The sequence below is a fragment of the Roseibium sp. R5 genome (assembly GCF_055755305.1).
In genome coordinates this window covers 3,587,118-3,644,321 of the sequence record NZ_CM146910.1, presented here as the reverse complement: position 1 = coordinate 3,644,321, position 57,204 = coordinate 3,587,118, and the positions used below count along the sequence as shown (strand labels likewise).

Below are 57,204 nucleotides of genomic sequence, written 5' to 3'. Positions count from 1 at the left end.
CGGGATTTTGGCGGAGTTGATCTGCGGGGGGCGCTCATCCTTTTCAACAAGGATGGTTCCCTTTCGCGTCTGGACCGGGACAGGCGCGATTTCCGATGCAAAGCTTCCATTGGCAACGGCAGATTGAGCCCGTTCCAGCGTTTCCATGGCATAGCTATCCTGGTCAAACCGGCTGAACTGGAACTTCTCCGCAGTTGCCTCGCCAAAGGCTCCCATCGGCCTGCCGGTCTCATAAGCATCTTCAAGACCGTCCCGCATCATGTGATCAATGACTTCCGCGGACCCGGCCTTTCGCCCACCGCGCATCTCAGGAAGCAGAAACGGAGCCCGCGACATTGATTCCATGCCGCCGGCGACAACGACACCGACTGATCCGGCCTTGAGAAGATCATGGCCAAGCATAACCGATTTCATGCCGGACCCGCAGACCTTATTGATGGTTGTGGCGCCGCAAGAATCAGGCAGACCGGCAGCACGCGCCGCCTGACGCGCGGGTGCTTGCCCGAGGCCTGCGGGCAAGACGCATCCCATAAGCGCCTCGTCGACCAGATCACCGGAAACCCCAGCATCCTTGAGAGCCGCCGATATCGCGGTTGCCCCAAGTTGCGGGGAAGGCACAGACGCCAATGCCCCCATGAAGCCCCCCAAGGGTGTTCTCCGTGCTGCGCTGATGACGATTGGGCTGTCTTGAGTAAGCGGCATGATCTGAACCTCTATCTGAATTTCACGCATAGATTATGATCGTATTCTTTATTGTCAACAAAAAGATTATGACTATAATCAAAGTCAGTTGATGGAGATTTTCTGATGAGAGTGAGCCGCGAAGATGCGCGCGAAAACAGGGCACGGGTTGTCGAAACAGCCAGCCAAATGTTCCGCCAACACGGGTTCGACGGTATTGGTATTGCCGGCTTGATGAAGGCATCAGGCCTTACAAATGGCGCGTTTTACAAACAGTTCGCCAGCAAGGACGCCTTGATGGCCGAAGCCACCGCGCATGCCTTGGCTGAAAATCTGGACCACTGGCGCCGAAGCATTGCCGAGGATACGTCAGGCTCTTCGAAAGATGCTGTAACGCGCTGGTATTTGTCCGACACCCACGAAAACGCTCGCGGGACCGGTTGCGCCTATGCAGCTCTTGCCGGAGATGCGCCGAGGCAGTCCAAGGACGTCCGGGAGGCTTTTGACCAAGCCTTACGCGAAACGGCCGCACTCGTTTCGGGGAAAGACGAAACCACTCCCCTCTCCGAGCAAGAAGATGCCTTGAGGTTCATCTCCCAAATGGTTGGCGCCCTCGTATTGGCACGGGCAACCGGAGATCCGGATCTCAAGGCAACTCTTCTGAAGGCCGCCGGAAAAACAGAATAGTTACTTAAGCTTAGTCCTCGAAACCGGAAGACCGGCCCCGCAGTTTCTTGACCTGACCGCGCTGTTTCTTGGCATCGAGCCGTCTGCGCTTGGACCCAAGAGTTGGTTTGGTCGCTTTTCGGGGCTTGGGCTTTTCGGTCGCCCGTCTCAACAGATCAATCAACCGGGCCAGCGCATCTTCTCGGTTGCGCTCCCGGGTCCTGTGCCGGTCCGCCTGGAGAATGATTTCGCCATATTGCGTCAATCGGCTTCCGGCAATCTTCGCGGCCCGGGTTTTGACGTCATGCGGCAGCGTCTGGTTGGCCCACAAATTGAACCTCAATTGAACGGCCGTCGACACCTTGTTGACATTCTGACCGCCCGGACCGGAGGCTCGAATGAAATCCTCATTCAAGTCGTCTCGTGTGATATAGAGACGCCCGGTTACCGGAATTCGGGACGACGGCGCCGGCTGGTCTTCATCCCCGCTCATGCGGTCTCGGGAGTTTCTTCAGGCAAACGCAGACCGATGCTTGCCAGGATCTGTTGTGTCACGGCCCGCTCGGTTTCCAGCTTGAAATCCTCATCGCTCAAATCGTGACCGGTCAGAGCCCGGATCTGCACGGCAAAATCCGCGTAATGCTGCGTGGTCGCCCAGATGGAAAAGATCAGATGCAACGGCTCGGTCTTGCTGATCTTGCCGTCCGCAATCCAGCTTTCGATCACCGCCACCTTTTCGGCAACCAGACGCCGGAGATCTGTTTCCAGGATCGGCAGGATTTGCGGCGCCCCTTGCATCACCTCATTGGCAAACAGGCGCGAGGCTTCAGGGAAGTTGGCGGATATCTCGATCTTCTGGCGGATGTAGGCAGCAAGTTCGGTAGCAGGGTCGCCCTCCCGATCGAGGGTTTTAAGAGGCGCCAGCCAGACATCAAGAATATGTGCAAGCGCTGCCGTGTAGATCGCTTCTTTCGACGAGAAATAATACAGGAGATTTGATTTCGACATACCGGCTTCGGCGGCGATCCGCTCCACCGTTGCGCCTGAAAACCCGTACCGGGAAAATTCCTTCAAGGCGGCGTCCAGAATCAGTGTTCTGTTTTTCTCCTGGATCCGGCTCATACCACCGACCCTTGAACTCGCAGGCACTTGCCCACCGACATCAGCCATTTAGCTACCCCGCACTTGCCCCTTAGAGCGTATTCCCCACAGACAACCGAATTCCTTCAAAATCCGAAATCTGCGCCGTCCACGGCCATGAAAATGCACCAAAGACGGACATGATCACAAATTAGTCACACCGGCTGATTTTGCATCTTGACCATTTGGTCAAAAGCGCCATAGGCTAAATTGACCAGATGGTCAGAAGGCTAGACGATCCGGATCGGCGCCGCAATGGGGCAGACGGAACCGGACCAGCCTCGAACATCAGGCAAGAATGGCCGGAAAACGGTCTGGCCCAATTGGCCGACAGAGGATTTCGCACCCGGCAAAAGAGGCCAAAGCCCGCGCCAGGTGCACAAGGAACAGCCAGGGGGAGAGGACCCGGCATGTCAGTGAAATTCCTGCTTTGCGCGGGCAGCTGACCTATGTCTTACTCTCCTCCATAGAAAACAACCAACAGGCGGTTCGCGATACGCGTTAAGGACCGCAAGGAGGACGCATGTCGTCATCGGCATCAGCAGCATCGAGCCAGGCTGCAACCAACAATCTTGAAGCGTTCTGGATGCCTTACACGGCGAACCGCCAGTTCAAGCAGAACCCGCGGATGTTCGTCGGCGCAAAGGACATGCACTACACCACCTCCGATGGCCGGCAGGTTTTGGATGGGACAGCGGGTCTTTGGTGCTGCAACGCCGGTCACGGCCGCCCGAAGATCGTGGAAGCAGTCCAAAACCAAGTCGCAGAAATGGACTATGCCCCGGCCTTTCAGATGGGTCATCCGAAGGCATTTGAGCTGGCGGCACGCCTCACCGCCATGATGCCCTCCCCGTTGGATCATGTGTTTTTCACGAACTCCGGGTCTGAAAGCGTCGACACAGCCCTGAAAATCGCACTTGGGTATCAGCGCTCGATCGGTCAGGGCACACGGACGCGGTTTATCGGCCGCGAGCGCGGCTATCACGGCACCGGTTTCGGCGGAATTTCGGTTGGTGGCATCGTCGCGAACCGCAAGCAATTCGGCAACATGCTCAACGGTGTCGACCATCTGCCGCACACCCACGACCTCAGCCGGAATGCCTTTTCCCGCGGGGAGCCGAAAAACGGTGCAGAATATGCCGAAGAGCTGATCCGTCTTGTCCAGTTGCATGATGCCTCCACAATCGCTGCCGTGATCGTGGAGCCCGTTGCCGGCTCGACGGGCGTTCTGATCCCGCCGGTTGGATATCTGAAGCGTCTGCGTGAAATTTGCGACCAGAACGGCATCCTCCTGATCTTTGACGAAGTGATCACCGGCTTCGGCCGCCTCGGAACGCCGTTTGCGGTCGACTACTTCGACGTCATTCCGGACATGGTGACGACGGCCAAGGGTATCACCAGCGGCGTGATCCCGATGGGTGCAGTGTTCTGCGCCAAGAAGATCTATGATGCGTTCATGGATGGGCCCGATCATCTGATCGAACTCTTCCACGGCTACACCTATTCCGGTCACCCGATTGCCTGTGCAGCCGCTCTGGCGACCTTGGATACCTATGAAGAAGAAGGCCTTCTGACCCGAGCGGCAAGCTTGGCCCAATACTGGGAAGACGGCCTGCACTCCCTCAAGGATTGTCCGCACGTCATCGACATCCGCAATCTCGGCCTGATTGGGGCGATTGAGCTGACACCGATCGACGGCGCGCCGACCAAGAGAGCGTTCTCCGCGTTCTTGAAAGCCTATGACGACGGCATTTTGATCCGCACGACCGGGGACATCATCGCGTTGTCGCCGCCGCTGATCATTTCCGAATCTCAAATCGACGAGTTGTTCGGCAAATTGCGGACTGTCTTGAACGCGATCGACTAACGGAAAGCCAGTCATGACGAGACCAGCTGCCACCAGCGAAACCCTGATCGATGATGATCGTGTCCGCGTGACACGATTTGACTTCGAACCTGGCGCGGAGACCGGCTGGCATCGTCATGGCTTCGACTACGTCATTACGGCAGTCACTAACTGCCAGATGGTGCTGGAGGAGCCGGGTGGCACGCGCAGAACCGTAACGGTTGCAGCTGGCACGGCTTACCGGCGCTCTGAAGGCGTGGAACACAATGTAATCAACGGCGGAGACAATCCGATGTCCTTCGTCGAAGTGGAATTGAAATAGGAGACAGGGCACCATGGCAGCTCCGGGCGAAAACCTCAGGATCAACGCAGACCGGCTGTGGGACAGCCTGATGGAAATGGCCAAGATCGGTCCGGGCGTTGCTGGCGGCAACAACCGTCAAACCCTCACGGATGCAGACGCGGAAGGCCGGAAACTGTTCCAGAAATGGTGTGAAGATGCTGGCATGACCATGGGGGTCGACACCATGGGCAACATGTTCATGACCCGGCCGGGCACAGACCCGGACGCCCTACCCGTCTATGTAGGGTCTCACCTCGACACCCAGCCGACCGGCGGCAAGTATGACGGCGTTCTGGGTGTGCTTGGCGGCCTGGAAGTCGTGCGCACGATGAACGATCTCGGCATCAAGACCAAACACCCGATCGTTGTGACCAACTGGACCAACGAGGAAGGCACGCGTTTCGCGCCGGCCATGCTGGCATCCGGCGTGTTTGCCGGGATCCACACCCTTGATGAAGCCTATGCCAAGGAAGATCATGAGGGTCTGAAATTTGGCGATGAGCTGAAGCGTATTGGCTGGGTGGGCGATGAAGAAGTTGGCGCCCGCAAGGACAAGATGCACGCCATGTTCGAGCTGCACATCGAACAAGGCCCGATCCTGGAAGCGGAAGGAAAGGACATCGGTGTTGTCACACACGGCCAGGGCCTCTCCTGGACACAGGTGACCATCACCGGCAAAGACAGCCATACCGGATCCACGCCTATGCCGATGCGCAAGAACGCCGGACTTGGTATGGCCCGGATCCTGGATCTGGTCGACGAGATTGCCTGGTCCCACAAGCCGCACGCCGTTGGCGCCGCCGGTCATATCGACGTCTATCCGAATTCCCGAAACGTGATTCCGGGCAAGGTGGTTTTCACCATCGACTTCCGTTCGCCGGACATCAACGTCATTGCGGCGATGGAAGAGGACATGAAGAAAGGCGCTAAGAAGATTTGCGACATGATGGGCCTAGACGTCGAATTTGAAAAAGTCGGCGGCTTTGATCCGGTGACGTTTGACGAAAACTGCGTCACCGCTGTCCGCAATGCGGCTGAGCGCCTCGGTTACACCCATCAAAACATCATCTCCGGCGCGGGTCACGATGCTTGCTGGATCAACAAGGTAGCGCCGACGGCGATGATCATGTGTCCCTGCGTGGACGGATTGTCCCACAACGAAGCCGAAGAAATCTCCAAGGATTGGGCGAAAGCTGGCACGGATGTTCTCTTCCATGCGGTCGTCGAAACAGCGGAGATCGTGGAGTAGGTTCCGAACCAACAGAGACACCAATGAAACACGCAGTCCCAAAAATCATGCACATCGGAAAGGCGCTGAGAGCAGCGGCTATCACGATGGTGTGTGGTTTTGGGATCTGCGGGGGGTATGTGGCACCAGCATTTGCGACGGCGAAGTTCCATGTTGGAGACCGGTGGGATTGGCAGCTCAAAGGACCTGCCGATCTCGATCGGGATGTCGAAATGCTGACGCTTGATCCGCGGCTCGTTACGACGGACCAACTTCAAGATCTCCGCGCACAAGGGGTCGATACGGTCTGCCATGTCAACGCCGGAACAATTGCAGAGACAGACCCTGGGTTTTCTGACCTTGCGCCCGCTGTTATAGGCAGCCCGCACAAGACAAGGCCGAACGAACGTTATCTGGATATACGCCGCCTTCAAATGGTTGTGCCGGTGATCACACAGCAGATCGTTGCCTGCAAAAACCAGGGGTTCACCGCCATAGAACCGGATGGTCTCGACGCCTATGCACAAGACAGCAGCTTTCCACTAACCGCCGCGGATACGGTCCACTATGCCACAACGCTGGCCCATGTGGCGCATGGTTTGGGGCTCAGGATCGCGCAAAAGAACGTCCCGGAGCTCACCGAAGCCTTGCTGCCGCATTTTGATTTCGCGATCACCGAAAGCTGCTTTGAAACCGGCACATGCGAACAAATCGCAGCTTATCCAGAGGCAAACAAACCGGCCTTCAATGCCGAATACACGGATACCGACATTGATTTTGCCAAAGCCTGCGCAGAAGGCGCGCGGCTGAACATCAACATGATCCGCAAGGACCGGCCGTTGACCGCACCGGTGATCTTCTGCCAGGCAGAGTTTTGATCAAACAGACGAGACAGGCGGTCGGGACGTAAACTCGAGATCGCCGAGACAAGAAGGGGAACGACAATGGCAAGCAAAGTGATCAAGGGGGGCACCGTCGTCACCGCTGACCTTTCCTACGAAGCGGACGTGAAAATCGAAGGTGGCAAAATCGTCGAAATCGGTCCAAATCTGTCCGGTGATGAAACAGTGGATGCAACTGGCTGTTATGTGATGCCGGGCGGTATCGATCCGCACACGCACCTCGAAATGCCCTTCATGGGCACGTTCTCCTCCGACAACTTTGATTCCGGTACCCGTGCGGCGCTTTCAGGCGGCACAACTATGGTGGTGGACTTTGCCCTTCCCTCGCCCGGTCAAGGTCTCCTGGAAGCCATCCAGATGTGGGACAACAAGTCGACGATGGCCCACTGCGACTACTCCTTCCACATGGCCATCACCTGGTGGGGCGAGCAGGTCTTTAACGAGATGGAGACTGTTGTCCGCGAAAAAGGCATCAACACCTTCAAGCACTTCATGGCCTACAAAGGCGCCTTGATGGTGAACGATGACGAAATGTTCGCGTCTTTCCAGCGCTGCGCGGAACTTGGCGCCCTGCCGCTGGTCCACGCCGAAAACGGCGACGTTGTCGCAACGCTGCAGCAAAAACTGCTTTCAGAAGGCAACAACGGTCCGGAAGCGCACGCCTATTCCCGCCCACCGGAAGTCGAGGGCGAGGCCACAAACCGTGCCATCATGATCGCGGATATGGCCGGTGTCCCGGTCTACATCGTGCATACGTCCTCCGAGCAGGCCCATGAAGCGATCCGCCGCGCCCGCCAAAACGGCATTCGGGCCTATGGCGAACCGCTCATCCAGCACCTGACGCTTGATGACAGCGAATACAAGCACCCCGACTGGGACCACGCCGCCCGCCGGGTGATGTCGCCGCCGTTCCGCGACAAAAAGCACCAGGACAGCTTGTGGGCGGGTCTGGCCTCCGGGTCCCTTCAGGTCGTTGCGACCGATCACTGTGCCTTTACGACCGATCAGAAACGCACCGGTATCGGCGATTTCACTCAGATCCCGAACGGCACCGGCGGCCTCGAAGACCGCATGCCGATGCTCTGGACCTACGGTGTCGGCACGGGCCGCTTGACACCAAACGAGTTCGTCGCCGTGACTTCAACCAATATTGCAAAGATCCTGAACATCTATCCGAAAAAAGGAGCGATTTTGGTTGGCGCGGATGCAGATATTGTGGTCTGGGACCCGGAGAAGGAAAAGACGATCTCCGCCTCCAGCCAGCAATCTGCCATCGACTACAACGTCTTTGAAGGCAAGCATGTGAAAGGCCTGCCACGCTATACGTTGACCCGCGGGCGCGTTGCGGTCGAAGACGGGACGGTCAACCCGCAACAGGGCCATGGTGAATTCGTCAAGCGCGAGCCGTTCCAGGCCGTCAACAAGGCGCTGTCCACCTGGAAGGAACTGACCGCACCACGCAAGGTCGAACGCACCGGCATTCCGGCCAGCGGCGTCTGATTTGAAACAAGCTCAGACCGCGATCCATATTTCGCGGCCTGAGCTCTTGCCGGGCATTGCCCCGCGACCGTCGCCTGTAGGAAAAAGAAGACAATGCTGACTGCCGCTGAAATTGAAGATGGACTGGAAGACGCCATGAGCTCACAGGCGAACCGGGTGATCGATATCGACAATCTGTCGCTCACCTTTGAAACCAACGATGGCCCGGTCCATGCGCTGTCCGACATTGATCTGAAAATCGAGGAGGGTGACTTCGTCTCCTTCATCGGTCCATCCGGCTGCGGCAAGACCACCCTGCTGCGCGTGATTGCCGATCTGGAGCGGCCAACGGCTGGATCAATCACCGTGAACGGCGTTTCGCCGGAAGAGGCACGGCTCAATCGCGCCTATGGATATGTCTTTCAGGCGGCGGCCCTTTATCCCTGGCGAACAATTGCCAAAAACGTTGCGCTGCCCCTGGAGATCATGGGCCTTTCACGCGAAGAACAGCAGCAGCGTATCCAGAAAAACATGGAACTGGTGAACCTCGCCGGATTTGAAAAGAAATACCCGTGGCAACTTTCCGGGGGAATGCAGCAACGGGCGTCCATTGCCCGTGCCTTGGCGGTAGAACCCGATCTCCTGCTGATGGATGAACCCTTCGGCGCGCTCGATGAAATTGTGCGCGATCACCTCAACGAGCAGCTGCTGCAACTTTGGGCGAAAACCAACAAGACCGTCGTTTTTGTCACCCACTCCATTCCGGAAGCCGTGTTCCTTTCAACCAAGATCGTCGTCCTGTGCCCCCGCCCCGGCCGGATCTATGACGTGATCGAAAGCGACTTGCCGCGCGACCGTAATCTGGACATTCGCGAGACGCCTGAGTTTTTGAAGATCGCCCACCGTGTCCGCGAAGGCCTGAAGGCCGGTCACTCCTATGAAGACTGAGGGAGCAGCTTATGTCTGACACAGCCCTCACCGCCCCGCGCAGCACAAATCCGTTTGCTGGTCTGATGTCCGGCACTCTCGGACCGGTCCTGGTGGTCGTTCTCGCGATCTTTGCAATCTGGTACATCGCAGCTGTTGCCTTGAACACGCCGTTTCAGCAGGACATGTATGAGCGGGCCAATCAGACCGACGTGCCAATGAGCCGGTTGGTCACAGATACGTTGGCCCAGGAGCGCCCCGTTCTGCCGGCACCGCATCAGGTCATCGCTGAGATCTGGAACACAACGGTCGAAAAGAAGATCACGTCAAAGCGGTCCCTCATCTACCATTCCGGCATTACGTTGTCGTCGACCCTTCTCGGATTTCTGATCGGGACATTGCTCGGCATCCTGCTTGCTGTCGGGATCGTGCACAGCCGCGTTCTCGACAAGTCTCTGATGCCTTGGGTGATTTCCTCGCAAACCATTCCGATCCTTGCCATCGCGCCGATGATCATTGTGGTTTTGAATGCCGTCGGCATCTCCGGATTGCTGCCGAAGGCGATGATTTCGACCTATCTGTCCTTCTTTCCGGTGACCGTCGGCATGGTGAAAGGCCTGCGCTCTCCGGAAGTCATTCATATGGATCTGATGCACACCTATTCTGCAACGCGTCTTCAAGCGTTTTGGAAACTGCGCTTGCCTTACGCGGTTCCCTACCTCTTCACATCCATGAAGATCGGCATGGCGGCGTCTCTGGTGGGCGCGATCGTTGGGGAGTTGCCAACCGGAGCCGTTGCCGGACTTGGTGCACGCCTTCTCGCGGGTTCATACTACGGTCAAACCATTCAGATCTGGTCCGCGCTTTTGATGGCTGCTTTCCTGGCCGGAAGCTTAGTGGCCCTGATCGGCGCCCTTGAAAAACTCACATTGAAGCGCATGGGAATGGCGAGATGAGTGCACAAATTGTCTCAAAACGCCGGTTCGACATGCCGGCCTTGCTCGCCTGGTTTGTCGTTGCCATGGTTGTTGTCGGGCTGTTCAGCACCGCCTTCAAACCGGATATCGGCATTCTGGAGGCACCGCAGCTTGCCTTGTGCCTCGTGCTTCTGGCGATCCTTGGCGTTCGTTATGAGCTTGGCTTTATGCGCAACTGGATTGGCGACTTGGCCCTGGGCATTGTCGCGGCCCTTGCAGCTTTGCTTTTGATCAGCGCGGCGGGCCGCCACGAAGGGGACGCTGCTCTCGGGTTCTGGGCGTTGACGGCTGCAACCTGGGCGGCCTTTTGGTTGTTCGTGGAACGTTTGGCGATCTGGAAAAGCCGGTCGGTGCTCACCACCCGAATTGTGAACCTGGCCATTCCGGCGATCTTTGGCATCACGCTCTTGATCCTATGGGAGCTGATCGTCACCGGCGCAGGTGTTCCCAAGGTCTTGCTGCCAGCGCCGTCCGAGATCTGGCTGCGGATGACGACGTCTGTCCCCACCCTTTGGGCCGACTTCCAGCAGACCTTCCTAAAAGCCGTTCTCGTCGGCTACGCGCTTGGATGCGGAGCAGGTTTCCTGATCGCGATCCTGGTCGACCGGGTACCCTTCCTGCGCCGCGGACTTTTGCCAATCGGCAATCTGGTCTCCGCGCTGCCGATCATCGGTGTCGCGCCGATTATGGTCATGTGGTTCGGCTTCGACTGGCCGTCCAAGGCGGCCGTCGTGATCATCATGACGTTCTTCCCGATGCTGGTGAATACGGTCTCTGGTCTCGCCGCATCCGACTCCATGCAACGGGATCTGATGCGGACCTATGCCTCCAACTATTGGCAGACTTTGTTCAAGCTGCGTTTGCCCATGGCCATGCCGTTCATTTTCAATGCGCTCAAGATCAACTCCACGCTCGCCCTGATCGGCGCCATCGTGGCGGAGTTCTTCGGAACCCCGATTGTTGGCATGGGCTTCCGGATTTCCACGGAAGTCGGGCGTATGAACGTTGATATGGTCTGGGCGGAAATTGCTGTCGCAGCGTTGGCCGGCTCTTTGTTTTATGGCCTGGTTGCGCTTCTGGAGCGCGCTGTGACCTTCTGGCATCCCTCAATCCGCGGGTAACGCGTTCTGAGGGTGATCTCAGGACTGGTCTGCTCGGAAACGCGCACTATGGTTTGGAGGACTTCAACTTGAAGCCCTTCATCCGCCCCGCATTTCCAAGAGCCGTTCGCCAATGCCAGAAGGCCATACGATCCATCGTGCCGCCCGTGACCACCGGAAAATCCTCAAAAATCGCTATTTAGCCATTTCTTCGCCGCAAGGGCGGTTCGAAGACGGAGCCGCCTGGCTCAACGGACGCCTTTGCGAAGATGTCGAGGCCTACGGCAAACATCTGATCTACCGTTTTGAAGGAGAAACCTTTCTCCACGTCCATCTCGGACTGTTCGGTCGTATCCGAAAAAGGAAACTGCCTGAACCCGAACCGCGGGGCGCAGTACGTATTCGGATGATTGGCGACACACATCTCATCGATATCAACGGACCAACGGCGTGTGAGATCCTCGATCCGGATGATCTGACCAAGCTGACATCGCGGATTGGCCCCGACATCCTTCGCGCAGATGCAGATCCTGAGCGGGTCTACACCCGGATCTCAAAGAGCCGGTCCCCCATCGGCAAGCTCCTGATGAACCAATCCGTTCTGGCCGGTATCGGCAACATCTACCGCAGTGAAATTTTGTGGCGCCAAGGTATTCATCCTGACCGGCCTGGAAAAGACCTCTCAAAAGATGACTTTGAGCGCCTATGGGCCGATGCCGTGCATTTGCTCGAGATCGGCGTCAAACGCAACGCGATCATAACTGTCGATGAGGCTGCCCCCGGTCGGGGCCGGTATCGCGAGCGGGTCAATATCTTCGGGAAACGAAGTTGCCCCACCTGTGCGGGTGATATCACGCAGGTCGAAATCGACACACGCAAGGCTTACTTCTGCGCAACTTGTCAGGCGGATTGAAACTGACCTTGGAACCTGCCAAGAGTGGCATCTACGTGCGCAACAATTATCTGCCAAGGCCTCCAATGAAACCCAGCCGAGACATCGCCCGCCTTATCGAAATCATGGCTGCCCTGCGCACGCCCGGGACCGGGTGCCCCTGGGATCTGGAACAGAACTTCGCGACGATTGCGCCCTACACTCTGGAAGAAGCGTATGAGGTCGCCGACGCGATCGCGAAAGACGACATGCTGGAGCTGCGCGAAGAGCTGGGCGATCTCCTCTTGCAGGTGGTCTACCACGCGCGGATGGCAGAGGAAGAGGATCAGTTTTCGTTTCCCGATGTGGTGGAGGGCATCACCAAAAAGATGATCCGCCGGCATCCGCATGTCTTTGGCGACGAAACCGGTGAAAAACCCGAACTCGTCAAGGGAATCTGGGAACGCATCAAATCGGAAGAACGGGCCGAAAAGCGTGCTGAACGGGAAGCTCTGGGGCTTGCCGAGCCGAATAAGGGATTTCTCGACGACGTGCCAACGGCCTTCCCTGCCCTTCAAGAAGCGGACAAACTCCAGCGCCGGGCATCCAAGGTCGGTTTCGACTGGAACGATGCCCGGCTGGTTCTGGACAAGATCCGGGAAGAGACCCATGAGCTGGACGAGGAACTCGCCAAACCTGACCCTGACAAGGACCGGATCACAGACGAGTTGGGGGACACGCTCTTTGCCCTGGCAAACCTCGCCCGGCACCTCGATATCGACCCGGAAGAAGCCCTGCGCCGGACCAACCGGAAATTCCGCCGAAGGTTTGCAGCAATCGAGGGCGTTGCAGAGGCAAATGGAACCACACTGGAAGCGATGAGCCTCGAAGAAATGGAAACGGCGTGGCAAGCTGCAAAGAAACAGGACCCAGCTGCAACCTGATCCTGTTTTGAGACTCGCAAAAACTAACCATACGTGTTTTGCCAAGGTTTACTTGAGGTCAGAATCTCTCACACTTCTGCAAAACACGCTCGGAAGCACCAGACACTCATGGCACTCCTCAAAGCTTTTGCGCTGTTTGCAATGGCGACCCTCACAGCTGCGTTTTCAGCGCATGCTGAGACGTGGCGCATTTCAGCATTGGATTGGCCGCCCTATTCAAGCCCGCAGGAAAAGGGTGGTGGCAGCGCTGTTGCCGTTCTCCGCGCGTCTTTGGCCGAGATCGGTGTGACCCTCGAAATCGATTACATGTCGTTCCCCCGTGCCAAGGCGCTTGCAAAAAGCGGCCAGTACATAGGCTATTTTCCGGCCTGGCCAGAAGAAATCATCGAAGGTTTCAAAGGCTCCCGGCCCATCATGATGTCTCAGGTTGGAGTTGTTCATCGTCAGGACAGCAGTGTGTCTTGGCGCAACACGCACGATCTCTTTGAAAACTACCCTACCCGGTTGGGTATGTCCGGAGCTTTGTCTACCCGATTGAAATTCAAGAAGAGGTCGAACACCACGCCACCACGGCGACGGGCGTGGACACTGAACAAGATCTTGTTCGTATGCTTGCAGCCGGCCGGATAGAGGTCGCCGTGACCGATCCATCAGTCATGCTCCGCATCAGCGAAAAAAGGGGTATTACCGGGCTGGTTGCCAACAAATATATATTGTTTCGCAAACCGTTGGTGCTGGCCTTTTCCGGTGAGAGGGATAACGTCTCGCGAAGAGTGCGCCTCAATACTGTATTGCCGCAATTCAGCCGGAACCAGCTTACCTGTTGCGCCTATCATCCCCCGGCCAAATAGAACTAGACATTGAGTGTATGCCCAAATGAATTGGCGCTAGTCCTTCACGAACCAGCGCCAATTCCTAACCTTTGATCATCAACTTGCCACGGGCGACGGTATCGCGCCTGGTTCAGGCGCCAGTTGAGGTCTCCGCTGTGGCCAGGCCGGTTGCAATCCGGCTGGTGCCCCGATGGTTTTCGGACCGATCGGATGAGCGTCCTCTGAGGGGGGGCGCTGCTGGATGGTGCGTTTGGGTCCGAGGCCGAAGACCTGCCGCCATGTCCGTATGGGATTGCGGAAATCAAAGACCTCCGTGTGGATCGGCAGTTGACCTCCGGCTGCGCGATAGGACCGGCATGCGATTGTCAGAAGTGGATCCGGACCGCACGCAAAGAGCTCGGATGACTGCCAACCAGGCGGCAAATGGGCATCGAAGGTCTCCATGTTGAACCGGGCACCTTCCGCATCGCCGAGAAAATGCACCACCAGTTGAGGCAACCGTTTGGCCATTGCCGCCAGATAATTGAGATCGACCGCATGGTTCATGGACCTGTAAATATAAAACAAGTCAATCCGCGGCCCGTGGTCAGGTGACATTGCGCCAAGCGCTGCCAGAAACGGGGTAATCCCTGCTCCGCCCGCAACCCAAATCTGCCTGTAGATCCGTTTCGGATCGGTTTGTGGGGCAAAGTCACCCGCAATCCTGTTCAACAGCACTTCGTCGCCAACCTTGAGCTGCGTTTGCAGCTTCTTTGTATAATCTCCACGGTCGAAGATAACGAAACGCATGCCGTTTTGACTTGGCGCCGATGCAATCGTGAACGGGTGCGGTTCCCGAAGGCCTCGTTTGGCGCAGGAGAGGCTCGCATGCTGGCCCGGACACCATTCGACCGGCCCCCTGCCATCTCTTGGCTCAAGGCGGATATCGATGCTGTCATGGTTGTGCTTCAACTCGCTTACCTGCATTCGGCGGGGCCGGTGCAAATGGTGCGCGATGACACGCGCCATCGCAGCAATGCCAACCACAGACAAGACTGCCAGTACCCACCAATGCACACAGAAATATTCGACAGGGATGGCCGATAGGAAGACGTGAGCGACCGTGACGAGATAAATCGGGCCCATTGCATAATGGGTCCAGCGCCAGACATGATAGGGAATCGCCGGGATGAGCCCGTACAACACTAGGATCATGAGATAAATCCCCGAAAACGTCCCGGCGCGGGTACCAAACTCTTCCCAGCCGGGCACGATGCTTTCTCCGCGCGGTTCAGCCAGAATCCAATGGGCAAGGGTCATGATCCATGCCCAATGGGCAAAGATCCTGTGCACTTGGTAAGATCGCCCGGGACCACCCAGAAGTCCGTCAACGATCCTTATCCGAGCGGCCAGCACCATACACACTGTCATGGCCACAAATGCACCAACTCCAAAGGTAGCTGGTATTAGGTTTTCAGCTGGAACACCGCTGAGAAGTGCGCTGTAAACGACAGCAATAAAAAGAAGAAATCCGACATGCGGATAGATAAGTCGCATCAGTTGCTCCCACCATGAATAGCATTGTTATGCTTGTCTAAGCTTCAGGTGGTTTCCCCGAATTCCCGTGCCGCATGTCTGAGTGCGTTGAACCGCTTTCATATATGCCCCCAACTCGAAAAAACAGAGTGCCGACGATCCGTTTTGGACCAGTTTTATTGTTCTAAGACTGATAGTTAGCGAAATGGCCGGAATTTCGGCGGCACTGAGACCGGAAACAGGAAATACGGCGGCAGGAACGCAATCACCGGCCATCAAACCAGGACGTGTACCGTCCCGGTCAATTGAAAAATGAACCCGTCAATTCGAAAGGTTGGCGCTGTTCCGGTATCAGAAGCCCGAAGGGCGTGTATCGGTCCGTTATTCAGATGGATCAAACGCAAACTTGCCGAAGAGATCCCGGAACGGTCCACGTTGCTTGTCCGAGACCCGGACTTCCACGGTCACGTATTCCTCGCCGTCGGAACGCTCGAGGACCTCAGCCATCTGGTAAAGCTTTGCAATCAATGCGCCTTCTGCCACTGGTATACGGACCGACAGGATATCGTCATGCCGCGCCATGAAACTGTCAACGCGGGCACTCAGATTATCAATGCCCTCACCGGTCACAGCAGACAGGGCGACGGGACCCTCACCTTGTTCTTCTAAAAGGAGTTTCACCCGGTAGTCCTTGTCGAGGAGATCGATCTTGTTCCAGACTTCAATAATCGGTGCGCCAGTCAGCGCATCGACCCCAAGTTCTTCCAAGGTCTTTTGGACGTCTTCGGCTTGCGCGTCCGTGTCAGGGTGCGAAATATCACGCACATGGAGGATCAAATCCGCTTCCAGCACCTCTTCGAGGGTCGCGCGGAAAGCGGCCACCAAATGCGTTGGCAGATCCGAAATAAACCCAACCGTATCTGACAGGATAATCTCGCGTCCGTGCGGCAACGTGATTTTGCGCAGCGTTGGGTCCAGCGTTGCAAAGAGAAGATCCTTGGCAAACACCTCGGACTCAGTCAGACGATTGAACAGCGTCGACTTTCCGGCGTTCGTGTAACCCACCAGGGCGACAACCGGTTGCGGGATCTTCTTCCGTTTCTTTCGGTGCAGTTCCCGGGTTCGGCGCACGCTTTCAAGCTGCTTCTGCAGCGCAATGATCCGTTCTTGGATCTGACGGCGGTCGGCCTCGATTTGGGTTTCCCCTGGGCCGCCCATGAACCCGGCGCCGCCCCTTTGCCGTTCAAGGTGCGTCCAGGACCGGACCAACCGGCTTTTCTGCCAGGTCAGATGCGCTAGATCGACTTGAAGCTTGCCTTCTTTGGTCCGTGCGCGGTCACCGAAGATCTCCAGAATCAAACCCGTCCTGTCGATCACCTTGGTCTTCAGGCGGCGTTCCAAGTTTCTCTGCTGAACCGGAGACAACGGGTGGTCAATAACGACCAGATCCAGATCCTCACTGGCAACAATGCCGGCAAGTTCCGCAACCTTACCTTCGCCGAACAGCGTCGCAGGCTTGGGATTGTTTATCCGCACCACGCCAGAATGGACGATATCCAGGTTGATGGCCGCGCTGAGGCCAATCGCTTCGTCAAGCCGGGCTTCCGGGCTCCGGTTGGATCTGAGGTCTGCCTGGGAGTTTTCAGAACGCAGCTGGATGACCGGTTCTAGGATCATCGCACGAAAGCGCTGGGGCAGACGATCTACCCCAGTGTCTTTTTGTCTAAGAGATTTCTGACCCGGTTCTTCTGAACCATTGGATTTCGAAAAGTCGTCTTCGCGAGACTTCGGTTTCAATCAGCTTGCCTTTTCCGCGTTTTCCTCAGCCTGGTCGAACAATTGAACAGGTCCGTTTGGCATAATTGTGGAAATGGCATGTTTGTAAACCAGCTGCGAATGACCGTCGCGGCGCAGCAGAACGCAGAAATTGTCGAACCACGTCACAACTCCCTGCAGCTTGACCCCGTTTATCAAGAAAATTGTGAGCGGTGTTTTTTGTTTGCGAACGTGATTGAGGAATGTGTCTTGTAGGTTTTGTGCGCGCTCAGCCATGTGTTCTTTTATCCTATTTGGTCCGGATGCGGCCAGGCACCCGGTTTTCTCCTGGCTGACTGTTCCAAGCACAAATCCTCTCAGATTATGGTGTACCCAGCCTGCCCGCTTTTTTATTGCCCATCTATCAGTGGGTCATCTGCCCTGACCCTCAAGTATCCCCAGCCCAGCATAAAGCGGGCTACGATTCACACCACCTTCAAATCAGTAGCAGTATGGAACAGTTCGCGCAATCGGGTTGCAACCGATCCGGGATGCCCATTCCCGATTACCTTGTCATCAATTCGTACAACAGGCATTGCGATATTTGTCGCAGCGGTAACAAAAGCTTCCTTGGCATCATAGGCCTCTTCGAGGCTGAAAGGCCGCTCTTCGAAAGACAACCCTTCGCGCTCAACGAGGTCCAAAATCGCTGTGCGGGTGATCCCACGCAAGATACCGCTCTCTGCCGGCCGCGTGATCAACTTGCCATCCTTTGTGACAATCCAGGCATTGGTTGAGCCGCCTTCGGTCACATTGCCGTCCGCGTCCACATACCAGGCCTCTTTGCCACCCTTTTCCTTCGCATTCTGCTTTGCGAGAACATTCGGCAGCAGGGCAACGGTTTTGATATCCACCCGCGGCCAACGGTTTTCAGGGTAACTGAATACCGCAATCCCGGCCTCGGCTTGCGCGTTTACCGCAGCCGGGTTGGAAGAGCGTGCCGTCACAACGATTGAAGGCGCGACATTTGCCGGCGGGAAGAAATGGTCACGTTTTGAAACGCCGCGTGTCACCTGGATGTACACAAGCCCGTTGCGCACCTTGTTCCGGCGCACCACCTGGCGCAGTACAAATTCGACTGCCGGCCGGCTCATAGGCCATTCAATGGACAATTCGCTCAAGGACCGGCCGAGACGGTCCAGATGGCGCGGCATGTCAACGATCTGGTTGTTCCAAACCTCGCAAACCTCATAGACGCCATCTGCAAACTGGTAACCGCGATCCTCAATATGGACTGCAGCTTCCGAATGCTGGACATATTGACCATTCACATAGGCAATACGGCTCATGAATTCTCCTGATCCCGGCAGGTTCTTTTTGAACCAATTGGTATTGCTACTGTTTTGACCGTTTGGTCAGACAAATGCAAGATCAGAAAAACGTCATACTGACTTAAAAGAAATCAAGACTGACGCGGAACATCTGCTCGACCTGCCGGACCCTGCTGGCAACTGCAAAGATTACGATCCTGTCTTTCGCCTGGATCTGCAGATCTCCATTCGGTGTCAGAACCTCGCCATCCCGGAACACCGCTCCGATCCGAATGCCGGACGGCAAGTCGATCATGCGCAACGGCCGCCCGACCAGTGGCGAGGTGTCGAGCGCTTCTGCCTCAACAATTTCGGCAGCGCCATTTTGCAATGTGTGGACACCCCGGATCCGGCCGCGGCGCACATGTTGGAGGATTTTGGAAATCGTTACGGCACGTGGATTGATGAAGGCATCAATGCCAAGCGCGTTGGTGAATGCGGGATAACTCGGGTTGTTCAAGAGCGACAAGGACCGCTTACAGCCAAGTTTTTTAGCCATAACGGACGACAGAATATTGACCTCATCTTCATTCGTGAGAGCAACCATCGTGTCCGCATCACCGGCATCGGCTTCGTTCAAAATTGTCAGATCCAACGCGCTGCCATGCAAAATGACTGATCGCTTGAGATCGTCTGCAACTGAAATGGCACGTTCACGGGATGCTTCGATCAGCTTGATCTTTGTACCGGCCTGACGTTGTTCCAAGGCCTTCGCAACATAAAGGCCGATATTGCCACCGCCTGCGATCACAACCTTGCCGGCTTCCGGCTCTTCATGCCCGAAAATGCTAAGTGTGCGGCGTACCTGATCCCGTTTCGCGACAACATAAGCAAGATCGCCTGTGTAGATGGAATCGCTGCTTTTCGGCACGAACAGTTTGTTATTCCGGTACAGCCCAACAACAACAGCCCCGAGATCCGGGAACAGTTCTGTCAGCTGATGAAGCGGCGTATCGACGACCGGGCAGTCGTCTTCACACATGATCCCGACCACAACGACATTGTCGTCGGCAAAACGGACGGTTTCTACAGCCCCTGGAAGAGCCAAACGCCGAAGCACCATTTCACCGACTTCGATTTCAGGTGAAATGATCACGTCAATCGGCATGTTCTCGCGGGAAAACAGGTTCCGCCAACGGCCCTGAAGATAGGATTGTGCGCGGATACGCGCGACTTTCGTCGGCACATTGAAGAGGGAGTGGGCCACCTGACACGCGACCATGTTCACCTCGTCATACAAGGTGACGGCAACGATCATATCGGCTTCCTCCGCTCCGGCCTGGGCCAGAACATCCGGATGGGCGCCGTGTCCGACAAAACCGCGAACATCCAGCTGATCGCCAATCGCATCGATCAGTTTGGGCGAGGAATCAATGACAGAAACATCGTTCTGTTCCGCAGCCAGCCGTTCGGCGATCCCGTAGCCGACCTGTCCGGCGCCGCAAATCACGATTTTCATGGAAACCCCTTCCCGGCTCTTCCTATTTGGCTCTCACAGGCACGCTGGCGCGTCAGGTCATTCCCAAGGTCTTCAGCTTGCGGTGCAGCGCTGACCGTTCCATACCGACAAATTCCGCTGTGCGCGAGATGTTGCCGTCAAATCTCTTGATTTGCGCCTGAAGATACTCCCGTTCAAAAATTTCCCGCGCCTCGCGCAGGGGAACTGACATCAAGTGTTCCCCAGTACCGGAAGACGGCAGGCTCGGAAGGGTTTCGCCTATTTCAGCGGGCAGAAGGTCCGCGGTAATGGTGCTGTCCGGTTCACCCCGGCTCAGGATCAAAAGACGTTCGACATTGTTCCGCAGCTGGCGGACGTTTCCGGGCCAATCGTGTGTTTGAAGGACTGCCATGGCATCGTCGCCAATTGGGCGCAGCGGAATACCAGATGCGGCCGAAATTTGCTCCATGAAATGGCGGACAAGCACCGGAATGTCTTCCCGGCGCTCGGCAAGCCCCGGCACGCGGAGAGGTACCACGCTCAGGCGGTGATAGAGATCTTGCCGAAACAGGCCCGTAGCAATGTGTTCTTCCAGATTCTTTGAGGTCGATGACAGGATCCGGATATCGACCTGGACCTTACCGGTCCCGCCAACACGAGAAAAACTCTGCTCCACCAATACCCTAAGGATCTTGCCCTGTGTTTCCGCCGGCATGTCGGCAACTTCGTCGAGATACAGCGTACCGCCGTGTGCCTCTTCCAAAGCACCAATTTTACGCAGGTTCCCGCTCTCATCCTCGATCCCGAAAAGCTCCTCTTCCATTCGGGACGGTGTGATGGTGGCCGCGTTCAAGACAACAAACGGACTTTTCGCACGAGGTGAAAGATCATGGATCATCCGCGCTGCACGTTCCTTGCCGGCCCCCGATGGACCGGAAATCAGAATACGGCTGTTCGTTCCTGCAATTTTTTCAATGGTTTGACGGAGGCCGTTGGCAGCTGAAGAATCGCCAACAATGTCGCTGGTCTCTCCGCTCCGCTGGCGCAAGTCGCGCACTTCGCGGCGAAGACTGGACGCTTCCAAGGCCCTTTCGACAATATGGACCAGCCGGTCGGCCTTGAAGGGTTTTTCAATGTAATCATAGGCGCCACGTTTAATTGCGGAAACGGCCGTTTCGATGTTTCCGTGGCCGGAAATGATCACAACGGGCATATCCGGATCGGTTTCCTTGAACTGATCCAAAAGCGCCAAGCCGTCCAACCGGCTTCCCATAAGCCAGATATCAAGAATGACAAGCGACGGTTTGCGCTCTTTCACGGCGGCAATCGCGCTGTCTGAGTCATGCGCCGTGCGGGTGCCGTATCCGTCATCGTCCAGAATGCCGGCAATCATCTCACGGATATCGGTTTCGTCGTCTACAACCAGAATGTCATGCGCCATGGGCAGTCACTGCTTCTTCTTCGGTTTGGTCTGTTTCAAGGGCTTCAGACGGCTTCATGGAGAGCGTCAACCGGACAAGCGTTCCGGTGTCGCCTGGATTGGCCTTCGGCGCATCCAGCAATTCAATGCCCCCTCCATGGTCTTCAAGAATCTTGCGCACGATGGCAAGTCCCAGTCCTGTCCCCTTCTCACGTGTCGTCATGTACGGCTCCAAAAGCCGCGATCGATTTTCTTCCGGCAGGCCGATGCCGTTGTCGACCACATCAACAATTACCCGCTGCGGATCGTCTTCTGGATCACATTTGACGTGAACGGAGACCGATCCCTTGGGCAAATCGTCACCCGTCCGGGCCGCAACGGCTTCTGTGGCGTTCTTGATAACATTTGTGAAGGCCTGTCCGACCAGCCGCTCGTCATACGTCGCCAAAACAGAGCTCTCAGGCAAGTCGGCGGTTACGGATATGTCCGGGTTTGCCACGGACTGCATGAAGGCAGCATTTCGAACAGATTCCCGCAAATCGCTCGTGGTTTTTTTCGGTTTGCGCATACGCGCAAAGGAGGAGAATTCATCGACCATCTGCCCGATGTCGCCGACCTGGCGCACGATTGTATCGATGCACTGGTCAAAGACTTCGCGGTCCTCTTCGATCCGTTTGCCATAACGCCGCCGGATCCGCTCGGCAGACAACTGGATCGGTGTCAAAGGGTTCTTGATCTCGTGCGCAATCCGGCGGGCAACATCCGCCCAGGCCGAGTTGCGTTGCGCGGACACAAGGTCGGTAATGTCGTCCAGCGTCACAACGAACCCGTGTTCCCGGCGGGTTGATTGCTCGCTCGTCGTGCGCACATTGATTGTCCGCAGCCGTCCCCCGCGCGTGATTTCAATCTGGGTTTCCGGCATCTTGTCGCCTTGCAAGGCCAGAACATCTGAAAGGTAGTCCGTCAACTCCGGCAAGACGTCCGGCAGCGGCTTGTTCAGGATACGAATTTCCTCAACCTGCAGGAGCTCTTCGGCGGACCGGTTGACCAGGATGATCGATCCCTCGTCGTCCACCCCGATAACGCCGGTCGAAACCCCGGACAGAACAGCTTCGTTGAAGCGCCGTCTCCGATCTATCTGCTCATTGGCCGCAAGAAGCGCATCCCGTTGACCAACCAACTGACCGGTCATTTTGTTGAAACTTTGCCCAAGATTGGCAAGGTCGCCGCCGGCTTTTTCCGTCGGCACGGTGACGGACAGGTTCCCGCTCGCCACTTCATCTGCTGCGGAGATGAGGCTTCGGATCGGTGAGACCAGCTGATTTGCGAACCCGAAGCCGATCCATATCGCGGAAAGCAGCAGAACCAGAGCAACACCAAGATAGACCAGCGCAAAGGCGACCTGTACGCCGAACCGGCTGTTTTCCATTTGCTGGTATTGAAGTGCGCCGCTTTCGGCAAGGCCCATGTACTCCACGACACGCGGATCAAGACGGCGTACCGCATAAAGAACAAAGCCATCGTAGGCGGATAGGTTCATCACGCCGCCGACAAGGTTCGAAATCCCCGGCGCGATTAGAATTGGGTCACCGGATTGTGCCTTGAAGATGCTATCTGCCGGCGGCAGTGGGATATCGGCGTTGGGATCCAGAACAACCCTGGTCACCACGTCGCCTTCGCGGTTGATGATGTAGGCCGCCAGAATGCCGCGCAAGGAGACCTGTGTGCGGAAAAACTGATCAAACCGGGTAGGCTCGAAGTCGTAGACCGGCTTTGCCCGGTCCAGATCGGTCCGCATTGCAATGAGATCGCCCCGCAGAACCCTTGCGTGCTCCTGCAAATAAGCCTGTGCCACCGTCAAGGCGTTGTCGATGATGGTGCGTGTTCGGTCCTCAAACCAACGGTCGAGCCCGCGATCAAGCGTGACAGCCGCTAGAATGGCCATCAGAATCGCTGGAACGGCTGCAACGACACTGAACAAAGCCACCACCCGCACGTGAAGACGGGCGGCCGCCCGACCACGGCGGCGGGCCTGCAGCAGTTTGATGATTTCATAGCCGATGAGCGCCAACAGGATTACGGCCCAAAGGCCGTTGATCGCCATGGCCGTGACGATGACGTCGCGTGTCGGGTCGAGAGACGTCAGACCCATCAGGATGAAAAATGTGACCCCGATGGAAATGAGGGCCAGAATCATGACGGCAAGACCGGCGCGCCGCCAGAACTTACTGGCGCTGCCGGATTGCGCTACGGGATGTTGCGCGGATTCCAGTATCATTCGGCCCCTGGTATTTGCCTGCAAAAATTCTGCGCAGAATAACATGATCTGCGAATGCGGCAGACTTACCACACAATGTTGCGAAATTGCGACAAGGCAAAATCGTCCACTGACAAATTCAAGTGAAAAGTGGCGCTGAATTTTATTCCAGCGTCACCGTGTGGAGCGCATAACCTGTATATCCAAATCCCGGATTTTCTTGCGCAACGTGTTGCGGTTCACGCCCAAAAGCTCTGCCGCCTTGATCTGGTTTCCTCGCGTTGCCGCAAGCGCCGCGCTGATCAGAGGGTACTCCACCTCCCGTAAAATGCGATGGTAGAGACCAGGGGGTGGCAGTGCATCGCCGAACGTTTCGAAATATCCGGACAAGTACTTTTCAACCGAACCGCCAAGATCAACGGTTTCGGACGTCTCATCTTCGAGCGGATTCGTGGACGGTTGGCTCAGCTCATGATCAAGCATTGCCTCGCCGATAACATCCTGCGGATAGAGCGCCGCTAACCTGCGAACGAGGTTTTCCAGTTCCCGCACGTTGCCCGGCCAACGGTACCGGCGCATGAGGTTCATCGCGCTCTGATCGACCTGCTTGGCCGGAAGCCCCTCTTTTTCCGCTATGGAAAAGAAGTGCCGCACAAGGTCGGGAATGTCCTCAACCCGTTCGCGCAGCGGTGGGAGCCGGATCGGTACAACGTTCAGCCGGAAATACAGATCTTCGCGGAATAGTCCCTGATTGATGAGATGCCGTAAATCCTTGTTGGTGGCCGCAACGATACGGACATCGGTTTTGATCGGCGTCCGACCACCGACAGTGGTGTATTCGCCTTGCTGCAGAACACGGAGTAGCCGGGTCTGCGCCTCCATGGGCATATCACCGATCTCATCCAGAAAAAGCGTTCCGCCATCAGCCTGCTCGAACCGGCCGGAGCTTCTGTTTTGTGCGCCCGTGAATGCGCCTTTCTCATGCCCGAACAACTCGGCCTCGATCAGATCCCGCGGGATGGCCGCCATGTTGATCGCGACAAAGGGGCCGTTGCGCCGCTTGCCATAGTCATGCAGCGCGCGCGCCACCAACTCCTTGCCCGTTCCAGATTCGCCATTGATCATGACTGTCAAATCAGTCTGCATCAGACGAGCCAGAACGCGGTAAATCTCCTGCATTGCCGGCGATCGGCCGACAAGCGGCATTCCCTCGCCGCTTTCCTCTATATCGGCCACAGGACGTTTCTTTGGCTCTTCCAGCGCACGCTGGACGATCCCGGTCAGCTCTTTCAGGTCAAACGGTTTGGGCAGATACTCATAGGCGCCCTTTTCCGATGCCTTGATTGCGGTCATGAACGTGTTTTGCGCACTCATAACCAAAACGGGCAGTTCCGGGCGCATCTTCTTAATGCGCGGCAAGACATCAAAGATGTTCTCATCCGGCATCACCACATCGGTGATCACCAGATCTCCGTCGCCGGCTGAAACCCAGCGCCAGAGGGTGGACGCATTCGACGTCAAACGCACCGTATATCCAGCCCGCGACAGGGCCTGGTTAAGCACGGTGCGGATGGCGGCATCATCATCGGCAACCAAAATCGTGCCAGTCGGCATGGTCAGTCAGCCCTTATACTGCTCCGGCCCCAGGCCCGGAATCGGTGGTTGAATACGCTGGCATCAAAATCCGGAAGACGGTTTTTCCGCGCTGGCTGTCACACTCGATGACACCGCCATGATCGCCGATGATCTTGGCTACGAGCGCGAGACCCAGTCCAGAACCATTTGTTTTTGTTGTGATAAATGGCTCAAACAGATGCGGCAGCAAATCTTCAGGAACGCCCGGACCGTTGTCCTGGACGCAAAACTCGAGCGGCAGGCTGACCTTGTCTTCCGTGCCAGGTACGGACAGGCGGACACCGGGCCGGAATGCAGTCGAAATCCGGATTTCGCCATCCGGATCGTCACCAATCGCCTCACTGGCATTCTTGATCAAGTTCAGGAACACTTGGATCAACTGATCCTTGTTGGCATAGACCGGCGGCAACGACGGGTCATAATTCTCAATGATCCTGTTGTCCCGGGCAAAGCCGCTGTCGGACAATCGCTTCACATGATCCAGGACGACGTGGATGTTGACGGGGTCGCGTTCGATCGGCCGTTCATCGGAAAACACTTCCATCCGGTCGACCAGTTTCACGATCCGGTCGGTTTCATCCGTGATCAACCGGGTCAAAGCCCGGTCTTCATCGGGAGCTGATTGTTCGAGCAACTGGGCAGCGCCACGAATCCCGGACAACGGGTTCTTGATCTCATGCGCAAGCATGGCGGCCAAGCCTGTGACCGTGCGCGCTGCGCCACGCGACGTCAGTTGACGGTCGATTTTTTCCGCCATGGTGCGCTCTTGAAACATCAGCACCACGGCACCGGGCCGGTTCGCGACCGGCGCTGCATTGATGTCGACAATCTTCGGCGCGCCGATGCGCGGTGACCCGATATCGACCTTGTACTCGTTGACAGCGGCACCGCGTTCACGAACCTGGTCAATCAGTGTCAGAAGCGGACTTCCGAACGGGATGAACTCATTGATTGGATGCCGGCGCAGCACGGAGATGCTGGACCGCATGAAAAACTCCGCCGCCATATTGGCCGATTCAATCACCCCATCCGGGGCAACAAGCAGGACCGGGTGTGGGAGTGCATCGAGGATGGTTGGACCATCGCTGGCCAGGGCTTCGGTGCGTCCCTTTGGAGTATCTCGATCCGTCACGCTGCCGTCCGTGTATTGCAGGAAGAAAACCAATCGGAAGCAATCCGGACGATCTCATCCGGCTGGTTCGATGTCATCATAGTTTTTTTGAGGCCAGCCGGCATATCCAGTCCGCCCTGTTCAATGGACGTATCGAGGTACCAGCCGAGGTGTTTTCGTGCGATCCGCACGCCTGGCAAGACGCCGTAAAGGCCCAGGATTGCCTCGTAATGCTCGATCACCAGATCGCCAAGCGCATTGCCTTGGGGTGCTGACAGGATTTCGCCCGTTTCCAGGTAGTGTCCAACGAGGCCCGGCAACCACGGCCGGCCATATGCCCCGCGCCCGATCATGACCGCATCGGCACCAGATGCCGCCAACATCGCGTCAGCGCTTTCAATACCCGTGCAATCGCCATTGGCGATAAGCGGTACCGATATTTCAGATTTGACGGCCGAAATCGCGTCCCAATCTGCCGTGCCTTTATAAAACTGACAGCGTGTCCGGCCATGCACCGTGATCAGTTGCACACCAGCAGCTTCCGCCCGGCGCGCAAGCTCAGGTGCATTGATCGTGGTGTCGTCCCAACCAAGACGCATCTTGAGCGTCACCGGGACATCAACGGCTTCAACTGTTGCTTCAATCAAGGTCAAGGCGTGATCGAGATCACGCATCAAGGCCGAACCGGAGTATCCGGAGGTCACCTTTTTCGCGGGACATCCCATGTTGATATCGATGATATCGGCGCCCAGACTTGCTATGACTTTGGCCGCCTCGCCCATCCAGCGCGCTTCCCGGCCGGCCAGTTGAACGACATGCAGCCCCCCATCCTGCGCTTCGGCACGCATCTGGGTTTCCGCATCACCTTTGACGAAGGATTCACTGGCGACCATTTCACTGACCACCATGCCAGCGCCGAACCGCGCCGCAAGACGGCGGAACGGCAGATCGCTCACGCCAGACATCGGCGCCAGGACTGCGCGATTTTTCAGGGAGTGGGGGCCGATCTTGATAGACTTCATGCCAGGTCGCGACGCGCTTTCACAAATGCTCATTGTCTGTGCATTTCTCATTCTGCCTATATACTAGACATTTCACAGATGGCAACAAGGGATAAATTGCGGTCAGGCCATTGATTTGGTTAAAGACGATCTCGTGACGAGGCAATTGCCCTTTGGAGATCTAACACCATGCCGAAAACCGCCGCTCTTGTTGTCGCCGCCGGACGCGGCAGCCGAATGGCGCAAGACGGCAGCACCACTCCGAAGCAGTACCGGCAAATCGCCGACGCTCCGATCCTCTCCCATACATTGAAAGCACTCGGGAATCATCCCGCAATCTCAACTATTCTTACGGTGATCCACGCAGACGACGGCGACGCGTATGCCAACGCTGTGGAGTCTCTGCCGCAAGAAGTATCCTCAAAGCTCTTGTCGGCGGTGGTTGGCGGAAAAACACGGCAGAAGTCGGTCTTGAACGGTTTAAAGGCTTTGGAAAAAGCCGACCCGGATTTTGTCCTTATACATGATGCAGCTCGCCCCTTCCTGAGCGCCGACGTATTGGACGGCGTCATCGAAGCATTAGAAGAAGGCCAAGACGGCGTTCTTCCCGCTGTTCCCGTCGTTGACACCTTAAAACGCCAGCCACAAGGCGCTGACAAGTTGGAAACCGTCGACCGCAGCAATCTTCATGCGGCACAAACGCCGCAGGGTTTCCCCTTCGCCAAGATCCTATCTGCTCATCGGGCCGCGGCATCTACTGGTCTCGATGACTTTACCGATGACACCAGTCTTGCAGAATGGGCTGGCCTTGTGATTGCACTGAGCAATGGCGATCCGGCGAACTTCAAGATAACAACGCCGGCCGACCTCAGCCGGGCACAAACTCTAGCAAAGACGTGGACCATGACTGCCTCAACCCATCAAAAACCGTCTCTGGCAAGCCTTCAAGATGTCCGGAACGGCATCGGATATGATGTTCATGCATTTGAGGCAGGATCAGAGGTCGTTCTTGGCGGCGTGGCTATACCTCATACCCAATCCTTGAAAGGCCACTCGGATGCAGACGTAGTTCTGCATGCAATTACAGATGCGACACTTGGGGCGATTGGCGACGGTGATATCGGTCAGCATTTTCCGCCCAGTGACCCAAAGTGGAAAGGCGCTGCGTCGGACCAGTTTCAGATCGACGCGGTCCGACGTGTCAAAGACCTTGGCGGCCGGATCGCCCATATCGACGTCACCATCGTCTGCGAGGCTCCGAAGATCGGACCGCATCGCGAAACAATCCGGGCATCCATCGCAACTATCTGCGATATTCCGAGCTCTCGGGTATCCGTAAAGGCGACAACATCGGAAAAACTCGGGTTTACTGGCCGGAAAGAAGGCATCGCAGCGCTTGCCAGCGTAACGGTCCGCTTGCCACTGAACGAAGATGAGTGAGATCCAGATGTCAGGCAAACACCCTGCAAACCTCGCTGACCTTGGCACCCTCGCAGCTTCCGTACTGGACGCCATGAAGGTCCGGAACATGATGGTGGCAACAGCAGAGTCGTGCACCGGCGGGCTTATTGCCGGGAGCTTGACCGATATTGCGGGCTCATCAGCCGTGGTGGATCGCGGGTTTGTGACCTATTCCAACGAAGCCAAAACGGACATGCTTGGTGTACCGGCACAACTTATTGCGAAGGTCGGCGCTGTTAGCAAAGACGTCGCCATAGCCATGGCCGAAGGTGCGCTCGCTAAGTCCAAAGCCGACATCGCAGTGTCCGTCACAGGAATTGCCGGACCGGGTGGAGGCAGCGACGAAAAGCCAGTCGGCACCGTTCATATTGCTGTTGCAGTGAAGAATAAACCGACGCGGCATTTGCATTGCTGGTTTGCGGACAATGGCAGGACCTCGATCCGGCTAGAAACGGTCCAGACCGCCCTCACCGCTCTGCTAGACGCTCTGGACTAGCTGCTCAGCCGAATTTTTTTGAGCTCGCAAAGAGCAGCTGCTCAATCGCTGTCGAAAGCACATGACCCAGCGTCCTGCTGGCGTGATTAGGGCAAATTGTGCAATGCAAATAAAACACCTATAAAACCGTCCGCCGCATGGTAACCGGTGGTTTACACTGGCCAAGAAAGGCGTTTTACGACCAGGCCCGGCAAATGTAGGTTGCAATCGTTGCAAACAGAACATCCGTGCTATGACGATCAGAAACGCCTTTCTCGCGGCGATCACATTGTTGGTTCCAGTCAGTGCTCAGGCAGGTGGAATTCCCCAGCCTGGCGACTTCTATTTTATATCCCGGGATCAACAAGGCACGTTTGTTGGAAGCCACAAACTCTACCTCGAGTATTCCAGCGGTTTGAAACAAGTCAGCTACTGCAATCGCGACTACTATGTGCGCAGCCACTCCGTTGCGTGGACTCAGTTTGAGACCGAACTCGGCCGGACAGTTCAGATCGAGTACAATTTCGGCCGTGGATGGCGCCCGATCTGTCAGCGCCCGCAGGATCAGGTTGCCCTTGCTGATCTTGGCATCGAGATGCAGCCGAGAGAATTCCTGCAGCAATCACAAAGTGACGACAAACCTGTCAGCCGCTTGAGTGCGATCAGCGGCATCTTTAACAAGAGCAAGGCTGACAGCCGATATAAAAGCTACCATACGCGCTGATTTACATTCTGACCGCAGCACATGCCGCAGAGTTTATTTCATTAAAACTTTAGACAATTTCGAACCCCTTCAGAAATTTGTTCTTGAAGGATTTCGGTTATTCAAGACATTGAGCAGCTTTGCTTTCGCGAAATGAGTTCGCGAATAAGGACCGGATATGATGATCCAGAAGACAGTAATTGCCGCCGCGCTGGCACTCGCGTGCACCGCACCGACCCAGACCTACGCTGACCAACTTGAACCGGGTGATACCTACATCATCTCCCGGGACGGTCATCGCATCTTCCGCGGGTCCCATCAAATCTACAACCGCATGGCCGAAGGTCTGGTTGAGGTGACCTATTGCCAAAGATCCTATTGGGTGAGGTACGCAACTGTTGCCTGGACCCAGCTTGAAGTTGACCGCGGGTATGAACTGCGCGTCGAGTACAATCGCGGCAAAGGCTGGCGGCCGATTTGTGCCAATCCCGAGGAACAAGTCACCCTTGCTGATCTTGGAATCAATGAAGATCCACGGCTGATCATTCAGGAAGACGGTCCGCTGGTGAACCCGATCAGCCGCTTCGCTGCAATTAGCAAATCATTCGGCTCTGGCGACAAGGCAAAAGGCTCTTACCACGCCACTGAATAGGCTCGAAATCCACTGGTAAGGCTCGCGCAAGACAATTGCAGTAAAAAAGGATTGTGACTTAAAGACGAGAATCGAAAGCTGTACAGGACATTTGCCGATGACACGCGCTCAATGCATAGCAATCCTGACGTTTTTGCCAGCAATCACTCTGGCCGGTTCCAGTTTTGCGCAAAGCGACTACTATATTCGGTCCCAATATCCGGATGGCACATTCACCGGTTCTCACGAAATTCTGACACGGCCGAAAGAAGGCTACTACCAGGCGCAGTATTGTGATCGCATGTTCTGGGTCAGCACGACCACTGTCGTTTGGACCGAGGAAGAAGTTGCCGCCGGTCGAACACTGATCCTGGAAGAAAATTTCGGTGAAGAACGCAACGTGTTATGCAGCGACAACACGGCCTTCGCCAGCCTTTACGACCTTGGCCTGGAGAAGCGGGAAATCGAAGCCCTTCGGGAGCCGGAAGGATCCTTCCAGACGCGGGCAAGCCGCATTCATACGATCCGCGACGCATTCAAGCAGTTCAAATAAATCAGCAATAGCAACCGGACTGACGACTAGCCGCCGTAGACCTGATCTGCGCGGGTCTCGAAGGCGTTTGAAAACTTCCGGAACGCCTTATCGAACATGGCCCCCATCAACGATCCGAGCGCTCGGCTGCGGAACTCGTAATTGATATAAAACCCGACCGTGCTCCGGCCATCGTCCACATCCTTGAACGTCCACTTGTTCTCTAGATGCTTGAACGGGCCGTCCAGATACTCGACCAATATGGTCTTGCTATCGGGCTGAAGTTCCACCCGGCTGGTGAAGGTTTCCTTGAACATCTTATAGGCAACGGTCATGTCGGCGACCAGCACGGTGCGCCCGTCCGGCAGCTCCTTCCGGCCTCGCACTTGAAGGGCCTGGCAAAGTGGAACGAACTTCGGATATTGCTCAACATCCGCCACGAGGCGGAACATGTCGTCCGCCTTGTGATTGACCTTATGCGAAGATGAAAAACTGGGCATGGGTTAGTGTGGTCCTATCGCCTTGCCAAATCCTTTAAGCGGGCCGTTAGTGGCCGAGTTTTGCCTTGCGGGCCGCGCGCAGATCCGCGAAATCTTCGCCCGCGTGGTGTGATGAACGTGTCAGTGGGCTTGCGGAGACCTTCAGGAACCCCTTGGCATAAGCGATCCGCTCATAGCCCTTGAATTCTTCCGGCGTCACGAAGGACATCACCGGATGGTGCTTCTTCGATGGCTGCAGGTACTGACCGATCGTCAGGAAATCAACATCCGCTGCGCGCAAGTCGTCCATCAACTGAAGCACTTCGTTCCGCTCTTCGCCAAGGCCGACCATAATGCCGGATTTGGTGAACATCTCCGGATCCAGTTCCTTCACCTTCTGAAGAAGGCGGATGGAATGGAAATACCGTGCCCCTGGGCGGACTTTTAAGTACTTGGACGGAACTGTCTCAAGATTGTGGTTGAAGACATCCGGGCGCGCTTCAACAACGATTTCCATCGCGCCATCCTTGCGCAGGAAATCTGGAGTAAGAACCTCGACGGTTGTCGATGGAGATGTCTTGCGGATGGCCTGAATGACATCTGCGAAATGCCGTGCGCCGCCATCGTCCAAATCATCCCGGTCGACGGATGTGACCACGACATGTTCCAGGCCCATCGTCGCCACGGCGTCCGCAACACCCTGGGGCTCTTTTGGGTCGACCGGTCCCGGCATGCCTGTGCGGACATTACAGAACGCGCAAGCGCGGGTGCAGGTGTCACCCAAAATCATGAAAGACGCGTGCTTTTTCGACCAGCACTCGCCAATATTGGGGCAGCCGGCCTCTTCACACACAGTTACGAGGTTGTTCTGCCGGACTGTGTTGTGCGTCTCTTTGTAGACGGGCGATGTCGGCGCTTTGACGCGAATCCATTTCGGCTTCCGCTGGACAGGATTGTCAGGTCGGTGAGCCTTTTCCGGGTGGCGCGGGCGCGCTTCGGATGGATCTTGGGGGCGATTGAGCGTGTCGACGATCGTAACCATGGGCCTTAAGTGTCGTTCTTTCCGTTAAAGATCAAGCCACAAAACTGTCATGCCTGCTAGCAAGTTGACGCAGGGCTGGTCAACGTATTGAGACGGTCCTTCGCGCGGTCTGTCAGCGGATGGGACCGGCGGCTTTCATTGTTCATCTGGACGATGACGGTGACAGCCTGTGCAACAGCCTTACTGTCCTGAAAGATTTTCTGATGCAGTTTGAAGGAAGATCTTCCGACATCCTGCACCACAGTTCCAATCTGCACTTCGCCAGGCCAGTTGACTTCAGCCAGGAAATCCAACTCCAACCTCGCGATGACAAAGGATGCTCCAGTGTCTGCTAAAGCTTCACCGTAGATGACTTCGGTCCGCCCAGTTTCCAGAAAGGTCGCAAAGACCGCATTGTTTACATGCCCTTGCCGGTCAGTGTCTGCGTAGCGCAGCTTGTCTGAAGCGGTCATCGGAAAATCAGATATGCGGGCAAACGCTTCGGTCTTCATTCTTCTGTCTCAGTTGCAATCACGTAGATCGATGCCGGAACTTGTCCTTCAGGCGTCTCGACATCGATTAGAACGCGTTGATACCCGGGTCCCTCAAAAGCGTCCAGCCGGTCCCAATGGTTGATAAGGTCAATTGAGACCAAAACATGGACCTCGATGGTGTCGCCGTTCGGGTCGACAACAAGTCCTGGATACCCAAGGTCAGCACCCCACCCGGCCTCGATCAAACGTCCCCGGATCGCCCCTGTGGTCCAGGTTCCCTCATTTTTTTCAACATGATGGTGGTTCACCCGCCCTGGCGCGAGCGTTCCATATGTGGCGAGGCGATGGTCTGCCGCGAGCCGCACCATGTTCTATTTGAACACCTTCTTCCAGACGAACAGAAAAAGGATCGCGCCGATCACGGCGATGATCAACCGATCGAGCACGCCACCGGTGACATTCAGATTGAGGATGGAGGCTAGCTCACCGCCGATCAACGCGCCGACCAGGCCAACAACAAGACTGCCCAGAAAACCGCCCCGACTGTTCAGCACCCTATGGGCGACAGCTCCCGCAATCAGGCCAATAATGATTGTGATAATCAGCCCCATTGCGGGCACTCCTATAAGAAAAGTTAGGCGATCACGCGCGCCAGCAGCACAATTACAACAGCGCCGATGGCTGCGACAACGATCTCGTTCACATACGCATTGCCAAGATCAATGTTGATGCCAACAAGCTTGAACAAAAAGCCACCAACAAACGCGCCAATCAAACCGGTGATCAAATACCGGATCAATCCGCCGCCGCCAACGACGACACTGGCCAGCCAACCGGCGATAATCCCGATCGCAACCCAAATCAAAATTGCTTTTACATCCATAACAAACGGCTCCTTATGTGCCTGAACCCAGACAGCGCCACGTTAAACATTTCGCTGCCTGGGTCCAGATATGAATGCGCGGTGTCGATCAAGCGTTCAGGACGCGACCATAGGCATCGAGCACACTTTCCTTCATCATCTCCGACAAGGTCGGATGCGGGAAGATGGTGTGCATCAGGTCTTCTTCGGTCGTTTCCAGGTTCATCGCAACAACGAAACCCTGGATGAGTTCGGTCACTTCCGCGCCAACCATATGCGCGCCAAGCAGCTCGCCAGACTTCTTGTCAAAGATCACCTTGATCATGCCGGTGTCTTCACCAAGAGCGATGGCCTTGCCGTTAGCATTGAACTGGTACCGGCCAACCCGGATGTCGCGGCCCTGCTCCTTGGCTTTGGCTTCGGTCAAGCCGACGGAGGCAACCTGCGGATTGCAGTAAGTGCAGCCCGGGATCTTGCCCTTGTCCATCGGATGGACATTTGGCAGGCCCGCGATCTTTTCGATGCAAACGACGCCCTCATGTTCTGCCTTGTGCGCCAGCATCGGCGGACCGGCGACATCGCCAATAGCGTAAAGACCGGGAACATTGGTCTTGCCGTAGCCGTCGATAACGATACATCCGCGATCGGTTTTGACACCAAGCGTTTCAAGTCCGAGGTTCTCAATGTTGCCCTGAACACCGACTGCGGAAATCAGGCGGTCTGCCGTGATTTGCTGAACCTTGCCATCCTTCGTTTCCACATGCGCCGTGATGCTGTCGGCCGCTTTGTCGACCTTGGACACCTTCGCTTCGGTGATGATCTTCATGCCGCGCTTTTCAAACATCTTGCGGGCAAACTTGGAGATCTCATCGTCCTCAACCGGCATGACATTCGGCATCAGTTCAACAACGGTCACATCCACACCCATGGAAAGGTAGAAGGACGCGAATTCGATTCCGATGGCGCCAGATCCCATAACGACCATGGACTTCGGCATCTTTTCAGGCTTCATCGCCTCGAAGTACGTCCAGATCAGCTTTCCATCCGGCTCAATACCCGGCAAAGCGCGCGGACGGGCACCGGTCGCAACGATGATGTTCTTGGCGGTGTAGGTCCCCTCACCCTTCGTGCCTTTCGGCGCCGGATGCTGCGGCTCGACCGCCGGCTTGGACGGCTTGCCGACAACGATCTCACCCGGCTTGGTGAGTTTCGCCTCCCCCCAGATGACATCGATCTTGTTCTTCTTCATCAAGAAACCGACGCCGCCATTCAGCCGCGCAGACACGCCGCGGGAACGCGCGACCACGTCCTTGACGTCCGCCGTCATCTTGCCTTCCAGCTTCAGGCCGAAGCTCTTGGCATGGTTGGCATGGTCCATCATTTCCGCAGAGCGCAGGAGCGCCTTGGTCGGAATACAGCCCCAGTTGAGGCAGATGCCGCCGAGGTGTTCACGCTCGACGATGGCAGTTTTCAGCCCGAGCTGAGCGGCCCGGATCGCAGTCACATAACCACCTGGCCCGGAGCCGATGATGATCACGTCATAATTGGTATCAGCCATGGTGTTTTCCCCGGCGAAAAGTAGAAACCTTGAAAAAAGCGCGGCAGAGACGCCGCGCTTTTGAGAGCCTGTCTTAGACGAGCATGCTCATCGGGTTTTCAATGTAGCCCTTGAAGGCTGCCAGCAACTCGGCACCGAGCGCCCCGTCCACACAGCGGTGGTCGGTGGAGAGCGTCACGGTCATCACGGTTGCGATGGCCAATGCGCCGTCCTTGACGATCGGGCGCTGTTCGCCCGCACCGACAGCCAGGATGGTGGCATGCGGCGGATTGACAACAGCCGAGAAGTTCTTGACACCCATCATGCCCATATTGGACACGGCCGTCGTGCCGCCCTGGTACTCCTGAGGCTGCAGTTTCTTGGACTTCGCCCGGGCGCCCATATCCTTCATCTCGTTGGAGATGACCGACAGCGGCTTTTCTTCTGCCCGGCGAACGATCGGCGTAATCAAACCACCCGGGATCGATACGGCAACCCCTACGTCAGCGTGCTTGTGCTTGACCATGTTGTCATCGGTCCAAGACACGTTTGCGTCCGGAACGTCCCGCAGCGCCAGAGCCAGAGCCTTGATGGTCATGTCGTTGACCGACAGCTTGTAGGCAGGCTTGCCGTCCTTGTCGGTTGCAGCTGCCCCATTCAGCTGAGACCGCAGCGCCAGTAGCGCATCCAACTGACAGTCCACCGACACATAGAAATGCGGAATGGTCTGCTTGGATTCGGTCAGGCGCTTGGCAATGGTCTTGCGCATGCCGTCGTGCGGAACGAGTTCGTAGGAGCCTTCTTCGAACAGCTTCAGAACCTGATCCGAGGACGGACTTGCCGCTGGCGCAGCGGCCGCCTTCGGAGCTTCCGCAGCGGCTGGTGCAGCTGCTGCCTTGCCGGTTCCAGCTGCAACAGCTGCTTCAATGTCCTTCTTGACGATCCGGCCATGCGGGCCGGAACCCGACAGAGCCTTTAAATCAAGTCCATTGATCTGCGCTAAACGGCGCGCCAATGGCGAGGCGAAAATGCGTCCGCCGTCAGCGGCGTTTGGAGCCGGGATCGGATCCGTTGCCGCCTCAGCGCCAACCGGGATGACTTCCTTCGCCCCGGCATCTGCGGCAGGTGCCGGAGATGGCGCTGGCGCTGCAGGGGCTGCGCCACCCGAAGTGTCGATCGCGCTTGCATCTTCGCCATCTTCCAGAAGAACGGCGATCAAGTCATTGACCTTTACGCCTTCCGTTCCGGCTTCAACGACGATCTTGCCGACCGTTCCTTCGTCCACGGCTTCCACTTCCATGGTTGCCTTGTCGGTTTCGATTTCAGCGATGACGTCGCCGGCTGAAACCGTGTCGCCTTCCTTGACCAGCCACTTGGCCAGGTTGCCCTCTTCCATCGTGGGAGAGAGAGCCGGCATGGTGATGTTAATTGGCATGTCCGATTCCCCCGCCTTAGGCCGTGTAGGTTACGGCTTTGACCGCGTCGATGACTTCGGCAACGCTCGGAAGCGCCAGCTTTTCCAGATTTGCGGCATACGGCATCGGAACATCCTTACCGGTGACCCGCAGGATCGGCGCATCGAGATAATCGAACGCTTTTTCCTGAACCTGGAACGCAATCTCGGAAGACACAGAGCACATCGGGAAGGCCTCCTCGACAGTGACTACCCGTCCGGTCTTGCGAACCGAAGCAAGAACTGTGTCGATATCAAGCGGGCGGATCGTGCGGAGGTTGACCACCTCGGCCGAGATACCCATGCCCGCCAATTCTTCAGCGGCCTTCATGGTGTAGGTCATGCCAATGCCCCAGGACACCAGTGTTACGTCCGTGCCACCGCGCTCAATCTTCGCCTTGCCGATCGGCAAGACAAAATCATCCATATCCGGGATATCGAACGAGTGACCGTAAAGGATCTCGTTTTCCAGGAAGATGACCGGGTTCGGATCACGGATCGCCGCTTTAAGCAGGCCCTTGGCGTCCGCTGCCGAATACGGCTGGATCACCTTCAAGCCCGGCACATGCGCATACCACGAAGCGTAGTCTTGAGAGTGCTGCGCACCGACGCGGGCGGCAGCCCCGTTCGGCCCACGGAACACCATCGGCGCCCCCATCTGTCCACCGGACATGTAGAGCGTCTTGGCGGCAGAGTTGATGATCTGGTCAATCGCCTGCATGGCGAAGTTGAAGGTCATGAACTCTACAATCGGCTTGAGGCCCGCCATCGCCGCGCCGACACCCAAACCAGCAAAGCCGTGTTCGGTGATCGGGGTATCGATGACGCGTTTTGCGCCGAACTCGTCGAGGAGGCCTTGGGTGATCTTGTAGGCGCCCTGGTACTCGGCAACTTCCTCACCCATGACGAAAACATCGCTGTCGCGGCGCATTTCTTCGGCCATCGCATCGCGCAACGCTTCGCGGACGGTCGACGACTTCATGGACGTGCCGGCCGGGATCTCCGGATCTTCGGCAGTCTCTGGCGCCGGCGCCTGTGGGGTTGGAGCGGATGCAACGGCCGGTGACGGCGCAGCAGGTGCAGCGGCGGCCGCAGCCGGTGCAGACGCGGCAGAATCGGCGGCGCTGGCATCTTCACCCTCGCCCAGCAGGATCGCGATCTTTTCGTTCACCTTGACGTTGTCGGTGCCTTCGGCAACCAGGATCTTGCCAAGTGTGCCTTCATCCACGGCTTCCACTTCCATGGTTGCCTTGTCCGTCTCGATTTCGGCGATCACATCGCCTGCGGAAACCGTATCGCCCTCGGCCTTCAGCCACTTGGCGAGTTTTCCCTCTTCCATTGTCGGCGAAAGCGCCGGCATCAAAATGTCAATCGGCATAATGTCCCCCGGCCTTAAAGCAAAATGTCGGTGTAGAGTTCAGACGCGTCCGGCTCCGGATCGGTCTGTGCAAATTCGGCAGCTTCCGCGACGCGGGCACGGATGTCCTTGTCGATTGCTTTGAGATCGTCCTCAGTTGCCCACTTGTTGTCGAGCAAACGCTTGCGAACCTGTTCGATCGGATCGTGCTCGGTCCGCATTTTCTGAACTTCGTCCTTGGACCGGTATTTCGCCGGATCAGACATGGAGTGTCCGCGGTAGCGGTATGTCACCATTTCAAGAATGTACGGGCCTTTTCCGTCACGGCACCATTCCAGCGCCTTTTTGGAGGCTGCCATCACGGCGCGCACATCCATGCCGTCGACTTTCTCGCCCGGAATGTTGAAGGATGCGCCGCGCTGCGACAGGTCTGTCATGGAGGATGAGCGTTCAACGCTGGTGCCCATGCCGTATTTATTGTTCTCAATCACGTAAATGACCGGCAGCTTCCAGAGCTCGGCCATGTTGAAGCTCTCGTAGACCTGCCCCTGGTTGGAGGCGCCATCGCCGAAAAAGGTCATGCAGACATTACCGTTTTCACGATATTTGTTGGCAAAGCCGAGACCGGTTCCGAGCGACACCTGCGCACCGACGATCCCGTGGCCACCATAGAAGTGCTTTTCCTTGGAGAACATGTGCATGGAGCCGCCCTTGCCTTTTGACAAGCCGCCGCGGCGTCCTGTGAGCTCGGCCATAACGCCTTTCGGGTCGAGATCCATCGCCAGCATGTGACCATGATCCCGGTAGGCCGTGATCATTTGATCGCCATCGATCTTGGCCATCTGCATGCCAACGACAACCGCTTCTTGGCCGATGTAAAGGTGACAGAAACCACCGATGAGGCCCATGCCGTACAGCTGTCCGGCCTTTTCTTCAAAGCGGCGGATCAAAAGCATTTCGCGGTAGGCGTGAAGTTCCTCTTCCTTGGTGAACTCGGCGATCGCAGGTTCGGCCTTTTTGGCGGAACTGCGGGTCCGGCTGGTGCCGGCGCTGGTCTTCTTCGCTGCTGCCATTTCCCTCAACTCGGTGTGACGTTTCCCCTAAGACAGGTTACAGAAACGTATCCCGGATGAAAGGGCAATCCAACATGGCAATCTCGCAGTGCGATGAGGTGCTATATCTATGATTTATTAAAACTATTTTTTACGTAACCAAATATTGGTTAAGTCGCAGAATTCAACTGAATTTTGGTTTATTGAGCGACAGCTTGCGGTTTCAGCACGACCAGCTCATCTGGATGCACCAGATTAAGGTAGAGCCGGGCTCGCTCATCCAGCATGTCCGGGTCGAGGCTTTCCGGCCGCAGCAAACTGACGCGGGCTGCAAGTTCCTGGCGCTCGGCGACAAGAATCTGCAATTCGCCCTCAAGTTCGGCAACCTGGCGCTCGATCATGGCACGTCCGACCACACCCAATTCACCATTCATGGCATGAAAGCCGAAATAGCCAAGCGCCGCAATAGCAAGCGCAGGGGTGATCAGACGGCGCAGGAAGGATTCTTTTCGCTGACGTGTGGCTGCTCGGGGCACTCTTTGGACCTTGAACGCTAAAACTGTTGGCCTCTTCGTTCGGCTACTATGGCGATTCAGACTTAATAGAGTCTTGATGCAGTTCTTAAACTTGCAACCATCCCCGGTTCCTGAAGAATAGAACTATGAGAGACGATCACGAAGAACGCGCGACTATGGTGGATCGGCAAATTCGTTCGCGCGGCATATCTGATGCAGCGGTCCTAGCGGCTATGTCAAAAGTCCCGCGCCACCTGTTCGTGCCGTTTGAAAGCCGTAACCGCGCCTATGAGGATCGCCCGCTTCCAATCGGATTTGGGCAGACGATTTCTCAACCCTATATCGTCGCCCTAATGTGTGAGGCCTTGAGAATCGAACCGGGATCCCGCGTTCTCGATATCGGGACAGGCTCGGGATACGCAGCCGCCGTCATGGCCGAGATGGGCGCGACGGTCAAAGGTATCGAACGCAAGTCTGAGCTTGACGAGTTCGCAAAGACCAATCTGATCCGCGCAGGTTATCCGACAGTCGAAATCCATTGCGGCGACGGCACCCTTGGATATCCGCAAGAAGCGCCTTACGACGCCATCATGGTCGCAGCCGGCAGCCCGGCCTTGCCCGGCACACTCAAGAACCAGCTTACGATCGGGGGTCGGCTGGTGATCCCAATCGGTCCGTCCCGCCACCATCAACACCTGTTGCGGATCACGCGGCAGTCCGAGACGGAGTTCTCATCCGAAACTCTGGGCGATGTCACTTTCGTGCCGCTGATCGGCGAAGAAGGTTGGGAGGAAACCTCGTAGAGCATCAGCGATAAATCGCCTGCAGTCAGTGAGCCAGTGGCCGATCCAACGCGTTGTCAATGCTCTGTTTCACGAGCATCTTGTGCGCCGGCAGGATTGCCGCGAGATAGGCATAGCCGAAGAGATTGTGCCGCTTGCAGCACGTTGAAATGAAAACCTTTGGGTCTGGTTTCACCTGCCTGAAGACTGAAAGTCGGAAATCCTGATGCCAGTCGTCCTCGCCAAGAAGAATTTCGTTCTCCCGCACCTCATAGACCTTGAAGAACGCGATCCGGTCTCCCGGCCCAACTTCATTAAGCGGTTTCGGCGGTGCTTCGTTTGCCAAATCGTCTGTAGTCTTGAGGTTCACAGTTCTTGCAAGGCGGTCGCGAAGTTTCAACAAACTCTGCGCCCAAGGCATGTCGATCATGGTCATGTGCCTGGCAAAAACGCGGATATCGCACTCGATGAGATCCGGCCGTCCGGTCAAATCTCCGCTGTAGACATCCATGAAGTCTTTTGAGGCGTGATAGGCGTTAAGGTGACTGTCCAAGGGAAGGCTGGCGGCGGCACTCATCTGACGCACTCCGCTAAATGTTGTCGAGGCCGCGACCTTATCAGCTCTTCAGAAAAACACTGCGGACATAGTGCCGCAATGTCCGCGCCCGTCAAGCCGCTGCCAGGCGCGCCAGTTTGGTCAGGATCGTGGCTGTGCCCTTCAAACGCTTGTCGGTGTTTTCCCAGTCGCGGGTCAGAACCACTTTCTGGTCCGGCCTGATCTTGGCAAGCACACCCTGCTCAGCGATGTAGGACACAAGGCCTGCCGGGTTCGCAAATTCGCTGTTGCGGAAGGACACAACGACGCCTTTCGGACCAGCATCCACCTTCTCGACATTCGCCTTGCGGCACAGTCCCTTGATGTAGACGATCTTGAGGAGGTGCTGGACCTCTTCCGGCATCGGGCCAAAGCGGTCGATCAGTTCGGCGCCGAAGGCGTCGATCTCTTGCGCTTCGGTCACATCACCGAGACGCCGGTAGAGTTGTAGCCGCAGTTGCAAATCGCCAACATAATCTTCCGGGATCAGGACGGGCGTGCCGATGTTGATCTGCGGCGACCATTGCTCCTCGCCGAAATCCGCGCCGCCGTCCTTCAGCTTGGCAACTGCCTCTTCCAGCATCTGCTGATAGAGCTCGAACCCGACCTCCTTGATGTGCCCGGATTGTTCATCGCCCAAAAGATTGCCCGCTCCACGAATGTCCAGATCGTGGCTGGCCAGCTGGAACCCGGCGCCAAGCGTTTCAAGGGATTGCAACACTTTCAGGCGCCGTTCGGCGGTGGGCGTCAGCGTCTTGTTCGCCGGAACGGTAAAGAGTGCATAGGCGCGCGTTTTCGACCGGCCAACCCGACCGCGGAGCTGATAAAGCTGAGCCAACCCGAACATGTCGGCGCGGTGCACGATCAGCGTGTTTGCGGTTGGGATATCAAGACCGGATTCCACAATCGTCGTCGACAGCAAAACGTTATATTTGCCCTCATAAAAGGCGTTCATGACGTCTTCCAGCTCGCCCGGCGGCATCTGCCCGTGCGCAACGGCGACTTTCAGCTCAGGGACGGCCTCTTCCAGGAAGTCCTTGCGTTCGGCAATATCCGACAGGCGCGGACAGACATAAAAGCTCTGGCCGCCCCGGTAATGTTCCCGCAGCAAGGCTTCGCGCACCACCAGCGGATCGAACGGAGAGACGAAAGTCCGCACCGCCAGACGATCCACCGGCGGTGTTGCGATCAGCGAAAGTTCCCGCACACCGGTCAGCGCCAGCTGCAGGGTTCGCGGGATCGGTGTCGCGGACAGCGTCAGAACGTGGATGTCCGACTTCAGCTCCTTCAGCCGCTCCTTATGCTTCACCCCGAAATGCTGCTCTTCATCGATGATCAGCAGTCCAAGATCGCGGAACTGAATGGATTTTCCCAAAAGCGCATGGGTGCCAACGACGATGTCGACGGATCCGTCGGCAATGCCCTTCTTGGTCTGGGTCAACTGGCGCGTCGGTACGAGCCGGGAGGCATGGGCGACATTGATCGGCAGTCCATGAAAGCGCTCCGAAAACGTCTTGAAATGCTGCCGGGCCAGCAGCGTGGTTGGCACCACGACGGCAACCTGACGGCCGGACATGGCGGCAAGGAACGCGGCGCGCAGCGCCACTTCCGTCTTGCCGAACCCGACATCACCGCACACCAGCCGGTCCATGGGTCGTCCGGAGGCCAGATCCTCAAAGACGGAATCAATGGCGTTCAGCTGATCGTCCGTTTCCTCGTAAGGGAACTTGGTGGCAAACTCGTCGTAGACCCCTTCCGGCGTTTCCACCACCGGTGCCGTCTTGAGCGCCCGCTCCGCCGCAGTCTTGATCAACCCGTCGGCAATCTCGAGGATGCGTTTCTTGAGCTTGGCCTTGCGCGCCTGCCAAGCCCCACCACCGAGCTTGTCGAGCTGCGCTTCCTGATCCTCAGAGCCGTAGCGGGACAAGAGCTCAATGTTTTCAACCGGCAGATAGAGCTTGTCGCCGCCTGCATATTGCAGTTCAAGGCAATCATGCGGTGCGCCAATGGCCTCAACGGTCTTCAGACCGATGAAGCGTCCGATGCCGTGCTCCACATGAACTACAAGATCGCCTTCCGACAATCCGGTCGCCTCGGTGATGACATTGGCGCCCTTGGACTTGCGGCGGGACTTGCGCACAAGCCGGTCACCCAGAATGTCCTGCTCGCCGATAAACGCGATATCAGAGAGTTCGAACCCGTGCTCAATGCCCAGGACACACAGTGCAGAAGTCTTGGCAGGAAGCTTTTCCGTTTCGTCCAGCGTCTCGACATTTTGTACCGCGCCGAGACCATGATCACCGAGGATCTGACCGAGACGGTCCCGAGACCCGTCCGACCAGCAGGCGATGACAGTGCGCTTGCCACTTTTTTGAAGCTCTCGGACATGGGTCGTCAGAGCGTCAAAAATATTGACGTCACCGTCCGTCCGTTCTGCCGCAAAACTGCGTCCCTGGCGGCCGCCCAGTTCGATGACGGTCTTGCCGCTGCCCGGCGGCGGCGTGAAAGGATCAAGCGTTGCCGTCGCCCGGTCCGCAAGCGCTACCATCCATTCGTCCTGGGTGAAATACAGCTTTTCTGGTGGCACAGGCATGTAAGGCACTGTGCCGGCTCCCGAACCCATCTCGCGGGCTTCCTCGCGGGCCTTGTAGTGTTCAGCAACCTGGTCAAGCCGCTCACGCACGGCATCCGCGCTGCTGGCATCCAGCACGACCGGAGTGTCACCGATGAAATCAAACAGGGTTTCCAGCTTGTCATGAAACAACGGCAACCAGTGTTCCATGCCCGCATAACGGCGCCCGTCGCTGATGGACTGGTAGAGCACATCGTCGCGGCTCGCCGCGCCAAAACTTGCCAGATAAGAGCGGCGGAACCGGGAGATGCTTTCCTCAGACAGAACCACCTCGCTCATCGGGACGAGATCGAGGCGTTTCAGTTGTTTGGAGGTCCGCTGGGTTTCTGGATTGAAAGAGCGAATTGATTCCAGCGTATCACCGAAAAAATCAAGCCGGACAGGTTCTTCTTCACCGGGCGCAAAAAGATCGACAATACCGCCGCGCACCGCGTATTCACCGGTTTCGCGCACGGTTGGCGTGCGGGAGAATCCGTTCATCTCCAGCCATTTGGAGATCGCGGCCATATCGACTTGATTGCCTGGCGCCATGGACAAAGTCTGTTCGGCCATGAATGCCCGTTCCGGGATCCGCTGAACGGCAGCATTCAGAGTTGTAACCAGGAGAACCTTGCGCCCCTCCTCGATGCCACGCGCAAGCTGGCCAAGCGCCAGAAGACGGCGGGCACTGATCGCCGGATTGGGCGAGACACGGTCATAGGGCAGACAGTCCCAGGCCGGCAGCTGTATGATCTCGGCTGCTGGATCAAAGTACCCGAGAGCCTCGCTGATCATCGCCATGCGTGTCGCGTCGCGGGCAACAAAAACCAGCGCCAGCCCTTGGGCGGGTGTTTCTGCCAGCAAGCGCGCAAGCGCATAGCTTTCCGCACCATCGGGCACGCCAGCCAATGTCACATTGGCCTGGTCCTTCAACAGGCTGTCGAACACGAAAACCGTCCTTTTATTCTTATTTTACAAAGCCGGCCGGTCCAGCGGCTTCATGATAGGCAATGATCCGGCGGTAGAGCGGGCCGTCCCATTCTGCAGGTAATGGCTTGCGGCCCGTCATCCAGGCATAAAGATCCTGATCGTGCGCGGTCAGAAGATGCTCCAGCTCACGTAGTTCGTCTTCATTGAGTTCATCAATTTTGGCGTTCGCAAACCCGCCGAGCAGCAGATCCATTTCCTTCATGCCCCGGTGCCAGCAACGAAACAGGATCTTCTTGCGCCGCGCATCCCGGCTGCCGGTTTCATTGTCATTGGTCGCACTCGGATGATCGGACATGGAGAACCTTCGGATCTGGAACCAGAAGAAAAGACAGACGCATGGCCTATCACCTTACCGGATCGAATGAAAACTGGCGACTATATAGCGCCCAACTTGCGGGATGTCAGCGGCCAAGTTCACAGAATGTTCCAATTGTTGCACTAAAGCCAATCTTCATGGCAGAACAGGTTCCGCCCGCTTCGCCGCTGTCTGACAAAGGTATACCACCTTCCATGCGTCCCCCGGTCCTCGATCCGCTGTTTGCTCCCGTCTCCACGCTGCCCGGGATCGGTCCGAAGATCGCCAAATTGGTCGCAGGACTGGTCGGTGGTCAGCCGGACCGGGAGGCGACGGTTGCCGATCTGTTGTTTCACATTCCGCACAGCCTGATCGACCGGCGTCATAAACCGGGAATTGCCTATTCGGAAAACGGCGACATTGTCACGCTGGATGTCACCATCGGGCGGCATTCTGCTCCGCCGCGGCACTCCAAGGCGCCCTACCGCATATCCGCCTATGACGAGACAGGCCAGATCACCTTCGTCTTCTTCCATTCCCGTCAGGACTGGCTTCTAAAAACCTTTCCGGAAGGCGAACGGCGGATCGTGTCAGGCAAGGTAGAATGGTTCAATGACCGGCCTCAGATGGTGCATCCGGACTATTCAGTGTCTCCGGAAGAAGCCGATCAGATGCCACCGATCGAGCCGATCTATCCGCTAACCGCTGGCCTTGCCTCCAAGACGCTGCAAAAGGCCATGAAGGCAGCCGTTGAAAAGATCCCTCATTTGCCGGAGTGGCTGAATGAACCGTACCTGCACCAGACAGGCTGGCCGGACTTTGCCGAAGCGCTGAAAACCCTTCATGCCCCGAAAGAACGGCAGGATGTCGAGCCTCAATCCCCATACATGCAGCGGGTTGCCTATGACGAACTGCTCGCAAGTCAGCTTGCACTTGCGCTGGTGCGGGCCAACATGCGCACGCTCGGGGGGATTGAACGCAAACCGGACGGCAGATTGCAGGCGGCCGTCATCAACGCCCTGCCCTTTGAGCTGACCGACAGCCAGAAAGACGCGATCAAGGACATCAACGCGGACCTTGCCAAGCCCACCCGCATGCTCCGGCTTTTGCAGGGTGATGTTGGTGCCGGTAAAACCGTAGTTGCGCTGGCAACGCTCGCGCAAGTCATACAGACCGGCGCCCAGGGCGGCCTGATGGCCCCGACCGAAATCCTGGCTCGTCAGCATTTTGCGTCTATGGCCCCGATCTGCGAGAAGGCCGGGATCCGACTGGCGCTCATGACCGGCAAGGACACGCAAAAGGAACGCCGCCTGCTTCAGGAAAAGCTGGATGCGGGCGAGATCGACCTGGTTGTCGGCACACACGCCTTGTTCCAAGGCTCGGTGACGTTCAAGGACCTCGGCATGGTGGTCGTGGACGAACAGCACCGGTTCGGCGTGCACCAGCGTCTGGCGCTGTCCGCTAAGGGGCGCGGCGTCGATGTGCTGGTTATGACAGCCACCCCAATCCCGCGCACACTCGTTCTGACGTGCTTCGGCGACATGGATGTCTCCAAACTCCTCGGCAAGCCGGCCGGGCGAAAGCCCATCAAGACCGTGTCAGTCTCGCTGGACCGGCTCGATGAGATCATCGGACGCGTGGGCGCTGCGACCCGGGAGGGCCAAAAGGTCTATTGGGTGTGTCCACTCGTTGAAGAGTCTGAAAAAATCGATCTGGCGGCCGTGGAAGACCGGCACCGGGTCTTGGAACATGCGCTTGGCCAACGGGTCTCGCTGGTGCATGGGCGGATGAGCGCGGACGAAAAAGACGCGGCGATGGACGATTTCAAATCCGGCCGCACCCGGGTTCTGGTCGCAACCACCGTGATCGAGGTCGGCGTCGATGTTCCTGATGCCACGATCATTGTCATCGAACATGCCGAGCGTTTTGGTCTCGCCCAGCTTCACCAGCTGCGCGGCCGGGTCGGTCGCGGCGACAAGCCGTCCTCTTGCGTGCTGCTTTACAAAGGCCCGCTTGGGGAAACTGCCGGTGCGCGTCTCAACATCATGCGCGAGACCAACGATGGCTTCCTGATCGCGGAAGAAGACCTGCGTCTGCGCGGCGGCGGGGAAATCCTCGGCACACGTCAGTCCGGGACACCGGGTTTCCGGATTGCCCGGGCGGATGAACATGCCGATTTGATGGAAGTCGCCCGCGACGATGCGCGGCTCATTCTTGAAACGGATCCGGACCTGAAATCAAAACGCGGCGAGGCGCTGCGCTGCCTGCTCTATCTCTTCGGCCGCGATGCCGCGATCCAATTGCTGCGGGCTGGTTAGCCGGAGACAAGTCTTCCTATCTCACGCGCATTCATCTGGTCCAACTGGTCCAGGATTGACCAGATGTCAGCGCCTTCTTGACCGAGGCAAGCTTGCGCCTTGGACCGTAGTTTGCCTTCCAGGGTTTCCATTGGCAGCGGCGCTGCAAGATCGAAGGACACTTGGCGAGTCTCCCCGTTTTTAAACGTCAGAATGCCCTCGGCTTGCAAGTCAGTCAGGGTATCGTCGCCAATCACCGTCACTTTCTTAGCAAATGCTGCCAGGGCCGGATCCAGCGCCAATGCATCTGTGTACGTGCCTGGTGCGCCCGTGACGTCGCCCCTCAGGGTCATGCCGGCGAGCCAAGCATAGCTGAACTTGACCTCAAGCCCCGTGCGCGGCTGTTTGATGTCACAAACCTTCAGCCATCGCGGATTGGTTCTCAATACAAATTCAGCAATATCGTCAAAGGTCACGCCAGCGTCCTTTGCCAACAAAAGCGCTTCGATCATCGCATGCAAGCCATGACAGCAGGCGTGCAGTTTGTATTTGTTGTCTTCAAGCAGAAGCCGGTTTCCAGATCCCTGATCCCAAACCGCCTCGCTTGGCAGGTTTTCGGGATTATGCGTTTCCACAAATCCTTGCGGTCCCATCAATCCGTCGTCGCAAGATGTCATATCAAGGCGCGCAAGCTGGGCGCATTCAACACCGTTGGAGGCAGCGATCCCGGCATTGTAGGGCTTACCCATCGTGCCGAATTGCGACTTCAGCCCGGATGCCCGTGTTGCACAAAGCCCAATCGCCGCCCGCATCTGCTCTGACGACAGACCATAGAGCCGGCCAGCTGCGACCGTAGCTCCAAATGCGCCAGCAGTCGCTGTTTGATGAAAACCGAGATTGTAGTGCGCAGTTCCAAGAACCGTGCCAATGCGGATCGCGGCCTCCGCACCAATAACAAACGCTGCCAGCAAATCCGACAAGGTGGCACCAACGTCCTCGGCGCCAGCAAGTGCCGCAGGATAGATGCCGACCGACAGGTGGCCAACATGGGAAAAATGGGTGTCGTCATAATCCAGCGCGTGGCTGACAGCACCATTGATAAGCGCGGCCATTCTTGGCGGCATCTTGGAACCGCCAAATGTTGAGGCAGTTTGAACGCCCCCTTCGTTTGCACCAAACCCGCGTAGTGTTTTCGCCACCGGTTCTTCCACCCCGGACCTGCCGCAAACCAACCAATCCTGCAGGGAGAACTTCGCCAACTGGACTGCCGATGTCGGCAAATCGGCAGCAGGCTGCGCTGAGAAGGCAATCAGGTCATCGATAAAGGGCATTCGAAACTGTCCGGGAGGAACATAAAGCAGGCCCTCACCCTAGCCGAATGGCATACCTCTTGGAAAGCTTTCGGAGTATTGGCCGGTGTCTGTTCCAAACCCACCGTAGAAGCTGGCTTCCTAGACTTTCTCGACTTTTTTCAGGCGCTCTGCCTGTTTCGGATCGACCACCAGATCTTCCACATATTCGGGATAATCCGGGCTCACAAGCCCGGCCGAAATGACCAGCTTGGCCGCATCTTCAACGCTCATGTTCAATTCAATGACGTCTTCTTTGGGAACAAACAGCAAGAAACCGGATGTGGGGTTCGGCGTTGTAGGCAGGAAAACAGACACGGTATCTGCCATGTTCTTCAGCTGCGAGGAAACTTCGCCCTTGGTGTCTGTGGAGATGAACACAATCGCCCACAGACCCTTCCGTGGATATTCAATCAAGGCAGCCTTGTTGAAACTCGTCCCACGCTGATCAAGTACTGTCTGAAAGATTTGTTTTAAGCCACTGTAAATATTACGAACAAGTGGCATCCGATCGACGAGTCGCTCGCCGAAAGAGATCAAACTGCGGCCCAGGAAGTTGGCCGCCAAGAACCCCACGATCGTCAGGACAACCACTGCAACGATCAGACCGAAACCAGGTATCGAGAACGGCAGATAGGTCTCCGGATTGTAGACCCGCGGGACAAAGGGTTTGACCCAGCTGTCGACCCACTTGATGAACGTCCAGGTCAACCACAACGTGATGCCGATCGGACCGGTGATCACGAGACCTGTCAGAAAATAGTTCCGGACACGCGTTGCGGCATTGGGGCGGTGGGCTACCAAATGCTCATCATCTGCATTATGTTTGTGCTTGCTCATGAGCGGAACCTGAACATCGTTTGTGAGTTTCCATTTTGCATCCAGCCACCAGCTAGATAAGTATCTTTATCGCAGCGCGGTATCCTGCGCTTGAATTAATTTTCGGCTTTGACCGCAGTTTCTGCCGGAATCGGAGGCACGATTGCACCGCACCACGTTCATCATACTCGGACTGGCTTGCGTCGCGGTGGGCATCGTTGGGGCGTTCTTGCCGATTCTGCCCAGCACGATTTTCTTCATTCTTGCAGCCGCTTGTTTTGCAAGATCTTCCCCGAGGCTGGAAAAAAAGATCCTCGATCACCCCGTGTTTGGACCGCCGGTCATTTCCTGGCGCGAACACGGCGCCATCCCTTTGAATGCCAAGCTCTATGCCATAGCTGGAATGTGCTTCGGGTATGCTCTGTTTTATTGGGGCACTGCACCGCAACTCTGGCTCGCAGCTATAGTCGCGGTGGGTATGATCGGATGCGCGATCTATGTTGTGTCCCGTCCGTCTGGCCCAGCTCCCAAGGACCAGGGCGCGGACTCGATGTAACGCTCATCGCGAGCCATCGGCGTGCATCAGTCGTCCGGGATCAGACGTTTTCCGAAGGCTGCCGACGTTTCAAGCGCATAATCCATGTCCCCATAGAACCTGTGCACGGCGTCATTGTCTTTACGTACGAACAAATTGATCTTAGGGCAGCCAAGGCCGGTCAGATAGTCTTCGCACTGCTGCATGAGTTTGCGTCCATATCCGCCGCCTTGGTGCGCTGGATCGACACTCAAATAATAGACCGCGCCACGATGGCCATCGTAACCGGTCATCACCGAGCCAATGACTGTCTGGTCCTTGATCAACACAAACAAACGGCAGGCGTCCACACTGAGACACCGGTCAATGTCCTTGTCCGGATCATTCCAGGCGCGCACCAGACCGCATTTTTTCCAAAGCGCGATGACATCCTGGCGGTGCTGTTCTTTAAACAGGACGATGTCGGATTTATTCGCATCCGGCATGGTCATTCGACCGTGACCGACTTGGCAAGATTGCGCGGCTGATCGACATCAGTGCCCATGAAAACGGCCGTATGATACGCAATCATCTGAACCGGCAGGGCGTAGATGATCGGCGCAACGATATCCGACATTTCCGGTAGAATTACTGTGTCCTGCGCAGCGTTTCCACTTTCTGCGGCGCCCTTTTCATCGGTAATGAGAATAATGCGGCCACCACGGGCGGCCACTTCCTGCATATTCGAGACGGTCTTCTCAAAAATCCGATCATAGGGCGCGATAACGAAAACGGGAATGTTCTCGTCGATCAACGCGATGGGACCGTGCTTCAGTTCACCAGCCGCATAACCCTCCGCGTGGATGTAGGAGAGTTCCTTCAGCTTCAGCGCGCCCTCGAGCGCAAGCGGGAAGCTGGTCGACCGGCCGAGATACAGCGCGTTCGTCGCCTGGGACAGCGGCTGCGACAGTTTTTCAATCGCCTGTTCGCTGGCAAGCGCCTTCAGCGCAAGGCTTGGAACTTCGGTGAGTTCCGCCACAAGCTTCTTCTCGTCTTCTACAGTCAACACACCGCGTTCCCGACCGGCCTGCAGGGCAAGTGCGGCCAAGACAGCCAGCTGGCAAGTGAACGCCTTAGTTGAGGCAACGCCGATTTCTGGACCCGCGATCGTCTGGAACACCACATCTGATTCGCGGGCGATCGTGCTTTCCGGCACATTGACGACAGCACCGATGGCAGCCCCCTGCTCCTTGCAATACCGGAGCGAGGCCAGCGTATCGGCTGTTTCTCCGGATTGGGAAATGAACAGCGCACTGTCCTTGTCGCTCATCGGCGTTTCGCGGTAGCGGAACTCGCTCGCAATATCGATGTCGACCGGCAGCCTTGCGTATTTTTCAAACCAGTATTTGGAAACAAGACCGGCAAGATACGCCGTGCCGCAGGCGGAAATAACCAGACGGGACAGGTCCTTGAACTTCATCTTGTCAGCGCCCGCCACCTTGGCAGACTGCGCGCCATAATCCAGATAACGGGACAAGGTATGACCGAGCACTTCCGGCTGCTCATGGATTTCCTTGGCCATGAAGTGCTTGTAATTACCCTTGTCCATCAGAGCAGCGGTGACAGATGAGCGCGCCTCCGGCCGTGACACGGGTTGATTGGCGGCATCAAAAATCTCGCAGGACGTCCGGGTCAGGACAGCCCAGTCGCCCTCATCCAGATATGTGATCCGGTCGGTAAACGGCGACAGGGCAATTGCGTCAGAGCCGAGGAACATTTCACCGTCACCATGACCAACAGCGAGCGGTGATCCCTTGCGGGCCCCAATCAGAAGATCGTCTTCACCAGCGAACAGAATGGCGAGTGCGAACGCTCCATTGAGACGGGGAAGGACTGCGGCAACCGCGTCCTTCGGCGAAAACCCCTTTGCGATCTCAAAATTCAAAAGATGCGCAACGACTTCCGTGTCGGTCTCCGTGTCAAGGACCGCACCGGCCGCGGTGATCTCATCGCGCAAGTCGAGATAATTTTCGATGATGCCGTTATGGACAACCGCAACGCTGCCTGCCTGATGCGGATGGGCGTTGCTGACGGTTGGTGCGCCATGCGTTGCCCAACGCGTATGACCAATGCCACTGGAGCCTTCCAGCGGTGTCTTTTCAAGCGCGGCTTCAAGGTTCCGCAGCTTTCCTTCCGCACGGCGGCGCTGAAGTTCACCGCCAACGAGCGTTGCAACGCCGGCAGAATCATAACCGCGGTATTCCAGCCTCTTGAGCGAATCCACAAGCCTCGGCGCCGCTGCAACCCCGCCCAAAATGCCAACAATCCCGCACATGCAGTTATGTTCCTCACATTACCCAAACCAAATCGTCCGCCCCGGTTTAGACGAGGCGGCGTGGCAAATTGAAATCAAAGCTTATTTCAGAAAGTGACAAGCCAGGTCCGCCGGGCACCCTGTCAGGATTTCTTATCTTTCGCCTTTTTCAGCTTTTCCCTGAGAACCTTGGCCATCCCGTCCTTGGATTGCTGGCGGGTCCGTCCGAAGGCCATTGCGTCAGCGCCAACGTCCTTTGTAATGACGCTCCCCGCGGCAACAAATGCACCATCGCCCAGCGTGACTGGCGCAACAAGGGTAGAGTTCGAACCAACAAACGAGCCGCCCCCAATCTCGGTCCGATGCTTCAAAAAGCCATCGTAATTGCAGGTGATTGTCCCTGCCCCGATGTTGGTTGCCGCGCCTATGCTTGCATCACCAACATAGCTGAGATGATTGGCTTTGGCCCCGTCTCCAAATTTTGCGTTCTTGGCTTCAACGAAATTGCCCACCCGCACATCTTTTCCAAGCACCGTGCCGGGGCGCAAACGCGCGTAAGGTCCAACAACTGCGCTGTTCCCGACCTCGGCACCTTCCAAATGACTGAACGCCCGGATCTGTGCACCGGATCGGACTGTCACACCGGGTCCGAAAACAACGTTTTGCTCAACGATGACGTCCGGTTCAATGACCGTGTCGTGGGAAAAGAAGACTGTTTCGGGCGCAAGAAGCGTAATACCGCTTTCCAGAACTTCGGCGCGTTTACGTGATTGAAAATCAGCCTCACAAGCCGCCAGCTGAGACCGTGTGTTGATGCCTTGGGTTTCCGCTTCCGTCCCCGCAACAGCGACGACCTTCAAACCTTTGGCATTGGCGACTTCAACCGCATCGGTCAGGTAGAATTCACCCTTCGCGTTGTCATTGCCAATCGCGCGCATTAATTCGAGTGCATGACGGCCAGAAAAGCCCATGATACCGGAGTTACAGAAGGTAATCTTCCGCTCTTCTTCGCTGGCTTCCTTTTCTTCCCGGATAGCCAAAAGCCGCCCGTCTTTCATGAGCATCCGGCCGTACCCAAACGGATTCTCAGCCTCAAATCCGACCACAACCAAGTCTGCACCGTCAGACAGCGATTGGCGGACGTTGCTAATTGTTTCCGACGTGACGAGCGGAGCATCTCCAAGAAGCACCAAAACATCGTCGGCGGCATCCTCCAAAGCGGCAGAAGCCGCAAGTGCCGCATGGGCAGTCCCAAGGCGATCCGTCTGCACAAAACACCGCGCTTCGGGTGCCAGTTTGCCAACGAGTTTTTCAAGCTCCGGCATGTCGGGACCTGTCACAACAGACAGTCGGCTCGAGCCGGTTTGGCTGAGGACCTTCAGAACATGGCCGACAATCGGCAAGCCGCCCACCGGATGCATGACCTTTGGCAAGTCCGATTTCATGCGGGTCCCAAGCCCGGCAGCCAGCACCACGGAATGGCAGCTTCGCAATGTCATAAACGCCTCAATTCACTTAACTTGGGCGGCGCGCCCAGTCACTTTGGCCCCTATATGCCCCGATCCACAGAACATTGAAAGATCTGAACGGCCTACAGTGCATATTACCGTTTCATTAACCATATTCAGCGCCAAATGAACTACCTTTCGAAGGATTCGAAGCGAGAATCGGGGAACAGGACAGTTGCAGGCGGCCAGGGCCAAAAAACCGGTGCGGGAAAACATCCGCGACACCTTCACGCCATCGCGTGTCGGTGTGCTGTCTTGGGCTTTCGCCGCGATTGTGATGGGCTCCATCGGCATGGCGTCCTACAAATTCGGATCATCCACCTCCGGCTTTGCCCCAGCAGGAACACGGGTCGCTGGTTTGCCACTGCCGCCGGCAGGGGACGTCGGATCCACGGCATCCATCCGGTCCCAAACGAGCCCGAACGCCGTCGAAGTGCTTCATATGCCTGCGCAATCAGCATCTCAAGAACCATCGACGCTGGATCAGAGCCAGATTGCTGTGCTGCAGGATCAGATTGCCCGCTTACGCCGCCGACTGAGCACTATGAGTGAACAGAATGATGGCTATTCCCGACGCATTGCTGCACTTGAATCGGAACTTTCGCGACCAGTTGCCGTGATCCCGGCGCAAGAAAACCAGACCTCTTCCACAACCGCTTCATTCATGAAGGACCCTGCTGTTCCTGATCTTGCGGATGCGTCCGAGATCAAACGTCCGATGGCTCCTCTGCCAAAACCGCATGCGACGAAGAATATCCAAACCGCTGCGATTGAAGCCGGGTCATCTACAGATCAGCAAAGTGAACGGCGCCCGCCCTCCCGGCGGATAACCATCCATTCCAGGCAAGCAACACCGGCCTACGAGCCGCCGATTGCCTCCCAAGCTCCGGTGAAAATCGTTCAACTCCCTTCGGCAGAGACAACACCGATAACGACGGGATCCATTCCGCAGGCAGACACCCTACTGCCTCAAGAGGACTTCGACAGCACTCCTGCAGGAACAAGTTTGCGGCCCAAGATCATTGTTCCATCCGATGGCGTCGGAACTCTACGTGGCGGCGGATCAAGCACGCTCAAGCGGAGTGATTTCGGTGCCATTGTCGGCCATTATGCTTCGCTTGCCGAAGCCGCAAATGCCTGGTCGAACTTCCGGGAACAGAATGACGAACGCATGCAGGATCTTCGGCCGCTCATAAAGGAACGCGCTGCTGAAGGCGGTGTCTCACTCCTGATTGGGCCGTTTGGAAACGCTGCAGATGCAGCAGCTGCTTGTTATTACCTTCTTGACGTGGCCAACGTCTGTCAGCCTGCGCTCTATAACGGAGCCCCGATGGTCTCTGCGGCCGACTTCCCGCAACAGACCTTCTAATGCTGCCACCGTCCAATCGCGCCTCGGCAGTTAGCCGATGTATTGGAACGCCGGGAATGTTTCCAAAAGCCAGTACGAAAAAACTGCCATCTGCCCGGTCAGGAACATAATCCCTGTCAGGACGAGAACGCCACCCATGGCCTTCTCAACAGTACCCATGTGCTTGCGAAAGCGCTTCATAAACCGCAGGAAGGGCTTGGCAAACAACGCAGCGATCAGAAACGGAATCCCGAGGCCCATGGCATAGGCGGTCAGAAGAACCGTTCCCTGCAGCACCGTATCCTTGGCGCCGGCAACAAACAGGATTGCGGCCAGAATGGGCCCAACGCAGGGTGTCCAACCAAATCCGAACGCAAGTCCAATGACATAAGCGCCCATCGGGCCAGCAGGCTTTTGGTCCACATGCACGCGAGCCTCCTTGTAAAGAAAGCCGATCTTGAACACGCCAAGGAAGTGCAAACCCATCACGATGATAGCTGCCCCGGCGATATATCCAAGATAATCCAGATACATACGTATGAATTGACCCAGGAAGCTTGCGGTGGCGCCGAGGAGAACGAAGACCGTCGAGAAGCCGAGCACAAAAACCAGGGCGCTGAAGAAAACACGCCGCGAGGCGGCCTCGTCAGTGTCATCTTCACCCGTCAACTGATCCAGTGAGACCCCGGCGAGATATCCGAGATAAGGCGGCACAAGCGGCAGAACGCATGGAGACACGAAAGATAGGACCCCGGCAAGGAGGGCGCCGATGATGGTGACGTCTTGGATCATTCCAGAAAATATTCCCTGTGGGCCGAAGCGGTCTTATTCCAATGGGTGTCTTTTATCCGGCTCAAGCTGCCGACACAAACACGGCCTGGTCACCATTTGGCGAGCGGTTATTATCACCGGCTTGCTCCGTGGTTGAAGCCATTTCAGGGCAAATAGCCTTGATCTTGATAAAATTGCACTGCGCCAAGATGTAGCGGTGCTGCCGTATTCGCTTCAACAAGTTGGGCTCCATCCAGATCTGTGAGAGCTGGATGGACCGTTCTGAATCGCTCAATGTCCGACAACAGAGATTTTAGGACGGTTGAAACAGCATGAGCAGGCATTTGTTCGACAGTGACAAGCAGAGCGCGGGTCCCGATGGTTTCAATCGCATTGTGCTCTCCATAAGCCCCTGAAGGGATCTCGGCGGCGCGATAATAGGGAGCATCAGCCACCATCTGCTCTGAGAGGCCGGCACCGATCTCAATAAACTGAACCGGGCACACCTCTTGTGTTTCTTCAATGACGCCCGCCGGATGACCAATCACAACAAAATACGCGTCGATTTCGCCTGAGCACAGCGCTTCACCCAGCCCGGAGAGATCTTCTTGAGTGATCGCTGCGCGATCTTCCTCCGACCAGGGAAGGTGTTGCGATAACTGACCCCAGGTCGCGGCAGACCCTGAGCCCGCCGGACCGATGTTGATGCGCTGCCCTTTCAGGTCAGAGAGGTCCATGAAACCAGAATCTGCTCGTACAACGATGGCTGCCATTTCGGTATGCAGTCCGGCAACAACCCTCAGATCCGCCATGGGCCCGAATTCAGCAAATACGGACGTGCCCAAATAAGCATGGTGTTGCCAGTCGGCCTGAACGATCGCGAAATCAACGTCGCGATCCCGAAGTTGTTTGAGGCTCCCAACCGATCCGCGGCCGGCTTCAGCAGCACACCGCACGCCGTGCTCAGACCGGCTTTTGTTGACGGCCCGGCAGATCGCTG

55 protein-coding genes (2 of these 55 running past the window's edge) are annotated in these 57,204 nt (G+C 56.8%); 21 read left to right on the top strand and 34 right to left on the bottom strand.

Translation table 11 applies throughout. From position 1 onward, the window contains the following. A protein-coding gene (locus AC0J4F_RS17135) for an acetyl-CoA C-acyltransferase (protein WP_473024119.1) crosses the window boundary here: on the bottom strand, window positions 1-702 show its 5' portion. It extends 492 nt beyond the left edge of the window; only the first 702 of its 1,194 coding nucleotides appear in the window; the start codon lies at window positions 700-702; its stop codon lies beyond the left edge, outside the window. A gap of 105 nt (window positions 703-807) precedes the next feature. Here AC0J4F_RS17135 and AC0J4F_RS17130 point away from each other — a divergent pair, with 105 nt between their 5' ends. After that, a complete protein-coding gene (locus AC0J4F_RS17130) occupies window positions 808-1,368 on the top strand; it encodes a TetR/AcrR family transcriptional regulator (RefSeq protein WP_133947377.1) in 561 nt (186 codons plus the stop codon). Window positions 1,369-1,378: 10 nt separating this feature from the next. Here the strand turns inward: AC0J4F_RS17130 and arfB are convergent, their stop codons facing one another. Further along, entirely contained in the window at window positions 1,379-1,840 is a 462-nt protein-coding gene (arfB, locus tag AC0J4F_RS17125) for an alternative ribosome rescue aminoacyl-tRNA hydrolase ArfB (RefSeq protein WP_133947375.1), read from the bottom strand. Beyond that, a complete protein-coding gene (locus AC0J4F_RS17120; RefSeq protein ID WP_166672644.1) occupies window positions 1,837-2,517 on the bottom strand; it encodes a TetR family transcriptional regulator C-terminal domain-containing protein in 681 nt (226 codons plus the stop codon). The genes arfB and AC0J4F_RS17120 overlap by 4 nt, the downstream gene beginning before the upstream one ends. A 493-nt stretch (window positions 2,518-3,010) precedes the next feature. Here AC0J4F_RS17120 and aptA point away from each other — a divergent pair, with 493 nt between their 5' ends. The 11 genes from aptA to AC0J4F_RS17065 all read left to right on the top strand — a co-directional run bounded on the left by aptA (window position 3,011) and on the right by AC0J4F_RS17065 (window position 13,734). Beyond that, entirely contained in the window at window positions 3,011-4,354 is a 1,344-nt protein-coding gene (gene aptA / locus AC0J4F_RS17115; protein WP_133947373.1) for an omega-aminotransferase AptA, read from the top strand. Between the two features lie 13 nt (window positions 4,355-4,367). Then, the gene (locus AC0J4F_RS17110) at window positions 4,368-4,655 is read left to right on the top strand and encodes a cupin domain-containing protein (protein WP_473024118.1); all 288 of its coding nucleotides are present in this window, start codon (window positions 4,368-4,370) and stop codon (window positions 4,653-4,655) included. 13 nt (window positions 4,656-4,668) lie between these two features. Next, complete coding sequence (locus tag AC0J4F_RS17105) at window positions 4,669-5,925, top strand: Zn-dependent hydrolase (RefSeq protein WP_133947369.1); 1,257 nt, start codon at window positions 4,669-4,671, stop codon at window positions 5,923-5,925. A gap of 23 nt (window positions 5,926-5,948) precedes the next feature. Further along, entirely contained in the window at window positions 5,949-6,782 is an 834-nt protein-coding gene (locus AC0J4F_RS17100) for an endo alpha-1,4 polygalactosaminidase (protein WP_473024117.1), read from the top strand. A gap of 66 nt (window positions 6,783-6,848) precedes the next feature. Beyond that, entirely contained in the window at window positions 6,849-8,306 is a 1,458-nt protein-coding gene (hydA, locus tag AC0J4F_RS17095) for a dihydropyrimidinase (RefSeq protein WP_473024116.1), read from the top strand. A 135-nt stretch (window positions 8,307-8,441) separates the two neighbouring features. Beyond that, complete coding sequence (locus AC0J4F_RS17090; protein ID WP_133947767.1) at window positions 8,442-9,233, top strand: ABC transporter ATP-binding protein; 792 nt, start codon at window positions 8,442-8,444, stop codon at window positions 9,231-9,233. Window positions 9,234-9,244: 11 nt separating this feature from the next. After that, window positions 9,245-10,168 carry an ABC transporter permease gene (locus tag AC0J4F_RS17085; RefSeq protein ID WP_473024115.1) on the top strand — a complete coding sequence of 308 codons (924 nt, stop codon included), beginning with the start codon at window positions 9,245-9,247 and terminating at the stop codon, window positions 10,166-10,168. Beyond that, window positions 10,165-11,310, top strand: coding sequence for an ABC transporter permease (locus AC0J4F_RS17080; protein ID WP_473024114.1), 1,146 nt, complete (start codon window positions 10,165-10,167; stop codon window positions 11,308-11,310). The genes AC0J4F_RS17085 and AC0J4F_RS17080 overlap by 4 nt, the downstream gene beginning before the upstream one ends. A gap of 112 nt (window positions 11,311-11,422) precedes the next feature. Continuing rightward, window positions 11,423-12,202 carry a DNA-formamidopyrimidine glycosylase family protein gene (locus AC0J4F_RS17075; RefSeq protein WP_133947359.1) on the top strand — a complete coding sequence of 260 codons (780 nt, stop codon included), beginning with the start codon at window positions 11,423-11,425 and terminating at the stop codon, window positions 12,200-12,202. 65 nt (window positions 12,203-12,267) lie between these two features. Then, window positions 12,268-13,104 (top strand): nucleoside triphosphate pyrophosphohydrolase, encoded by an 837-nt coding sequence (mazG, locus tag AC0J4F_RS17070; RefSeq protein WP_473024113.1) that lies wholly within the window; start codon window positions 12,268-12,270, stop codon window positions 13,102-13,104. Window positions 13,105-13,212: 108 nt separating this feature from the next. Further along, on the top strand, window positions 13,213-13,734 hold the full coding sequence (locus AC0J4F_RS17065; RefSeq protein ID WP_473024112.1) for a hypothetical protein: 522 nt from the start codon (window positions 13,213-13,215) through the stop codon (window positions 13,732-13,734). Window positions 13,735-14,033: 299 nt separating this feature from the next. Here the strand turns inward: AC0J4F_RS17065 and AC0J4F_RS17060 are convergent, their stop codons facing one another. From AC0J4F_RS17060 to dusB, 10 genes are all read right to left on the bottom strand, one after another. Then, entirely contained in the window at window positions 14,034-15,473 is a 1,440-nt protein-coding gene (locus tag AC0J4F_RS17060; RefSeq protein ID WP_473024111.1) for a ferric reductase-like transmembrane domain-containing protein, read from the bottom strand. A 360-nt stretch (window positions 15,474-15,833) separates the two neighbouring features. Beyond that, window positions 15,834-17,129: a GTPase HflX gene (gene hflX, locus AC0J4F_RS17055; RefSeq protein ID WP_133947765.1), complete on the bottom strand. Its 1,296-nt coding sequence runs from the start codon at window positions 17,127-17,129 to the stop codon at window positions 15,834-15,836. Window positions 17,130-17,249: 120 nt separating this feature from the next. Further along, window positions 17,250-17,504 (bottom strand): RNA chaperone Hfq, encoded by a 255-nt coding sequence (gene hfq, locus AC0J4F_RS17050; RefSeq protein ID WP_006934516.1) that lies wholly within the window; start codon window positions 17,502-17,504, stop codon window positions 17,250-17,252. A gap of 188 nt (window positions 17,505-17,692) precedes the next feature. Beyond that, entirely contained in the window at window positions 17,693-18,556 is an 864-nt protein-coding gene (locus AC0J4F_RS17045) for a D-amino-acid transaminase (protein WP_473024110.1), read from the bottom strand. A 103-nt stretch (window positions 18,557-18,659) separates the two neighbouring features. Further along, window positions 18,660-20,036: a Trk system potassium transporter TrkA gene (gene trkA, locus AC0J4F_RS17040; protein WP_133947349.1), complete on the bottom strand. Its 1,377-nt coding sequence runs from the start codon at window positions 20,034-20,036 to the stop codon at window positions 18,660-18,662. Window positions 20,037-20,088: 52 nt separating this feature from the next. Further along, window positions 20,089-21,456: a nitrogen assimilation response regulator NtrX gene (gene ntrX, locus AC0J4F_RS17035; RefSeq protein WP_133947347.1), complete on the bottom strand. Its 1,368-nt coding sequence runs from the start codon at window positions 21,454-21,456 to the stop codon at window positions 20,089-20,091. Next, a complete protein-coding gene (locus AC0J4F_RS17030; RefSeq protein ID WP_133947345.1) occupies window positions 21,446-23,713 on the bottom strand; it encodes a sensor histidine kinase in 2,268 nt (755 codons plus the stop codon). Before AC0J4F_RS17030 ends, ntrX begins: the two co-directional genes overlap by 11 nt. 153 nt (window positions 23,714-23,866) lie before the next feature. Next, window positions 23,867-25,306 (bottom strand): nitrogen regulation protein NR(I), encoded by a 1,440-nt coding sequence (gene ntrC, locus AC0J4F_RS17025; RefSeq protein WP_133947343.1) that lies wholly within the window; start codon window positions 25,304-25,306, stop codon window positions 23,867-23,869. A 13-nt stretch (window positions 25,307-25,319) separates the two neighbouring features. Further along, complete coding sequence (locus AC0J4F_RS17020; protein ID WP_133947341.1) at window positions 25,320-26,459, bottom strand: two-component system sensor histidine kinase NtrB; 1,140 nt, start codon at window positions 26,457-26,459, stop codon at window positions 25,320-25,322. After that, window positions 26,456-27,460: a tRNA dihydrouridine synthase DusB gene (gene dusB / locus AC0J4F_RS17015; RefSeq protein WP_473024109.1), complete on the bottom strand. Its 1,005-nt coding sequence runs from the start codon at window positions 27,458-27,460 to the stop codon at window positions 26,456-26,458. The genes AC0J4F_RS17020 and dusB overlap by 4 nt, the downstream gene beginning before the upstream one ends. A 168-nt stretch (window positions 27,461-27,628) precedes the next feature. On the opposite strand from dusB, the gene AC0J4F_RS17010 reads away from it, so the two are divergent. The 5 genes from AC0J4F_RS17010 (at window position 27,629) to AC0J4F_RS16990 (ending at window position 31,262) form a co-directional block, all read left to right on the top strand. After that, window positions 27,629-28,879: a bifunctional 2-C-methyl-D-erythritol 4-phosphate cytidylyltransferase/2-C-methyl-D-erythritol 2,4-cyclodiphosphate synthase gene (locus tag AC0J4F_RS17010; RefSeq protein WP_473024108.1), complete on the top strand. Its 1,251-nt coding sequence runs from the start codon at window positions 27,629-27,631 to the stop codon at window positions 28,877-28,879. Between the two features lie 7 nt (window positions 28,880-28,886). Next, a complete protein-coding gene (locus tag AC0J4F_RS17005) occupies window positions 28,887-29,396 on the top strand; it encodes a CinA family protein (RefSeq protein WP_166672643.1) in 510 nt (169 codons plus the stop codon). A gap of 232 nt (window positions 29,397-29,628) precedes the next feature. Further along, window positions 29,629-30,099 (top strand): hypothetical protein, encoded by a 471-nt coding sequence (locus tag AC0J4F_RS17000; RefSeq protein WP_209002211.1) that lies wholly within the window; start codon window positions 29,629-29,631, stop codon window positions 30,097-30,099. A 157-nt stretch (window positions 30,100-30,256) separates the two neighbouring features. Further along, window positions 30,257-30,730 carry a hypothetical protein gene (locus AC0J4F_RS16995; protein WP_209002210.1) on the top strand — a complete coding sequence of 158 codons (474 nt, stop codon included), beginning with the start codon at window positions 30,257-30,259 and terminating at the stop codon, window positions 30,728-30,730. A gap of 97 nt (window positions 30,731-30,827) precedes the next feature. After that, a complete protein-coding gene (locus tag AC0J4F_RS16990) occupies window positions 30,828-31,262 on the top strand; it encodes a hypothetical protein (protein ID WP_133947335.1) in 435 nt (144 codons plus the stop codon). Window positions 31,263-31,288: 26 nt separating this feature from the next. On the opposite strand, the gene AC0J4F_RS16985 is transcribed toward AC0J4F_RS16990, so the two are convergent. From AC0J4F_RS16985 to AC0J4F_RS16935, 11 genes are all read right to left on the bottom strand, one after another. Then, a complete protein-coding gene (locus AC0J4F_RS16985; RefSeq protein WP_133947333.1) occupies window positions 31,289-31,741 on the bottom strand; it encodes a type II toxin-antitoxin system RatA family toxin in 453 nt (150 codons plus the stop codon). A gap of 46 nt (window positions 31,742-31,787) precedes the next feature. Then, window positions 31,788-32,762, bottom strand: coding sequence for a lipoyl synthase (lipA, locus tag AC0J4F_RS16980; RefSeq protein ID WP_133947331.1), 975 nt, complete (start codon window positions 32,760-32,762; stop codon window positions 31,788-31,790). A gap of 56 nt (window positions 32,763-32,818) precedes the next feature. Further along, entirely contained in the window at window positions 32,819-33,253 is a 435-nt protein-coding gene (locus AC0J4F_RS16975) for an acyl-CoA thioesterase (RefSeq protein WP_133947329.1), read from the bottom strand. Continuing rightward, entirely contained in the window at window positions 33,250-33,603 is a 354-nt protein-coding gene (locus AC0J4F_RS16970; RefSeq protein WP_473024107.1) for a gamma-glutamylcyclotransferase family protein, read from the bottom strand. The genes AC0J4F_RS16975 and AC0J4F_RS16970 overlap by 4 nt, the downstream gene beginning before the upstream one ends. Window positions 33,604-33,606: 3 nt before the next feature. Next, window positions 33,607-33,846, bottom strand: a complete 240-nt coding sequence (locus AC0J4F_RS16965; protein WP_133947325.1) for a GlsB/YeaQ/YmgE family stress response membrane protein — start codon at window positions 33,844-33,846, stop codon at window positions 33,607-33,609. A gap of 23 nt (window positions 33,847-33,869) precedes the next feature. Further along, complete coding sequence (locus AC0J4F_RS16960) at window positions 33,870-34,118, bottom strand: GlsB/YeaQ/YmgE family stress response membrane protein (protein ID WP_473024106.1); 249 nt, start codon at window positions 34,116-34,118, stop codon at window positions 33,870-33,872. A gap of 88 nt (window positions 34,119-34,206) precedes the next feature. Then, complete coding sequence (gene lpdA / locus AC0J4F_RS16955; RefSeq protein WP_473024105.1) at window positions 34,207-35,655, bottom strand: dihydrolipoyl dehydrogenase; 1,449 nt, start codon at window positions 35,653-35,655, stop codon at window positions 34,207-34,209. Between the two features lie 73 nt (window positions 35,656-35,728). Beyond that, window positions 35,729-37,030 carry a pyruvate dehydrogenase complex dihydrolipoamide acetyltransferase gene (locus AC0J4F_RS16950; protein ID WP_473026445.1) on the bottom strand — a complete coding sequence of 434 codons (1,302 nt, stop codon included), beginning with the start codon at window positions 37,028-37,030 and terminating at the stop codon, window positions 35,729-35,731. 55 nt (window positions 37,031-37,085) lie between these two features. Beyond that, window positions 37,086-38,465, bottom strand: a complete 1,380-nt coding sequence (locus AC0J4F_RS16945) for a pyruvate dehydrogenase complex E1 component subunit beta (protein WP_473024104.1) — start codon at window positions 38,463-38,465, stop codon at window positions 37,086-37,088. A 14-nt stretch (window positions 38,466-38,479) separates the two neighbouring features. Further along, window positions 38,480-39,517: a pyruvate dehydrogenase (acetyl-transferring) E1 component subunit alpha gene (gene pdhA, locus AC0J4F_RS16940; protein ID WP_209175528.1), complete on the bottom strand. Its 1,038-nt coding sequence runs from the start codon at window positions 39,515-39,517 to the stop codon at window positions 38,480-38,482. A gap of 179 nt (window positions 39,518-39,696) precedes the next feature. Next, the gene (locus AC0J4F_RS16935; RefSeq protein ID WP_473024103.1) at window positions 39,697-40,032 is read right to left on the bottom strand and encodes an FtsB family cell division protein; all 336 of its coding nucleotides are present in this window, start codon (window positions 40,030-40,032) and stop codon (window positions 39,697-39,699) included. A 125-nt stretch (window positions 40,033-40,157) separates the two neighbouring features. Between AC0J4F_RS16935 and AC0J4F_RS16930 the strand changes: the two genes are divergently transcribed. Then, a complete protein-coding gene (locus AC0J4F_RS16930) occupies window positions 40,158-40,814 on the top strand; it encodes a protein-L-isoaspartate(D-aspartate) O-methyltransferase (protein WP_473024102.1) in 657 nt (218 codons plus the stop codon). 25 nt (window positions 40,815-40,839) lie between these two features. Here AC0J4F_RS16930 and AC0J4F_RS16925 read toward each other — a convergent pair whose 3' ends face one another. The 3 genes from AC0J4F_RS16925 to AC0J4F_RS16915 form a co-directional block, all read right to left on the bottom strand. Then, window positions 40,840-41,370 carry a DUF2867 domain-containing protein gene (locus AC0J4F_RS16925; protein WP_473024101.1) on the bottom strand — a complete coding sequence of 177 codons (531 nt, stop codon included), beginning with the start codon at window positions 41,368-41,370 and terminating at the stop codon, window positions 40,840-40,842. Between the two features lie 91 nt (window positions 41,371-41,461). Further along, window positions 41,462-44,947: a transcription-repair coupling factor gene (gene mfd / locus AC0J4F_RS16920; protein ID WP_473024100.1), complete on the bottom strand. Its 3,486-nt coding sequence runs from the start codon at window positions 44,945-44,947 to the stop codon at window positions 41,462-41,464. 19 nt (window positions 44,948-44,966) lie between these two features. Next, the gene (locus AC0J4F_RS16915) at window positions 44,967-45,284 is read right to left on the bottom strand and encodes an FAD assembly factor SdhE (RefSeq protein WP_133947307.1); all 318 of its coding nucleotides are present in this window, start codon (window positions 45,282-45,284) and stop codon (window positions 44,967-44,969) included. Between the two features lie 215 nt (window positions 45,285-45,499). On the opposite strand from AC0J4F_RS16915, the gene recG reads away from it, so the two are divergent. Then, window positions 45,500-47,602, top strand: coding sequence for an ATP-dependent DNA helicase RecG (recG, locus tag AC0J4F_RS16910; RefSeq protein ID WP_473026444.1), 2,103 nt, complete (start codon window positions 45,500-45,502; stop codon window positions 47,600-47,602). Here recG and AC0J4F_RS16905 read toward each other — a convergent pair. Next, window positions 47,599-48,912, bottom strand: a complete 1,314-nt coding sequence (locus AC0J4F_RS16905) for an MmgE/PrpD family protein (protein WP_473024099.1) — start codon at window positions 48,910-48,912, stop codon at window positions 47,599-47,601. The two genes, recG and AC0J4F_RS16905, sit on opposite strands and share 4 nt — an antisense overlap. Before the next feature lie 120 nt (window positions 48,913-49,032). After that, window positions 49,033-49,770, bottom strand: a complete 738-nt coding sequence (locus AC0J4F_RS16900) for a DUF502 domain-containing protein (RefSeq protein ID WP_208326669.1) — start codon at window positions 49,768-49,770, stop codon at window positions 49,033-49,035. Between the two features lie 142 nt (window positions 49,771-49,912). On the opposite strand from AC0J4F_RS16900, the gene AC0J4F_RS16895 reads away from it, so the two are divergent. Continuing rightward, window positions 49,913-50,305, top strand: a complete 393-nt coding sequence (locus AC0J4F_RS16895; RefSeq protein WP_286189874.1) for a YbaN family protein — start codon at window positions 49,913-49,915, stop codon at window positions 50,303-50,305. A gap of 26 nt (window positions 50,306-50,331) precedes the next feature. Here AC0J4F_RS16895 and AC0J4F_RS16890 read toward each other — a convergent pair whose 3' ends face one another. From AC0J4F_RS16890 to glmU, 3 genes are all read right to left on the bottom strand, one after another. Next, window positions 50,332-50,769, bottom strand: coding sequence for a GNAT family acetyltransferase (locus tag AC0J4F_RS16890; RefSeq protein ID WP_473024098.1), 438 nt, complete (start codon window positions 50,767-50,769; stop codon window positions 50,332-50,334). Between the two features lie 2 nt (window positions 50,770-50,771). Further along, on the bottom strand, window positions 50,772-52,598 hold the full coding sequence (gene glmS / locus AC0J4F_RS16885; RefSeq protein WP_473024097.1) for a glutamine--fructose-6-phosphate transaminase (isomerizing): 1,827 nt from the start codon (window positions 52,596-52,598) through the stop codon (window positions 50,772-50,774). A 122-nt stretch (window positions 52,599-52,720) separates the two neighbouring features. Beyond that, the gene (gene glmU, locus AC0J4F_RS16880) at window positions 52,721-54,076 is read right to left on the bottom strand and encodes a bifunctional UDP-N-acetylglucosamine diphosphorylase/glucosamine-1-phosphate N-acetyltransferase GlmU (protein WP_473024096.1); all 1,356 of its coding nucleotides are present in this window, start codon (window positions 54,074-54,076) and stop codon (window positions 52,721-52,723) included. Between the two features lie 184 nt (window positions 54,077-54,260). Between glmU and AC0J4F_RS16875 the strand changes: the two genes are divergently transcribed. Continuing rightward, window positions 54,261-55,454: a hypothetical protein gene (locus AC0J4F_RS16875; protein WP_473024095.1), complete on the top strand. Its 1,194-nt coding sequence runs from the start codon at window positions 54,261-54,263 to the stop codon at window positions 55,452-55,454. 30 nt (window positions 55,455-55,484) lie between these two features. Here the strand turns inward: AC0J4F_RS16875 and AC0J4F_RS16870 are convergent, their stop codons facing one another. Both AC0J4F_RS16870 and AC0J4F_RS16865 read right to left on the bottom strand, forming a co-directional pair. After that, window positions 55,485-56,225 (bottom strand): cytochrome c biogenesis CcdA family protein, encoded by a 741-nt coding sequence (locus tag AC0J4F_RS16870; protein ID WP_306148718.1) that lies wholly within the window; start codon window positions 56,223-56,225, stop codon window positions 55,485-55,487. A gap of 143 nt (window positions 56,226-56,368) precedes the next feature. Continuing rightward, window positions 56,369-57,204, bottom strand: partial view of a TAXI family TRAP transporter solute-binding subunit gene (locus tag AC0J4F_RS16865; protein WP_473024094.1) — the 3' portion only. It continues 205 nt past the right edge of the window; 836 of the gene's 1,041 nt are visible here — the last part of the coding sequence; the start codon falls outside the window, past its right edge; it ends in the stop codon at window positions 56,369-56,371.

Coding starts and splice junctions, on each gene's coding strand:
- AC0J4F_RS17000 (WP_209002211.1), top strand. CDS start 29,629: ATGACGATCAGAAACGCCTTTCTCGCGGCGATCACATTGTTGGTTCCA.
- AC0J4F_RS17085 (WP_473024115.1), top strand. CDS start 9,245: ATGTCTGACACAGCCCTCACCGCCCCGCGCAGCACAAATCCGTTTGCT.
- AC0J4F_RS17030 (WP_133947345.1), bottom strand. CDS start 23,713: ATGATACTGGAATCCGCGCAACATCCCGTAGCGCAATCCGGCAGCGCC.
- AC0J4F_RS16870 (WP_306148718.1), bottom strand. CDS start 56,225: ATGATCCAAGACGTCACCATCATCGGCGCCCTCCTTGCCGGGGTCCTA.
- AC0J4F_RS16995 (WP_209002210.1), top strand. CDS start 30,257: ATGATGATCCAGAAGACAGTAATTGCCGCCGCGCTGGCACTCGCGTGC.
- AC0J4F_RS16930 (WP_473024102.1), top strand. CDS start 40,158: ATGAGAGACGATCACGAAGAACGCGCGACTATGGTGGATCGGCAAATT.
- AC0J4F_RS17045 (WP_473024110.1), bottom strand. CDS start 18,556: ATGAGCCGTATTGCCTATGTGAATGGTCAATATGTCCAGCATTCGGAA.
- AC0J4F_RS16950 (WP_473026445.1), bottom strand. CDS start 37,030: ATGGAAGAGGGCAACCTGGCCAAGTGGCTGGTCAAGGAAGGCGACACG.
- AC0J4F_RS17060 (WP_473024111.1), bottom strand. CDS start 15,473: ATGCGACTTATCTATCCGCATGTCGGATTTCTTCTTTTTATTGCTGTC.
- AC0J4F_RS17120 (WP_166672644.1), bottom strand. CDS start 2,517: ATGGCTGATGTCGGTGGGCAAGTGCCTGCGAGTTCAAGGGTCGGTGGT.
- trkA (WP_133947349.1), bottom strand. CDS start 20,036: ATGAAAATCGTGATTTGCGGCGCCGGACAGGTCGGCTACGGGATCGCC.
- pdhA (WP_209175528.1), bottom strand. CDS start 39,517: ATGGCAGCAGCGAAGAAGACCAGCGCCGGCACCAGCCGGACCCGCAGT.
- recG (WP_473026444.1), top strand. CDS start 45,500: ATGCGTCCCCCGGTCCTCGATCCGCTGTTTGCTCCCGTCTCCACGCTG.
- AC0J4F_RS16990 (WP_133947335.1), top strand. CDS start 30,828: ATGACACGCGCTCAATGCATAGCAATCCTGACGTTTTTGCCAGCAATC.
- AC0J4F_RS16965 (WP_133947325.1), bottom strand. CDS start 33,846: ATGGGGCTGATTATCACAATCATTATTGGCCTGATTGCGGGAGCTGTC.
- AC0J4F_RS17130 (WP_133947377.1), top strand. CDS start 808: ATGAGAGTGAGCCGCGAAGATGCGCGCGAAAACAGGGCACGGGTTGTC.
- glmU (WP_473024096.1), bottom strand. CDS start 54,076: ATGACATTGCGAAGCTGCCATTCCGTGGTGCTGGCTGCCGGGCTTGGG.
- AC0J4F_RS16945 (WP_473024104.1), bottom strand. CDS start 38,465: ATGCCGATTGACATTTTGATGCCGGCGCTTTCGCCGACAATGGAAGAG.
- hfq (WP_006934516.1), bottom strand. CDS start 17,504: ATGGCTGAGCGCGCACAAAACCTACAAGACACATTCCTCAATCACGTT.
- hflX (WP_133947765.1), bottom strand. CDS start 17,129: ATGATCCTAGAACCGGTCATCCAGCTGCGTTCTGAAAACTCCCAGGCA.
- arfB (WP_133947375.1), bottom strand. CDS start 1,840: ATGAGCGGGGATGAAGACCAGCCGGCGCCGTCGTCCCGAATTCCGGTA.
- AC0J4F_RS17080 (WP_473024114.1), top strand. CDS start 10,165: ATGAGTGCACAAATTGTCTCAAAACGCCGGTTCGACATGCCGGCCTTG.
- AC0J4F_RS17110 (WP_473024118.1), top strand. CDS start 4,368: ATGACGAGACCAGCTGCCACCAGCGAAACCCTGATCGATGATGATCGT.
- AC0J4F_RS17005 (WP_166672643.1), top strand. CDS start 28,887: ATGTCAGGCAAACACCCTGCAAACCTCGCTGACCTTGGCACCCTCGCA.
- AC0J4F_RS17065 (WP_473024112.1), top strand. CDS start 13,213: ATGGCACTCCTCAAAGCTTTTGCGCTGTTTGCAATGGCGACCCTCACA.
- hydA (WP_473024116.1), top strand. CDS start 6,849: ATGGCAAGCAAAGTGATCAAGGGGGGCACCGTCGTCACCGCTGACCTT.
- lipA (WP_133947331.1), bottom strand. CDS start 32,762: ATGGTTACGATCGTCGACACGCTCAATCGCCCCCAAGATCCATCCGAA.
- mazG (WP_473024113.1), top strand. CDS start 12,268: ATGAAACCCAGCCGAGACATCGCCCGCCTTATCGAAATCATGGCTGCC.
- AC0J4F_RS16890 (WP_473024098.1), bottom strand. CDS start 50,769: ATGCCGGATGCGAATAAATCCGACATCGTCCTGTTTAAAGAACAGCAC.
- ntrC (WP_133947343.1), bottom strand. CDS start 25,306: ATGCCGACTGGCACGATTTTGGTTGCCGATGATGATGCCGCCATCCGC.
- AC0J4F_RS17100 (WP_473024117.1), top strand. CDS start 5,949: ATGAAACACGCAGTCCCAAAAATCATGCACATCGGAAAGGCGCTGAGA.
- AC0J4F_RS17075 (WP_133947359.1), top strand. CDS start 11,423: ATGCCAGAAGGCCATACGATCCATCGTGCCGCCCGTGACCACCGGAAA.
- ntrX (WP_133947347.1), bottom strand. CDS start 21,456: ATGGCGCATGACATTCTGGTTGTAGACGACGAAACCGATATCCGTGAG.
- AC0J4F_RS16915 (WP_133947307.1), bottom strand. CDS start 45,284: ATGTCCGATCATCCGAGTGCGACCAATGACAATGAAACCGGCAGCCGG.
- AC0J4F_RS16985 (WP_133947333.1), bottom strand. CDS start 31,741: ATGCCCAGTTTTTCATCTTCGCATAAGGTCAATCACAAGGCGGACGAC.
- AC0J4F_RS16905 (WP_473024099.1), bottom strand. CDS start 48,912: ATGCCCTTTATCGATGACCTGATTGCCTTCTCAGCGCAGCCTGCTGCC.
- AC0J4F_RS16970 (WP_473024107.1), bottom strand. CDS start 33,603: ATGGTGCGGCTCGCGGCAGACCATCGCCTCGCCACATATGGAACGCTC.
- dusB (WP_473024109.1), bottom strand. CDS start 27,460: ATGAAGTCTATCAAGATCGGCCCCCACTCCCTGAAAAATCGCGCAGTC.
- lpdA (WP_473024105.1), bottom strand. CDS start 35,655: ATGGCTGATACCAATTATGACGTGATCATCATCGGCTCCGGGCCAGGT.
- aptA (WP_133947373.1), top strand. CDS start 3,011: ATGTCGTCATCGGCATCAGCAGCATCGAGCCAGGCTGCAACCAACAAT.
- AC0J4F_RS16960 (WP_473024106.1), bottom strand. CDS start 34,118: ATGGATGTAAAAGCAATTTTGATTTGGGTTGCGATCGGGATTATCGCC.
- AC0J4F_RS16900 (WP_208326669.1), bottom strand. CDS start 49,770: ATGAGCAAGCACAAACATAATGCAGATGATGAGCATTTGGTAGCCCAC.
- AC0J4F_RS16925 (WP_473024101.1), bottom strand. CDS start 41,370: ATGAGTGCCGCCGCCAGCCTTCCCTTGGACAGTCACCTTAACGCCTAT.
- AC0J4F_RS17010 (WP_473024108.1), top strand. CDS start 27,629: ATGCCGAAAACCGCCGCTCTTGTTGTCGCCGCCGGACGCGGCAGCCGA.
- AC0J4F_RS16975 (WP_133947329.1), bottom strand. CDS start 33,253: ATGAAGACCGAAGCGTTTGCCCGCATATCTGATTTTCCGATGACCGCT.
- AC0J4F_RS17090 (WP_133947767.1), top strand. CDS start 8,442: ATGAGCTCACAGGCGAACCGGGTGATCGATATCGACAATCTGTCGCTC.
- AC0J4F_RS17105 (WP_133947369.1), top strand. CDS start 4,669: ATGGCAGCTCCGGGCGAAAACCTCAGGATCAACGCAGACCGGCTGTGG.
- glmS (WP_473024097.1), bottom strand. CDS start 52,598: ATGTGCGGGATTGTTGGCATTTTGGGCGGGGTTGCAGCGGCGCCGAGG.